Consider the following 47,165-nt stretch of genomic DNA (forward strand, 5'->3'; position numbering starts at 1 on the left):
TCTTTTTTTTGTAGCCATTCTATTGATTTTTTAATTAACTTTACAAAGTAACTGATTTATGCGATTGGGAAAGCTACCGAAGGTTTAGTTCAACATGGGTTTTGCAAGATGCGGGGTTGAAGTAAATCTCAGAAAATTTGTAGAAAATACCCGCAAAAACTTTTTCCATTTTTTAGTTTTTTCGTAATTTTAAAAAATGGAAAAAGTCTTTGCTAGAGATTGGCTCTCCTCTCCACTTTCGGTTTGCAGTAGCCCGCACCTCGCAAAGCCCTTTTCCGTTAACAGAAATATTAAACTTAAGTATATTAATTTCAAAATCAAATTTTATGAAAGCATTAGTTTATCATGGCGATCACAATATCGCTTTAGAAGAAAAAGCAAAACCTTCTATTATTAAGCCATCCGATGTAATTGTACGAGTTACGAAGACCACCATTTGTGGTACGGACCTCGGAATTTATAAGGGTAAAAACCTTTATATGCAAGACGGAATTACTCTTGGACACGAAGGTGTCGGAATTATAGAGGAAGTAGGAAGCAGCGTAAGTCAATTCAAAGTGGGAGATAAAGTTATCATTTCCTGTATATCTTCTTGTGGATCATGCGAATACTGTAAAAAACAACTCTACTCGCATTGTAAAGATGGCGGATGGATTTTAGGACACATGATAGATGGTGTACAGGCTGAATATGTAAGAATTCCACATGCAGACAATAGCCTTTACAAAATACCTGATACTATCAATGATGAAGTAGCGGTAATGATAAGCGACATTTTACCAACAGGACACGAAATAGGCGTTCAGTACGGAAATGTAAAACCAGGTGACGCTATCGCAATTGTTGGTGCAGGACCTGTGGGAATGTCTGCTCTTTTAACAGCTCAGTTTTATTCTCCTGCGATCATTATTATGATTGATTTGGATGATAATAGATTAGAAATGGCTAAGGAATTAGGAGCTACCCATGTTATTAATTCGGATAGTCAAAACGTTTTAGAAGAACTGAAGAAAATTGTAGGAGAAGATGGTGTTGATGTGGCTATTGAAGCGGTAGGTATTCCACCCACTTGGAATATATGCCAAAAAATAGTAAAACCAGGAGGAAACATTGCTAATGTGGGAGTCCATGGAGCAAAAGTAGATTTTGAAATTCAAGAACTTTGGATAAAAAACCTTACGATAACCACTGGGCTTGTCAATACAAACACCACCCCAATGCTTATCAAAGCAGTTGCAACCAATAAGTTACCTGTAAAAAAATTGATTACGCATCATTATAAACTTTTCGAAATTGAAAAGGCTTATGATGTGTTTTTGAATGCTTCTAGAGAAAAAGCAATGAAGATAATTATAGATGTAGAATAATACTTCTGCTAACAAAGTGTATAGTTAATGGCGGTTTAATGCTGTAATTCAAGGTTTTAGCATTTAGTAACCCAAGTGTTAAACCGAAAGTTAAGTGCTTCAAAATCCGCCACTAACCATACACAAACACGTTATCTGCAAGCATATCCAAACCCATTTCATAGAAGGAATTTCACAAAAAAACTATCTAAGAATTTAAATTATAGTAATTTTATCTTAACAAAAAGTATTAACAAACAATGAAATATTTATATTTAGCATTAGCGATTGTTCTTGAAGTTTTAGGTTCAAGTTTTATGAAAGCATCTGACGGATTTTCAAAACTTTTACCCACGACAATAACAATAATAGCATATATTGCTTGCTTTTTCTTCCTTTCTCAAGCATTAAAATCAATACCTTTAGGAATTGCTTATGCGATTTGGGGAGGTTTAGGAATTGTCCTAACTGCATTGATTTCAGTAATTATCTTTAAACAATCTTTGGATTTACCAGCAATTATTGGAATTATTTTGATTGTTGCAGGTGTTTTTGTTATGAACTTTTTCTCTAAATCTTCAACACACTAAAAAATGCCTGCAGATAATAGCTAAGTTTTCGTTGCGTGCGAAGCACGAACAATGAAAACCCTGTTGAACGGAAGCTTCGGGAGCTTTTTTCAACATTATGGGTTTACCGACGAAGGATTTTAAAGATATACAGGAGACTTTCAGAAAGGTCTCTTTTTTTGTTGGTGAATTTGGTGGTTTTTCCAGGTTTTATCGTGTTTTCCTTTACTTTTGGGCGTAAATTCCCTTACCCAAAATGCTAGATTTTAGGCGTTTCATAGTTTTGGCTCATCTCCAAAAACCAACTTGGCGGACCGCGCAAATCGAACGTCGCAATCGTTACCAAATTTCCAATTTTGCAGCAAGTACATTTTGGCTGAAAAGCTTTGGGTGGAAGCTTTTCTTTGGGCTGGATGCCTAAATTTTGTTGCAGATTTTTAAGCTTGATACGCTTCCAGGTGCTGCTCAAAAAACCATAATGACGGATTTTCACAAATCTTTTGGGCAAAATATGCATCACAAAACGGCGGATAAACTCCTCGTGGCTCAAAACCATCTGCTTTTTGATGCCTTTTTGGCGGTAATCTTTGTAAGAAAAAGTGACCGTCTCCGCATCAATTTTTCTGATTCTCTGGTTGCTGACTGCGATTTTGTGGGTGTATCTGCCAAACCTCCTGTTACTAAGCACTACAGGCAGTTTTTTCTCTCTTTTAATTTCCGGAAGACTTAGAAAATCGTAGCTCAAACCTTCCGATTTCAACAGAAACCGAAGTCCGTAAACGGTATGTTTAAAATACGATTGCGAAGGCGATTTAGATTTTTTCTGAAGGTAAAAAAGGTAATCATGAATTTGATCTGAATCGAGCTCTGTAGGAATTTTTCCGAAATGCAGCGACACCGCAGCGACGTGTCTGGAGTAATTTTGAAACGTACTTTGGCTTCTTCCCAACACCGAAACCGTACGTTCAAACCTTTGCAAAAGCTCCGCAAATCCCGGAACTTCGCGCTTTGCCTGATTGATGATCTTGTTTTCTCTGAGCTCTTCTAAACTCTTTTTTTTGTTGCCATTCTATTGATTTTTAATTAGTTTTACAAAGTAATCAAAAATATGCAGACGGGGCTACCGAAGGTTTAGTTCAACAAGGAGTTTGCAAATGACGGTATTTAACCGGTTAACGCTGATAGTTATCTTCCAACACCTTGATAATGTCGCTTTCACGGAAAAGGATTTTCCGTTCGAGCTTGATAAAAGGTATCAGTTTGTCATCCCTGTACTGTTGTAATGTTCGTTTGCTGATGTGTAGCATTTCGCAAATCTGTTCGCCTGACAGGTAGATTTCCCCTTTTAAGAGTGGATGAAAATATTCCCTGATATACAGCAGTTCATTTTTGATACCTACCACAGCTTCGAGCAGGGCAAGCATATCTTCGTTTGAATTTCCAATCTGTTTCATTTCTTTTGCTTTTTTAATGGTCGCTCTCCCTGCATAAGTAACTCCACTTCGGATAATCTGAAATACGTTTTCCGATTGATTTGCGTTGCTCCAAGAATGCCTTTTGCCCTATACGTCTGCAACGTTCTTTTGCTGATGTTGAGCAATTGGCAGGCTTCCTGTTGGTCGAGCCATTTAGTTGCCTGTTGCAGTGCTTTGTAGGGTGTAGTCATTTCCGCTATCAAATTGGAAACTTCCTTAACTTCCCTATGCAATGCTTTCAAAATCTGAATGTCTAAAACTGTTATTTCCATATCTGCATCATTTAAACCTCTAAAATAAAAGCTATTCACATAGGTCATTTTAATGTTGCATCCGATGGCGGTATTTGGCGTACAGTTGCCAAATACTAGGCTATAATCCTAACTTTGGTTTCTTACTTTTAGGACGAGACTGTTGCGTTATGATTGTATTGTCCATTTTTAAAGCAGGCTTTTTATAGGTCTGTATAGCCTGATTTTTTTCTTCATTTTTGAAGTCCGAACGGATAAGCGTTTTTGTCGCACCTATTATGCTTTCAGGTTCGGAAGTCTGTTTTTGTTGTTCAGTACGTTTTCCCCCGAATAGCCTGTTCCAATCTATTAAGCCTTTTGCTTCCCTGAACTGACGTTTTAAATTAGCGATGAAATTGGAAATCGGGTCGCTCTGCTTATCAACCTGTATCAAAGGACTATATTCTTTTTTTCTGATTTGTTCTTTCTCTTTCTGCTCTTTGTCAGGTATTACTTTTTGTGCCATAGGTTCAAAATTTGCACCCAATATAGAACACAAGGGAATGTATTGTTTTCATTTGGCATTATGTGGCAGTATTTGGCTTATGCTGGCACAATATGAATAGAAAGTAATCCTCAAAACACTTTAAATTTTCCTCGCAAAGCCCTCACACATTTAAAGAGTTTTGTAAGGATAAAGGAAAGCATACAAAAAACATCCTATCCTTAGCCCTTACGTGTTTTTTATACCCTTTCTTTGATTGGAATTGATTAAAAAAAGAATAAAAAAGGGAGCAAAGATAAGGCGGACAGCCACCGCACCACCCAACCAAAAGACTACGGCATAATGGCAGGGCAAATATGGTGGCTTCGCCGAGTTTGTTGTGTGCCCTGCCACCCTTCGGGACTTATTCCGTTTCCTTTTGGTTTTTCCGCCTGTCCCCCTTGTTAAAATGGCTTTCTTTTTTTTCTGTTTTTTTCTTTTGGAAAATAATTTTAAGAGGTAGAAACGTACCACCCACCACGTATAGTTATCAAAACAACGGTTTGTGTTTCTCGTTATAGATTTCCCTAATCAATTCCCCGAACTCCTGAAAGTGGTATTCGATAATGTTGTCCAGATACGCATAAATCGTCAGTTTGTCGATGCCCATAATATTTGTAAGCCTGTTAAATGTTTCGTGGTGTTCCTGCCGTACATACACTGATTTCCCCCTGCTTGCCGTTGTCGTGGGAATTTTGAAGAACCGTCCGCAGTAGTCCTCTTTGGTCAGCTTCTTTGGCTTGTAAATCATCCTTCTTGCATTACTCGCAGGTGTTTTTGTGTTTTCCGTTTCAGTTTCCGAAGGTTCTTCGCCTGCCATTACACGCATAATAGCTTCCTCATCTACTTTGGGTTTGACAAAATCTTCCCGATGTGTTACTGCCTGTTGTTCCGTGAAAGATTGTTTATTTTCATCAGTTATGAAATTTTCAATAGAGAAATCCTCTTTTTCGGGTTGCTGATTTTTGTTTTCTTCGTGTATCATATCTATCATTTTTAATATTATATCCAATTAGCTGTTTGGTTAACTAAGCAATCAGCTGTATATACTGTTGTATCTATGTAACTACCTATCTACCAAAGCACCTGCAGACCCTTAATTGGTTAGTTCATTAACTCAAAAATCTGCAATTCGTCTGCATTCAATCACGCAGATTTGCTGTCGGGATTTATGCTGTTTAGTTACTTCATTAAGGATATAACCAATCAGCTAGCTAGCCATATACAAAGGAAATAAAAGCAGTCCCAATCTGCTTTAAGGTGTATTTAGTGGCATCATTTGGCGTTCATTGTCATTGTTTTAAATAGCTGTTATTCAAATAGTCTTACCGAAATTTGTAATGGAAGCTATGGGTTTTCCCTGCTAACTACAATCCGTTTGCAAAACGGATTTTTCTGAACCCTTGTTCAGAGCAAGTTATCTTTTGAGGTACTCGAAATGAATTTCGGCACCTCAAAAGTACTTGCCCTTGCAGGGGGCTGGAAACGGCTCCGAAGTCGCACGTTTGTTTAAAATTAAAATGGATTTATTATGAAAGAGAAAGACAGAAAAAAGATTAGTAAAACAGGAAGAAAACCGAAGAACGACCCTGCGGTCAATCGGTATTCCATTAACCTAAATGAAGAAGATAATGCAAAGTTTCTTGCACTTTTTGACCAATCAGAAATGAAAGTAATTGCCCATTTTATTACAGCTTGTATCTTTCAGAAGACGGTAAAGACAGTAAAAATTGATATGGATGCAATAGAATATCACGAAAAACTGACCCGATTTTTTAGTCAGTTTCGCGCGATCGGAACAAATTACAATCAGATTGTGAAGATATTGTACCGCAATTTTTCAGAGAAAAAAGCAGGAACGTACCTTTTTAAATTGGAAAAAGAAACCATAGAATTGGTAAAAGTCACTAAAGAAGTCATCCGTTTGACACAGGAATTTGAAGAGAAGTATCTGAAAAAAGAATAAAAATATGATTGCAAAAATAGGAAAGGGAAGCAATATGTACGGAGCTATCTTGTACAATCAGCAGAAAGTGGAAAAGGAAAACGGAGCGGTTATGTTGCTAAATAAGATACCTGATACGGTGGAAGGCAGGTATTCCACCCAATATTTCAATAAATGTTTTGAACCGTTTCTGTCTGCCAATATCAAAACAGAAAAGACTGTTCGGCATATATCGCTGAACCCAGATCCTGCGGATAAGGTCAGCGATGAGCAGTTTACGGATATTGCTCAGGAATATATGGAACGTATGGGCTACGGCAATCAGCCCTATATTGTTTTCAAGCATACGGACATTGACCGTACACATATCCATATCGTTTCGACCTGCGTGGGAATTGACGGCAAGAAAATCCCCGATGATTACGACCACCCACGCTCAATGGCTATCTGTAGGGATTTGGAAACTAAATATAACCTGAACAAAGCCATCGAGCAGGAGCAGAAACAAGTCAACAAAGTTTTTAAGCCTGTAAATTATAAAAACGGAGACATCAAAAGTCAGATTGCTTCGGTAGTAAGGCATCTACCCAAGTATTATAGCTATTCTACTTTGGGTAGTTACAATGCGTTACTTTCCCTTTTCAATATCACAGCGGAAGAAGTCAAAGGCGAGCGGAACGGTCAGACCGTAAACGGTTTTGTTTATGTGGCATTGGACGAGAATGGAAGCAAGGTAAGCAATCCGTTCAAAGCATCGCTTTTCGGGAAAGATGCAGGCGTTGCACATCTGCAAAAACACTTTGAGCAGTCCAAAGAGAAAATGAAAACCACGCCTGCAAGGTCTGTTCTGAAAAATACGGTGGAGTTTGCCATACATACCACAAGCAACGAAACAGATTTTAAAAAGCAGTTGACCGAGCAGGGTATTAATACAGTTGTAAGACGTAATAGTGAAGGACGAATTTACGGTATGACCTTTATTGACCACGAAGGTCGAACCGTTTGGAACGGCTCACAATTAGACAGAAACTTATCGGCAAATATGTTTAACGATTGGTGGAACAATGGAAATAAACCCGAATTGAAGATACAAGATAACCCCGTTTCTAAAGCAAATGAAATAGACAACCTACCGACAAAAGACCTTTTTGAGTTTCTCTCACAGGAACATTCGTCTAATACCGATTTGGGATTGTTTAGCCTGTTATCCGATGCACAAGGCGAGGATTACGAAGAAGAACAGTTTGCTAATCGGATGAAGAAAAAGAAGAAAGGGAGAAAATTGTAGAATAGACTTTGAAATGCTCTACAGATGAAATCCTTGACGTATTTTTCATATATTTGCAGGAGAACAAAAGAAGTTTCAATGAGTTAGAACAAAAGAAAAATAGATATATAATTATAGCGTTTCGCTTTATAAATTTCCTTGACTGAAAAGGTCGAAAATTTTCAATGACACAAGGAAAGTAAAAGTGGAAACGCCTACGGTAAAGCGTGGGCGTTCCTTTTTGCTTTGTGTCAGGGTATTCGACCACCTTCAGTCAGAGCTTGGGGAATTAGCTCACGTTATTTTTTGCTCTTTACGGAAACCCGTAAGGAAAACAAATAGAACCAATGTAAATTGCCAGACCGTAGAAATTACAATGAAATCAGTTATAAATAATCCCTATAGAATTGCAGGAATTCTCGCTAACAGTTCCGAGAAAGATATTCTGAAACAAAAAAGTAAAGTCAAGAGATTCAGCGAAGTAGGTAAAGAAATCTCTTCTGAATATGATTTTCCTTTTCTATCCTCTTTACAAAGGAGTAGTACCATTATTGACAAGGCTTTTTCTGACATCGAACAAAATCAGAATAAAGTTTTCTATTCCCTATTTTGGTTTCTCAATCTCAATCCCATTGATAATACGGCAATCCAGCATCTGATAAGCGGAAACAAAGAAAAAGCTTCTGAAATTTGGGAAAAATTAAGCAATGAGAAAGAGGTTAACTCAAAAAATTATTCAGCTTTCAATAATATCAGTACGCTTTATTTGTCGGGACATTCCAAAGAAGATTTAAAACGAGGAATTACTACCAAAATAAAACTAATTGAATCGGAAAATTTTAAAGATTTTGTTCATACAGTTGCTGACGAGACTTTTTCTATTGATATACCAAAGCAAATTGAACTATTGATTGATGAATTACTAACGCAATTCAAAGGCAAATATTCAACTTCAGAAACAATGGAGTTGTTCAGCAATTGTAACGGAACTACTCAAAAATATCTTTCCAAAAAGTTTACCGAAGAACCTGTTCATAAAATTGAAACGCAAATTGAACAATGCAATAAAAAACGCATAAATAACAGAAGCAATGCTCATAAGTTTGGAACAGATTTATACAGTAACACCAAAGGGGAATTAACACTATTAAAATCCATTGTAGGTAATGCTAACCTACAATATAAAATGTTGGCTGATAATATTGCGAAAGAGATATTGCAGTGTTCTGTTGATTATTTCAACGAAAGCCAGGAACAGGAAAAAAGCGATAATTATCTTGAAGAAGCTATGAAGCTGGCAAAATTAGCCGAAAGCGTAGCGGTAAATGACGCCACGAAAAATAAGGTAAAAGAAAATATTAGTACGCTTGAAGGAATGAAAGACAGAGAACTTTCTCAAATTGTAGAAGTTTTAAAGTCTGTTAAACAAATGTATGAAGATAATGAGAGAAAAATTAATCAAGAAGTTAGAGAGCTTGAGAAAAACGATGTGTTAATTAAGTTAGGGCGTAAATCTATAAACTGGGATGCAGTAAAGGATAACATCAGAAACTCAATAAATTGGCAAAATGTAAATGAATTATTAGTTGACATATTATCTGATAACAACTTAAAGAAACTAAAAGAAAGTGATAATATTGAAATTAAAAAGGAATTTTTACAATTAGCTAATTGGACAAAAGAGAATTCTTTAAAAAGCTCAACTATATCAAGTATTATAGAAAAATACAAAAGGATAGCACCAAAATTATCTTTCAATATTATATCATCTGAAATTACCAATACTGACAACAAACCATTATATACAAAATTTATTCGATATGTTGGATTAAACTTAAAAGTGGAAGTTTTCGATAATAAAACAGTTGAATTATATATAAAGTACATAAATCCAAATGGGAGTATCAACAGTAATTCAAAAGTTTCCCCAAAAGGATACACACGTTCACAAGTTGAAAAACTTACTGCTTTAAAAAAATCAATTAATTTTTCAGGTTGGGGAAATTCAGAAAAATGCACTTACGAGATCGGAAAACATCGTATTGAAATATATTTAGATGAGTATATGATCCATAGCAAAGAATTTGTCGTTGATTTAGCACCATCTGAGAAAATAGAAAAACAGTTAAAAGAAGCCGAATCTAAATTAAGAGATGTAAAACAAACCACTTATTTTGCTTCTGAAATTAATGTAGCAAAAAATCAGTTGGAAGAAATTAAAAAATTCCAATTGTTTAGGGGAAGTTCTGAAAAGCAGAGACAAGTTGAGACCCAGCAACTCAAGATAAACGAACTAATAAAACGTTCTGAAAATGAAAAATCTAAAGAAATCAAAATTCAGAACATTAAAATTGAAAGATTGAAATCAGAACTTTTAGAAGCAAAATACTAATATGAAAAAAACTCTACTCATTCCTATAATGTTTTGTGCAACAACACTTTTTGCGCAAGAGCAAAATACAGAACTGCAAAAGCACCAGCAGGAGATTTCTGTTTTAAAACAAAAATTAAACAATCAACAATCTGTAATCAATCAGCAAAAAACAGAATTGGAGAATCTTTCTTCAAAAACCGAAAATCAGGAAAAAAAGATTGATAGCCTGACATTGAGAACAGATGAAAATGCGAAAAATATACATAGCATTGCGGAGAATTTGGGTGCTAAAATCCAACAAACTGAAAACGCTTCAAAAGATAGCATTTCCAAGTTGGATAAAGATGTGAGTACAAATCTGTTGTATTGGATAATTGCCACATTAGTTACATTAATTCTAGGTGGAGTTATTTATTGGCTTTTAGGCAAACGTATTGCAAATAGCAAAACCGATGTGGAAACTCAAATAAAAAACACAAAAACAGCTTTGGAAGAAGAAAGCATCAAATTGGACAGCAGATTGGTGGAAGTTTTGGAATCGCAATTAAAATTGAAGCTCGAAGAAAAACAAATTATTCCTATAAATTCAAATAACGAAATCGACCATTCTTTGGCTTTAAAAGTAGCGGATGAAATTGTGAGAATGCAAAAGAACATATCCAAAATGGATAATGAAACTAAAGGATTAAAACCACTTGTAAAAGGTATAGAAAGAATTCAAGCAAACTTTGCTTCCAATGGTTATGAAATGGTCAATCTTCTTAACAAAGACTATGACGAGAGAATGAATATTGACGTCATTAACTTCATAACAGACGAAAATCTACCAGAAGGAAGAAAGGTTATCACAGCAGTTATCAAACCACAAGTAAATTATAATGATGTTCTTATTCAAAGAGCACAAGTAGATGTTTCGCAAAACTAAAATATTCCCAAAATAAAATGGCAAGAACTAAAATAGATTACGGTATCGACTTAGGTACAACTAACTCAGCTATTTCAAGAATGGAAAGCGGAGAAGCAAAAATAATAAAAATTAGTGGTCTCGACGATACGATGCCATCTTGTGTTGCTTACAATAAAAAAGGTGTCTTAGTTGGTAAAAATGCTTTTGGAGCCCACGGTAGTGAACAGGATTTACGTTTATCTAGAGATATAGAACCGAATGCATTTATCGAGTTCAAAAGAACTATGGGAACAGATAAAAAATATTTTAGTTCCAACCTAGGAAAAGATTTAAGTTCGGAAGAATTGTCCGCAGAAGTTTTAAAAACGTTGAAATCATTTGTAACTGATGAAGCTGTAAATGCAGTAGTAATCACAGTTCCAGCCGCTTTCAAAAACAATCAGATTGACGCTACAAGGCGAGCCGCAAAGTTATCAGGATTTGAACACGCAGAGGTTTTGCAAGAACCTGTTGCGGCTGCAATGGCTTATGGTTTAGATAATAAAAAGAAAGACGGTTTTTGGTTAGTTTTTGATTTTGGAGGAGGTACATTTGATGCAGCTTTATTGAAAGTGGAAGATGGCATTATGAAAGTTGCTGATACGGAAGGAGATAATTATTTAGGTGGTAAAAATTTAGATTTGGCTGTTGTTGATGAAATTATAATTCCACACATCCAAGAAAACTTTTCAATTGATGATATCTTAAGTAATGATTACAGTAAATCAAATTATAGAGAAGCCCTTAAAAGATATGCGGAAGAATTAAAAAATGAACTTTCTTTTAAAAGTGAATTTAATTTATACAAAGAAGGTCAAGCTACAAGATTAGATGATAACGGAGAAGAAATAGAAATTGATTTAACCGTAACACAAGCCGAGTTAGAAACAGTCTTATCTCCTATTTTTCAAAAAGCAGTTGATATTTCAATAAAACTTTTAGAGCGTAACAACTTAAAAGGTTCGTCTTTAGATTCCTTGATTTTAGTTGGAGGTCCGACTTTTTCGCCAATTATCAGAAAAATGTTGGAGAAGCAAATTTGCAAACCCGACACTACCGTTGACCCAATGACAGTAGTATCAAAAGGAGCTGCTTTGTATGCATCTACGGTCGAAATTTCGGATGACATCAAAGAACAGACACGAGATAAGTCCAAAATTCAAATTGAAATCGGGCACGAAGCATCAACGGTTGAATTGGAAGAATTTGTTACGCTGAAAATTCTGACCGATAAAACAGAAGGAACAATTCCTGAAAAGGTTTTTGCCGAAATTGCAAGAAGTGATAAAGCTTGGTCAAGCGGAAAAGTTGAAATAAACGAAATTGGAGAAGTAATTGAAACACAACTAATAGAAGGTAAAACCAATAGTTTTGAAGTAACATTATTTGACGACAAAGGAAATATTTTAGAAAGTGAACCCAAAGAGTTTACGATAATTCAAGGAATTGGGGGATTGAACTCAATGCAAGGACTTACACTTAATTGGGGTATCGAAATTAAAAAAAGAGAAACAGGGAAAATTGAATTCAGGCAAGTTTCAGGATTGGAACAAAATAAATCTTTACCTGCAACAGGTACAGCAAATGGATTAAAAACTCAGAAACAAATTCGTCCCGGAATGGATTCTGATTTCATCAAAATTCCATTATATCAAGGCGAACACGGTGCTGACGGAACAAGAGCCATCTATAACGAACACGTTTATGACATCATAATTAGCGGAGCAGATTTACCTGCATTATTACCCGATAACAGCGATGTAGATTTAACGATTAGCATAGATAAGTCGCAAAAAGTTTCTATTCAGGCATACTTCCCATATTTAGACCATACGTCAGAAATCGAAGTTCCAACTGATACCGTTCAATCAGTAGAAACCAATTGGCTTTCTAATGAAATCCGAAAAGCAAAAGGAAGTATTGAAGAACTTAAAGAAGAAGGAATTCAAGAAGATAAAGTTCAGAAAATAGAAAGTGAAATAAATGAATTGGAAAGAAAGTTTGACAATAGCAAAAATGATGTGGACGGAAAACAAGAGGTTTTAACCAATCTTAGAAAAACGCTTAAAAATATTGATGAATTAAGCGAAACTACAGAATGGCCAAAATTAGAAGAAGAACTAAAAGAGGAATTTTATAGATTAGAGAAAGCCAATAAAGATTTAGGAAACGACCGTTCAACACAAGTTGTTAATCAGTTGCGAAATCAATTAGAAGAAGTTTTGAAATCACAAGACATCAAATTAGGTAAAGCATTGGCAGAAGAAATCCATTCAGTATTTTTCCAAATGACATTAGTATATCAACTTATTAATTTCATCAGACAACACAATCAACATTTTGGTTCATACCATTGGAAGGACAGTAATAGAGCAAGACAATTATTAAATGAAGGCTTACAACAAATCGGAGAAAACCCCAATACAGATGATTTGCATCCAATTGTTGTTGACTTAATCAATTTGTTGCCAAATGATGAAAGACCAAGCGGAGACGATTCTGTTTTGGTTGGGTAAAGTTTAAACTATGAAAAAACTATTAACTACCTTTTTAATTGTAGCTCTTTTAACTTCTTGCGAATCTAAACAAGCAAGAAAAGAGCGTATTGAATTCGAGCAAAAGCAAAATGAAACAGAAAAAGCGGAAGCTATTCGTTTAGAAAAAGTACGCATTGAACAAGAAGAAACCGACCGTATAGAAAGAGAGGCTCAACTAGAAAAAGAACGAAAAGAAAAAGAACTTTACGATATGTATATTTCTAATTCTTTGCTTACTGGTTCAACTCCTTATTCCAAATATTATGGAAGTAATTCTTCTTGTAGCGATTATGGATGTTCGCAAATAAAGGTACGAACAAGCAATTCAGATGTTTTAGTAATTATCAAGAAAAATGACAAAGTTGTAAGGCACGCTTTTATTCAAGCAGGTGACGGTTATACTTTTTCTTTCCCAAATGGTACTTATCAAGCTTTTTTCTATTATGGAAAAGGTTGGAATCCTGAAAAGGAAATGAAAGGTGGCGAAATAAAAGGTGGTTTCATTACAAATGAAGATTTTGGGAAAGACGAACCTCAATCGCTTTATAATAATGTGTTAGAATACGAATTGATTTTACAACAAAATGGAAATTTCAGTACTCGCCCAAGCAATCCCGAAGAAGCATTATAGAATGGAAAAAATCATAAAAATAGGCTTAGCGGTTTTAATGTTTGGTTGCCTTTTGGATATGCCTTATGGTTATTATCAACTGGTGCGTTTTATAGCGTTAATTGGTTTTGGCGTGTTGGCTTATCAAGCTAATCAACGAAGTAGGCAAACTGAAATGTTTATCTATGGAGCATTAGCATTGCTATTTCAACCATTTTTCAAAATTGCATTAGGACGAGAATTGTGGAATATTGTAGATGTGATTGTTGGCGTTGGATTGTTGGTAAGTTTGGCGAAAAAAAATAAAAAATGAGTAAATCCGTATTATCCAAAGGTCAAACTATTGACAATAAATATTCAGTTAGCTTCTTTCTGAAAAAAGGAAGTTATGCCGAGACCTATCGTGCACAAAATGAAGCGAAAGCAACCAAATTTCTAAAACTTTTTGACTTCGCAAAATTGCATCGTACACAGTTTACGGAAAGTGGGGAGATTTTGGAAATCGAAATGCTAAAACAAATCAAGCATCCCAATTTGGTAAAGTACAACAATAGCGGAAATGTTATTATTGACAGCCATAAATATACTTATGTGGTTTTGGATTTTGTAAGTGGAGAAACTTTAGCCGACAGAATGAAACGTGAAAATACACTCAATCCGTATGAAGCAAAAAGTATCATTTTGAGTGTTTTAAATGGTTTAAATTATCTGCACAACAAACAAATCATTCATAACGATATTACCAACCAAAATATAATGCTGGATTTATCAGGTAAGATCGCCATTCCTAAAATCATAGATTTTGGTTATGCTCGTTTTCTGCAACAATCCAACAAAGATTTTTTGAAAGATGGTTTGAATTTGTTTTACACAGCTACTGAAACGTTTAATAAAGTATTTTCTGCTCAAAGCGATATTTATTCGGTCGGTGCTTTATATTTCCATTTATTGACAGGTTTACCGCCTTACTTTGTAGAAATATCCAAATACAAATCTGACAAAATACAATTAGAGGAAGTTATTTTAGACGAGCGCAAAAAACCTTTAAAATTTTCGGATAAAATAGACGAAGAAACGCAGAGCATAATCCGAAAAGCATTGCAATCAAAAGCAGGGAACCGTTTCAAGTCTGTAAAAGAATTTATTCAAACATTAAACGGAGAATTAGAAGTCGAATTTTCAATTCCAGAAGAAAAAACCACAAAAATTCAGCCCAAAGAAAAGAAAAAAGGCAAAGGATTTTCAGCAATTGCAGGAATGCAAGAATTGAAAGACACTATACAATTAGACGTAATAGACGCCTTGAACGATAAAGAACGATATGCAGAATATGGTTTAACTATTCCTAACGGAATCTTATTGTATGGTCCGCCTGGTTGCGGTAAAACTTTTTTTGCTGAGAAAATGTCAGAAGAAATTGGATTTAATTTTTACCAGATAAAACCGTCAGACATTCAAAGTAAATTCGTCAATGCTTCACAGGAAAACATCAAGAATTTATTTGATGAAGCAAGGCAGAACGCACCGAGTATAATTTTTATAGACGAATTGGATGCACTTGTACCTAGTCGGGACACATCCAACATCAGTCATATGAACACAAGTGCAGTCAATGAATTTTTAGCACAGATGAATAATTGCGGAGAAGACGGAATTTTTATTGTTGGTGCTACTAATAGACCAAATGCTATTGACCCAGCAATTTTGCGTTCAGGGAGATTGGATAAACATATTTACTTGCCACCACCTGATTTTGAAGCCCGTAAATTGATGTTTGAATTGTACTTAAAAAAGCGTCCGACAGAAATTGGTTTGAATTACGAAGAATTAGCCAAAGCAACCGAAAACTATGTCTCAAGTGATATCAAATTTCTATGCGATGAAGCATCACGAAAAGCATTGAAAGAAAATACACGGATTACAAAAACCGTTGTTTTGGAGACAATCCGAAACAATAAACCATCAATCTCTTTGCAGGAGTTAAACAGCTATTTAGTAATTAAAGCAAAAATGGAAGGAGAAAGTAGTAACACTAATGATAGACCGAGTATTGGATTTAGGACGTAGTTTCTAAATTGGAGTAAATATGCCATTCGATAATACCAGCTAAAAGTGAAGATTAATCATTTTGATATTTAGAAGTTTTTTATAAGTATTTAGATAAATTTAGATAATTAACATCAAAACTTAAATTTTGTATATTTGCTATGAGCTAACGGAAACACGTTGAAAAACAAAGCAATAAGCACCGTTACCAAATCGTTACCTGACTTCTTTGATTATCTCTATAAAAGCTTAGTATTCAACCGATACGGCGTTTTCCTGAAAACTTTAAAATATAAAGGTAAACTCAGCAAGAACGAGGATTACGAAAATATTGCAATCAAAGCCAATAATGACGGTTCATTTCTAAGATTGAAAGATGTAGCGAGAGTTGAATTTGGTTCCTACACTTACACTGCGGCGAACAGAGTAGACGGAAAACCGGTTTCTGGTTTCGCAATTTTGCAGACTGCAGGTTCTAACGCCAACGAAATCTTAACTGAAATCGAAAAACAGGTTGAGGAATTCAAAACAACTTTGCCAAAAGGTGTGAAACCGATTATTATGTACAATTCCAAAGACTTTTTGGATGCGTCCATTCATCAGGTTGTTGAGACTTTGGTGATTGCATTTATTCTCGTTTTCATTGTTGTGTTTATTTTCCTTCAGGATTTCCGTTCAACATTGATTCCTGCGATTGCGGTTCCCGTTGCGATCATCGGAACATTCTTCTTTCTGCAGCTGTTCGGATTTAGTATCAATATGCTGACGTTGTTCGCACTGGTTCTCGCTATTGGAATTGTCGTTGATGACGCAATCGTTGTTGTGGAAGCCGTCCATTCCAAAATGGAACATACAGGAATGCCTGTAGAGCAAGCTACAATGAGCTCAATGTCAGAAATTTCAGGCGCCATTATTTCGATTACTTTGGTAATGTGTGCGGTATTTATTCCTGTTGGATTTATGCAAGGTCCTGCGGGCGTTTTCTACAGACAGTTTGCCTTTACGTTGGCGATTGCTATTTTGATTTCTGCTGTCAATGCATTGACATTAAGTCCTGCCTTATGTGCATTGTTCCTTAATGATCCTCAGGGAGAGCACGGCGAACACGGTCACAAAAAAGGTTTTGGAACAAGATTTTTCAATGCTTTCAATGTGGCTTTCAATAATATGACCAGAAAATACATTTATAGTCTTAAGTTTTTAATTAAGAATAAATGGGTTGCAATTGGTGGTTTGGGAATTATCATCGCTGCGAGTATTTTCCTGATTAAAAAAGCACCAACCGGATTTATCCCGACTGAAGACCAAGGTTTTGTTTTATACGCTGTAAATACGCCTCCGGGAAGCTCATTGGAAAGAACACATAAAGCAACGGAACAAATCGATAAAATCGTAAAAGGCGAAAACGCAACCAATCATCTTTGGGTGGCAGACGGACTGAATTTCATCAGTAATGCCAATGCTTCGCCCTACTCTGCAGGTTTCATCAAACTGAAAGATTACGAAGACCGTGGCGACATGAAAGACCCGGATCAAATTGCAGCAGCGCTTACAGGAAAAGTGTCTCAGGTAAAAGATGCGAATGCATTCTTCTTCAACTTCCCTACAGTTCAGGGATTTGGTAACGTTTCCGGTTTCGAGTTTATGCTTCAGGATAAAACTAATGGTTCTTTTGAGCAATTGGGAACGACGACTCAGGCTTTCATCGGAGAACTGATGAAACGTCCAGAGATTGCATTTGCTTTCACTACTTATGCAGCTGGCAATCCTCAATATACGATTGATGTTAATACCGATAAAGCCAATCAATTGGGTGTTTCAATTACAGAATTGATGCAGACAATGCAGATCTATTACGGAAGCAGCTTCGTTTCGGATTTCAACAGATTTGGGAAATATTATCGAGTAATGGCTCAGGCGGATATTCCTTACCGTACGGACACGAATTCTTTGGACGGCATCTATGTCAAAAATAATCTTGGCGAAATGGTTCCTGTCAAAACTTTGGTGACTTTGAAAAGAACTTTCGGACCAGAGACGGTAACAAGGAACAACTTGTTCAATGCTGTGACCATCAATGGAACACCGAAACCAGGTTATAGTACAGGTGATGCGATTAGAGCTGTGGAAGAAACAGCGAAACAATCTTTACCGAGAGGTTACGGTTACGAATGGACGGGAATCACGCGTGAAGAAATCAAAACCGGAGGACAAACGGCTTTCGTTTTTCTTTTGAGTATTTTGTTTGTTTACTTTTTGTTAGCAGCGCAATATGAGAGTTACATTCTTCCGTTTGCCGTTATTTTAACGGTTCCGACAGGGATTTTCGGAGTGTTTGCTTTTACAGGATTGGCTGGAATTGATAATAATATTTATGTTCAGGTTGGATTGATTATGCTCGTTGGATTGCTTGCGAAGAACGCCATCCTGATTGTGGAATTCGCAGTTCAGAGAAGAAAAGCCGGGAAAACTTTGATTGAATCGGCCTTACAAGCTTCGAGATTGAGATTAAGACCAATTCTGATGACCTCATTCGCTTTCATTATCGGGATGTTACCATTGGTTTGGACGCAAGGTGCGGCAGCAAAAGGAAATCATTCAATCGGAATCAGTACCGTTGGCGGAATGTTTACAGGGGTTGTATTCGGGATTTTCATTATTCCGGTGATGTACGTGATCTTCCAATACCTGCACGAGCAAATGCCAAGTAAAAAGAAACGTAAGCTGAAAAAAGAAAAAGCAGCTCTGAATTTAATTTAAATTTAAACGCAAAGGCACAAAGATTTTTTCCATAATCTCTATTGATAAGGTACAAAAATTTAAAATCTCCGATTTTATTTTGCGACTTAGAGTTTTTGACAATAAAGATTTATTTGTGCCTTTGCGATAAAAAAACAACAATCAATGAACATTATAAATAAAATAAAAGAGATTCTGGTCTCAACGGTAGTCGTGGCAAGTGCAGTTTCCTGTATGCCAAAACTAGCATTGGAAAAAGTGAGCCCGGAACTGCCAGAAGCCTTTCAATATACGGCAACGGCTGACACAGCAAGTGTGGCCACCCTGGAATGGCGACAGTTTTTCAACGATCCGATCTTGCAAGGTCTGATCGAAAAAGGCATCAAAAATAATTATAACTTGCAGATTGCCCTGAAACAGGTTGCTTCTTCACAGGAGAGACTGAAGCAGGCAAAATATATGCAATATCCGGAAGTTGGTCTAGGCGTTACAGGTCAAATTACAAGACCTTCCGACAACAGTCTGAACGGACAAAGTATCAACTTGTTCCTTGGAAAAAGTTATGTTGAAGATTACAATGCAGCGTTCAATCTGTCTTGGGAAGCGGACATTTGGGGCAAAATCAAGAATCAGCAAAAAGTTTCGAAAATGCAATATCTGCAGACTTATGAAGCGACCAAAGCAATCCAAACTCAGGTTGTCGCTGCGATTGCGCAAGGTTATTACAACCTTTTGATGTTGGACAAGCAATTGGAAATTGCCAAATCGAATTTAGAGTTAAGTAAAAATACACTTAATATCACAGAAAAAATCTGGCAAAGCGGCGATGCAACATCTTTAGGTGTTCAACAGTCAAAAGCGCAAAAGGAATATACGGAACTTTTGATTACGCAATTGGAACAGAATATTAAAATCCAGGAAAATGCGTTGAGTATTTTGGTGGGCGAAAATCCGGCTAAAATCAGCAGAACGATTGAAATGTCCGACACATCACTGCCTCAAAATTTCTCTGCCGGATTGCCTGCCGCAATGGTAAGCCGCCGTCCGGATGTTCGTCAGCAGGAATTGGTTTTGTTAGAATCCAACGCTTTGATTGGAATTGCTCAGGCCAATATGTATCCTTCTTTGAAAATCACAGCCAATGGTGGGGTGAATTCATTTAAGTTTGATAACTGGTTTCAGATTCCGGCTTCATTGTTTGGCTCTGCTTTAGGCGGAATAACGCAACCGATTTTCCAGAAAAGACAATTGAAAACCAATCTGAATGTAGCGAAAATCCAGAGAGAAAAAAATGTTCTGGCTTTCCGACAATCTGTTCTGAATGCCGTTGGCGAAGTTTCCGACGCATTGGTTTCCAACGAGAGCCTGAAAGTTCAGGAACAGAAAGCTGCAGAACAGGTTACGACCTTGAAATCCGGAATCCAAAGTGCTGAAAAACTTTATAAAAGCGGATTGGTGAATTACCTGGAAGTCATCACAGCTCAGGCAAATTCTCTCCAAGCGGAATTGAATCTGGCCTCCATTAAAAGACAACGGCTCAGCAGTATTGTTGATCTTTACCGTGCTCTTGGCGGTGGATGGAAATAGTAAAATTAAGTTATTTTTTGTTAAAAAGATGTAGTCTTTCGGGACTGCATCTTTTTTTAATTTGATTAATGGAACTATAAAGATTTCAAATACTTTGAATTTTTTTATCAGAGATTTAAAATATTTATTTCTTAGAATACTTATCATAAGCCTTTTTCAGCTTTTTATCATAAGCATTAGAAGCCTGAGACGGCCCGTTATATTTCAAAGCAAACCGAGTCCAATCTTTCTTCTGTAAAAACGGGATCAATTTATTTTTTTTCAGATACATCCCGAATGCTTTCAGCTGTAATCCTTCACTTTTATACATGTCCGATGTAAAAGATTCTACATTTTTGTACCCGATATCTATTGCATTGAAACCCATAATCTGAAACATTCCCCAAGATGTTGCACAAAGAGCTGCTTCTTTTACTTCTTTATTGTCGGATAAGGCAATGGCTTTATTCAGTCTTTTATATTCTGCAGCACCACCTAAGTAATACTTTTTTGTCCAGGTTTTATATAAAATATCCGGATTTTTTACAGAAAACTTTTTGGGATCTATTCCTCTTTTAGTAAGTTCTTTCCAAAAGATATGTCCTTCAAATAAAATTTTCGGATCACCGTTGATAAGAAACCCTGTTCCATTACTTTCGATTTCGTTGACGGCTTTTACAACAGCTAATTCCAGTTTGTACTGCTTTGCAAAATTTATTAGATCATCTTCGGATAAGAATTTGTTTTTCTTAGAAAATATCTCTTGTTGTGCGGAAAGTAAAATTGTCCAGGTTTTAATTCCCACAATCCCATCGACAACCAGTTTATTCTTTTTCTGAAAATCTTTTACTGCTCTGTCCGTATCAACATCAAAATAATTATCTACGATAATGTAATCGTAGCCCACTTCTAACAATATTTCTTTGAGCGTATAAACTGTTTTGTTTCTGGATTTGAGTTTAACGGTTTCCATTGCTTTATTTTAAGAGTTTAATTGATGATAATATTAGTAATTTTTTCTTTTACATCAAGTTACAATCTTAATAAAAAATAAAAACTTTTAAAAGTTCTCTCAAGCGTATTTTACAGCAAATCCCTGTGTTCCATAAGATAGGCTAAAGCTTCTTTTACAGTCTGTTCCGGACTCTTAGGATTAAAACCCAATTCGTTTCTTGATTTTGAAATATCGAAGTTCTGCTGTAATCCTGAAAACATTGCAATATCTTTAACGCTTAATACCGGAGGTTTTCCACTGATTTTAGCTGAAAGTTCCATTACACCTGCAATTGCATACAGGACAAATTTAGGAACAGAACCAGGCACTTTGATCTTCAATTCAGGATAAAGTTTTTGAGCCAGTTTGGTAGTATCGGTAATGGTCATACATTTTTCGTTGACTAAAATATAACGCTCCCCGGATCGCCCTTTTTCTGCGGCAAGACAGCAACCTTCCGCAACATCTTTTACATCTACCCAATTCAGCGTTATTTTGGTATCCATCGGTATCTGCTTGTTTAAAATTAACCCCAGTACGCCATAAGAGACATTCAACTGGAGAAATGCTTCACTACCAATCATTGCTCCGGGCATTACGGACACCAATTCAATTCCTAATTCTTTAGCGAGCTGAAAAGCCAGCTTTTCTCCATCATTCTTAGAATTATAGTATATATCTCTCCTGTCTAGATTGTATCCATTACTCTCTTTAGTCGGGAGATTGGTATAATCTAAAGCAGCGATGGAACTCACATACACAATTCTTTTTACCCCCGCTTCAGCAGCGGCTTCGATCGTATTACGGGTTCCTTCCATATTGACATCGTAGATTTCCTTTTTAGGATCTTTGGCCCACAATTTAAATGAGGCACCCACAGCATAAAATGTATGAACTCCTTGAAGAGCCTTTACAAATGAAGCTTTGTCAGTGATATCTGCCTGCACCACTTCACAGTCCAAATCTTTAAAACAGTCTTTATTTTTGATGTTACGAACGGATGCACGAACCTGAAATCCTTTTTTAATGAGTAACCTTACCAGATTGTTACCTAAATGTCCATTTGCTCCGGACACCAATACTAAATTCTTACTTGTCATTTTATTGATTTTAAATACTACTGCAAAGTTCATCCTTGCTTATTCAAAATCACTTCACAAATGTTACTTAAAAATCTGTTTGCGGATACGGCTCAAACTTTTAGGGTTCATCCCCAGAAAAGAAGCGATATACTGCATTGGAACATTATGCAACAACTCAGGATGTTCTGTCATTAATTTTAAATAGCGTTTTTCTGCGGTAAGTGTTGCCAGTTCTTTCGCCCGTTTCTCATTGTAGGATAACGATTTCTGAAAAACTAAAAAACTGAAATCTTTAAATGCAGGGCTTTTTTGAGTAAGCAAATCAAGATCTGTCTTTGTAATACGTAAAAGTTCGCATTCCGTAATACATTCCAGATTTTCATCTGATCGGATCTGATTTGTAAAATTGGAATAAGAAGTAATAAAACCCGGAGGACAATTGATGTGCGTGGTTACCTCATGGCCTTTATCATTGTAATGAAACAGCCGTACAAAACCTGAAACCACAAAATATAAATATTGAGGAACTTTTCCTTCTTCTTCAATCACTCTGTTTTTGGGATACAGGACGGGTTCAAAATACTGAATGCATAATTCTCTTTCCACATCTGAAAGTTGTGCACGTTCTGAAATAAGACGGATGAGTTGATCATGCATAATATCATTTTTTAATTCATCAGTTCAAAAAAACTGGAATTATGATCATTCAAATATAACATTACTATTCTTTATAACTTACTTAATATTTCATCTTGGCAGATTCCTGCGGTTTATAGTGATCGAATACCTTTGTGATCCAGAATTTTTCTAGGAATTCAACACCAATGTCTTGGATTTGTAGTACGTGACTTTTATAATGCACCAAACATCTGAAACAACTTTATGACCTCAAACAAAACTTCTTTAAAGTTAAAGAACAAACTTTTGATGAAATAAGTGAATTCAGAGACAGTTTTGTGGGCAATATTGGATTAATATTAACCTTAATTATTTAAGAGTAATTATTTACTGCTTTTAAATTTTCATACTTAATTTCAGCTTCCTTATCCAGCGGCTCTTTCATTAAATAGATTTTCAAAGATTCAATGGCTTTTTCCGTCTGATGGGATAATCTGTAAGCTTCACTCAGGTTATAATAAGGGCTGGCAGAATCAGGAAACTGAGTAGTACACAATTGAAACAGATGAATTGCCTGAATATATTTTTTTCGAAGAGGAACTTTTGTCCATATCTTTCTATTAAATTCTCCTTAAGGATATATTTTTTGTTGGAATCGGCTTCTATCTTTTTTATTCCGACAGAAAGACCATTTTTTTCTACTGTTCGGATAACATCTTTTGTATAGAAAAAGTTATCTGTTGCATCTGTACTTCCGGTTAATTGCTTTTTAAAATCCCTCAATATATTGGCTTAACAGATCTGATTTTGGTTTATAAAAAGTAATACTCATACTATAGAAAAATAGATTTAGAGCAGACATTCAAAGATTAGAAGTGAGCCGAAAGAACTTCACATAAATTTAATTCAAGAATTTTTTTTAACAACTTCAATCATGTGGTCAATATCAAATGGCTTTTCAATATAATCATCCGCTTTACATTCTTTGGCTGTCGTTGGAAGATCATGTGATGTTGAGGTCAGTACAGAAGATATTTCTTCCGTTTTCGGATTAGTTTTGATTTCTTTAATGACTTCCGAACCTTTCTTTTTTCCTTTAATGTGATCGTCTATAATAACAATGTCAGGCTCATTCTCGTCAATTTTTTCTATAGGTTCGGTTGTCAGAGAAGAAGTAACATCAAAACCCTCTTCTTCCAATATCTCATCCATTATATCCATGACAACTTTATTATCTTGGATAAGAATAGCTTTCTTTTTCATATAATTAATTTTGATATAAATATATGAAAAGTGGAAATTGGTTACAGTATTTTTTCTCTTCCAGATGATCAAAAAAAACCTGTATTTTTTTCCTGCATACAACGATTCTATGTTTTCATTCTTTAAAAAGGCATAACTACGGAGTTTGTTATTATTTGAAAAACTTTATGGGTAATTATGTATGGCCTATTTTTCTGATTAGTGTTGGATATATTTAATTGATTATTTTTTAAATAATTAATGTTTTACGATAATTAATTATATATTTGCATTAACAAATTAATTGATTATCCTATGAATCACAGTAAAAATATTTCAAAGATCCTGTATTACCTGTGTATTGTATTATCTGCAGGTTATCTTTTCACATTTGTATATTCGGTGTTTTGCCTGTTGACTGGTTTTGCAGTGACGACTTACAAACAAAATCTGTATCTGCATATTAATTATCCATTTACAGAACAGCCTTTTCTGAACATCGAAAACAATTATCCCTATATTATCCTGTCTTTTTTGCTGGTTCTTTTGACGTACGGAATCTTTTTCTGGTTGTCAGCAAAGGTGTTTAAGGTTTTCTTTCAGTCAAAATTATTTACCGAAGAAAATATCGTGCATCTTAAAAGATTTTATATGTATAATATTTTCTTTCCTTTACCCATCGTTATTACAGCAAGTTTTTTTGTAGAAGTGGAAAGTATCATTTGGGGATTGGTTTTTATCCACTTTATGCTGGGAATTTTCTGTTATTTCCTTGCCAATATTTTTAAACAGGGTTTACATTTACAAAACGAACAAGATCTATTTATATAAAATGCCGATTATCATCAACTTAGACGTTATGCTTGCCAAGAGAAAAATGCAGAGTAAAGAATTGGCGGAGAAAATAGGAATTAGTAATGTCAATCTCTCTGTTCTAAAAACCGGAAAAGCTAAAGGTGTGCGTTTCGATACACTGGAAGCAATCTGTAAAGCGTTGGAATGTCAGCCAGGAGATATTCTGGAGTATAAAGAAGAATAATTAAATATATCGAAAAGCTCTTGTGACCTTAGTCAATTAGCTTTATCACCATCATTTTTACGCACAATTTGAAAAGCAATGGAAACGTTGCCAGGAATTCTATGACCCAAAATCAAGCCTATGAATACTTTAACAATTAACAACTTAAACCTCACCTACAAAAATGGTTTTCAAGCTATTAAAGATATTTCTTTGAATATAGAAAACGGAATGTTCGGCTTATTGGGACCCAACGGAGCCGGAAAATCATCATTAATGAAAACCATCTTTGGACTGCAGAAACCAACTTCGGGCACAATCATTTTTAACGAAATCGATGTTTCTGAAAATCCAGATCATATCAAACAAAATCTCGGATTTCTGCCTCAGGATTTTGGCGTTTATCCCAAAGTATCTGCGTATGATCTTTTACAACATATAGCTTTATTGAAAGGGATCAGCAATAATTCTGAACGGAATAACCAAATTCTAAACCTGTTGGAAAAAGTCAATCTTTCTGATTTTAAAAACAAGGAAGTTCATACATTCTCCGGCGGAATGAGGCAGCGTTTCGGGGTTGCACAGGCTTTGCTGGGAAATCCGAAAATCATTATCGTTGACGAACCCACCGCTGGTCTGGATCCTGAAGAACGGAACCGTTTCAATTCTTTACTTAACGAGATCAGCAGTGATGTGATCGTGATTCTTTCCACGCATTTGGTTGAAGATGTCCGGAATCTGTGTTCGGAAGTAGCTATTATCAATCAGGGAAAGTTGTTAAAAAAAGGAAATCCAAATGAACTAGTCAATGAGCTGGAAAATAAGATATGGTCAAAATCTATCGAAAAAGATCAGCTGGAACATTATCAATCCAATTACAGGATCATCAGCCAACAATTGATTGAAAGAGAATTACACATCACTGCATTTTCGGAACAACCGCTTTCAGATTTTACGGCAGTCCATCCATCGTTGGAACACGTCTATTTCAACACGCTTACTCAAAAACCATAATTATGAATGTTTTATTTTTATTTGAGGCCAAACGTACAATCAAGCGGTGGTCTGCATATTTCGTTGCCTTAATTCTACTGTTAATAGGCATTTTCTGTGGAAATCAGTTCAATCTTACCGTTGGAGAAGGAATTTATTTAAATTCTCCTTACACCATTGGTTTTATGACAGGATTATTAAGCCTGGTTATCATCTTTTTTGCGATAATTTTTGCCATTCAGGTGCTTTTTAAAGACTGGGATTCGAAATTTGATATTCTCATTTTCTCGTATCCGTTTTCAAAGCGAACATATCTTCAGGGAAAATTTCTTAATTTTTTTCTGCAGACTTTCTTCAGTTTTATATTTTTAATGATCGGATTTATAATCGGACAAAATCTAAGAACAGGAAGTGAAATTCAGCAACATTTTCATTTCTGGCATTACTTCTACCCTCTTCTTATTTTCGGAGGAATCAATTGTATTGTAGTCTGCAGCTTTTTATTTTTCATTTCATTTACCACCAAGAAAAAACTTCTGGTTGTTGTTGGCGGATTGTTTCTTTACGTTCTTTATATGGTGATCCTCGTTTTTTCAAATTCGCCGTTTATGGCAGGAAGTTTACCACAATCATTGCAAACACAGCAATTATCAGCATTGATAGACCCTTTTGGAATTTCATCTTATTTTTTTGAAGCAAGAACGTTATCGGCTCAACAAAAGAATGAATTGATTGTACCATTTACCGGATTTTTATTGATCAACAGAATCGTTTTTTTGATTATTTCAATGTTATTTTTGATATTGACTTACAGGCTATTTTCATTCTCTCCACCTTCCCAAAATAAAAATAAAAGCAAAAACAAGGTCGCAAGTATTTCTTTTAGTAAAAATTTAAAACCATTTACAACCACGAAATCTTCTTTTGGATTTATTTCTGATATAAAATCCGTACTATCATTTGCAAAAATCGACCTCATTTACCTTTTTAAAAGCATCACTATTGTAGCCATTTCAATATTGCTTTTATTTTTTGTAGGAATGGAAATGTACGCTGAAATAGAAAAAGGAATCCGTCTTCCTCAAAAATATGCAAGTTCAGGATTGATGTCGACCACCATTTCGGAAAATTTCCATCTATTTGGAATGCTGATCGCCATTTATTTTATTAATGATTTGTACTGGAGAAGCCAATCGTCGGGGTTTTCACTGATTGAGAAAAGCACTTATTTTTCTAAAAACAAACTCAGCGGACATTTTCTTTCCATCAGTGTCTTATTTTTCTTTCTTACGGCTATTTTGATTTTTGAAGGATTGATATTTCAGTTCATTTACAGTTATTTTCGCATCGATTGGAATGCGTATCTGGGAACCGTTCTTTTTAATACTTTTCCACTAATCCTTTTCTCAGCTTTTATTTTGCTGATCAATGACAATATCCAAAATCGATTTGTTGCGTTGGGAATTTCTGTGCTTGCGGGTTTAACATTCGCTGGACCTGTCTCGAAAAAAATCATATCCAATCCATTATTGAGAATATTTTCAGATTACAAAGGCGTTTACAGCGATTTTAACGGATACGGACCTTATGCGTCAGCTTTTGCAGAACGATTGCTGTTCGGACTAAGTATAATTGTCTGTTTTTGGCTAATTAACAATTACATCAAAACAAAAAAATGGAATGTAAAACAAATCATTCTAACGGTTTTTATATTATCTGTTGGAGTTTTTGCCGGAAATGTTTTTATGAAAGGCTATATTCCTCAAAATGAAGATGAAAAGATGGCACAATCGGCTCAATACGAACAGAAATTTAAACATTATAAAGATCTTGCACAACCGACCATTACTGATGTGACTACCGAAATCCAGCTTTTTCCATCCGAAAATTCTTATAAGATCAATGGAACATATAGGTTGTTAAATCAAACCGACAAATCTATTGATAAGATTTTAATTAATTTCGATTCTGATCTCCAAATAGAGTCAGCCAATTTCAAAACAGATTTCGAATTAAAAAAAATTACTCATCAAGTAACTGAAATTGATTTAAAACAACCTTTAAAGCCCGGAGAAATAGCCACTTTAGATTTTAAAATTTCCTATCGATGGTCAGCGGTTAATGGTCATGATTCTTTCAATTCAATCATAGAAAATGGATCTTTTATGAGAATCAGCCGATATTTTCCAATTTTCGGATATCAAGCTGATAATGAAATTGAAGATGAAGAAAAACGGACAGAATTTAAGCTGGGAAAACAATCGGAATTAAAAAAATTAGAAGCTCCAGAAGTATTCAAAAAAGACTTCATTAATCTGGATATGACCGTTTCGACAGAAAAGGATCAGACCGCTGTAGGAACCGGAGATCTGATTCGACATTACCGTAAAGATAACCGAAACTATTTTCATTACAGATCGAATGGAATTCCGTTTCGTTTTGCTGTTTCCTCTGCAAAATATCAGGTGAAAAGCTTGATTTACAAAGGCATTACGATCAATATTTTTTATAATAAAAAACATTCGGAGAACGTAGAGCATTTACTTGAAAATGCAAAAATTACGTTGGATTACTGTACACAGAATTTTGGAAAATATCCCTTCAAAACTATCAGCTTTGCGGAAATTTCTTCTTTTACGAAAGGTTTTGCGGCTACCGCTTATCCTTCATCTATTTTTATGACGGAAGATATGCTTTTCCACGCCAATATTAAAGCTGATCAAAACCAGGATGTCATCAATGAGCTTGCAGGGCACGAACTTTCGCATCTCTGGTGGGGAAACAGCCAGATCGATCCTGATGACAGAGAAGGCGCAGTGATGCTGACTGAAACCTTAGCGATGTACACCGAAATGATGATCTACAAAAAGATGCACGGAAAAGAAAAAACGATGGAAAGAATAAAAGTTCATCAACAGATTTTTAATAACGAAAAAGGCTTATCTGAAAATCAGCCGCTGTACAAAGTGAGCGGTGAAAATACGCATATTTCTTATTCAAAAGGTGCAGTGGTTATGGTGAAACTAAGCGAACTGATTGGCGAAGACAAGGTAAACGCAGCGCTTAAAAGTTTTCTTTTGCATAATCAATATCCTAAAAAACCGACTACTTTGGATTTGCTTGAAGAGTTTTATAAAGTAAGTTCTAATGATGAGGCCAGGAAGAAAATCTATAATTTATTCAGTTCTGAATAATTTTGAAGCTTTTAATAAATGAAAAATCCCCGTACTTTTATCAGTGTAGGCATTTTGTTTTCATTTCTCATTAAATTTAAAATGAATATATTTCAGTTCATTTTATGTCTATTTTTAATGGGTTTCGATGTAGAATCTCTTCTTCCAAACTATTTTATTTAGCAGGAATTTTAATTGCTTTTTTGGTCTGTTTTCTACTATTGGGGAAGCCTCAGAAAAGATGGGCAGATTATCTTCTTTCAGTGTGGTGATATTGATTATCAATGAAGTTAATTAAAAACTCCATATCTGAACCATTACCAAAAAAAAGGAAAAAGCATTTTTAAAAATGCTTTTTCCCGAAAGGTGACCGCAGAAGGATTCGAACCCTCACTGTCGGAGCCGAAATCCGAAGTTCTATCCATTAAACTATGCAGCCTTGGTAATTGATTAAATTGATAATTTACAATTAATCATTAAAAAGTAATCTTCACACCTCCCAGAAACTGTGCTCCTAAAACTTTGTAACCCAGATAATTCTGATATTTGGCGTTCAGTAGATTATTTCCGAGTGCGAAAATACTGAAATTTTTGTGAATTTTGTACTCTGCGGATAAGTTTAAATCTGCAAACCCACCAACTTTTTCATTTTTATTTTCAACAGATATATACTGGTCAGGATTAAAACCATTTTGAGCGATGGAATAAGAATTTGACGTTCTGTCCGTTACGAAATAAGCTTTGAAGCCGAGATTCAGTTTTTTCTCAAGCATAGTATATTTTGCACCCAGATTAAACTGGAATAATGGCTTGTAATAAACTTCTTCCAGGTTATCTAATTTGTATTTCATAAAATGTAAACCCGCATCAACAGTCAGATTTTCTATTGGGAAAGCCTGCAAATCTCCTTTTACTTCCATCAGAGTTCCGTTATCATAGATTGAACTGAAAGTATTTGCATAATCATAACCGTGCTTGTCTGCGCTAATAGTATTATCAAACAAATTATTATTATAGAAAAACTGAGCGTTATTCACTTTGCTGAATCCTGCATTAACATCATATTTGAAAGTCTGGTCAACATCACCTTTCAAACCGAAATAAAAATGGTATTTGGTCTCAGTTGGAGTTAAAGTGAAATCAGAAATCAAGAAAGGATTTTCGTCCAGAAGATTCCCGTAAGTATTGAGTTTCAAACCGCCATCAATTCCTCCATAAAACTTGAATTCATCCGCAGCTGCAACCAAAACCTCTGCTTTAGGAAACCAGTAGAATTTATTATTTTTTGATTCTTCGGTTACATTGCTGGAGTTTTTAGAATTAAGGAAACTAAAATCAGAACCAATTAACAAATAAGAATCGCCTTTGTAGAAAGTGACTTTGGGCGATAAGGTAAAATTGAATTGATTATTTGTATTCTTATTCAGGATATCAAATTTGGAATTAACCGTTTCCAGATTGATTCCCAAATCTCCATTCGCTGTAATATCATCGTAAACAGAAAAATCGTGCTTGGACAAATTAGCATCCACATTCGCATAGTTTTCACTGGCTCCGAAATGGTCGCTCAAAAAGTAAGATTTCACACGAACGTTATTCAGAATTTCATTGGAGTAATGGTCGTAATAACCATTCACACTGAATTTATTCACTTTTTGCTGCAAATCGACATCATTATTTGCAGGCGTCAATGCATAAATTCCATAATAATTGTAATTGTTGAAAGCATAATTGGCATCAATATTAAACTTTCCGCTTTCCGTATAAATATTAGCAAATCCGCCAATTTTAGCTTCATTCTGCTTAGAATCCCAATCGTAAATCTTTTTCAGACCACTTGTAGAAAGATAATGTAAATCCGCTCCTACTTCCACATTGTCCTGCACTTTTCCCGAAACATTAGCATCTGCCAAAAATTTCCCATAATTCCCATAACCCAATCTGAAATAATTAGATTGATAATCATTGGAGAATTTCGGAGAAATATCTTCGCCCTGGATTTCGGTGGTTTTGAAATCGGAAACCGGCGGAACATTCACGATATCATATTTCAGATTCAGCGAATCTTCCTTTTTCTTGTTATCCGGCGGATAGTTTTTTTCCTGAACAACAGATGTTTTCTTCTTCTCGATTTTCTTTACTTCTGGTTCTCTTTTTCTGTTGAGAATCAATTGCTCTTCCTTGATTTGAGCGCCTAATTCCGAGATCCCGACTGTTCCCAAAAATGCCAAAACGGCGATATATTTTAGTTTGTTCATTTAAATTTTATTTAAAATCAAATTAATCGCAAAGGCGCAATTTGTTTGGATTCAAAATTCGTTTAAAAGTCGCAAAAAAAAGATTCAAATCTTAAACTACAATTTTATCGAAGATAAAATCTTTGCGTCTCTAAACATTTTTTATTTTTAAATTTTTGCGACTTTGCGATTAAAAATACAAAGCCAATATTTTACTTATTTTTTAATTTGGGCTTTCACTTCCTTCGCTTCAGCCACAATTTCCGGGAAATCGCCATAATTATTGATAATTTCGTCAAGTGTATAACTTGCCTGGTAATTATCTTTCAGCGCCAGATAATTTTTCGCCATCAGGACTAAAGCTTTTGCGCCCCAATATTCTTCTGAAGCATAATTGTTCGCCAATTTGAAAATAGTTTCATTGGACGACTTGAAGGCCTTTCCTTTATTCTGATAGAAAGCTTTCGCGTATAAAGCTTCTGCCGCCACTTCTGTGTTGGAAGATTTCTCCAAAGCGGTATAAGCCGTTTGTGCATCCCTGTCTTTGCCTTGCTGCATCAGGCTCCTTGCTTTGATGACTTTCGCCTGTTCCAGGGTTGCTGCCGAATTTTTCGAATTAGCAATTACAGCGTTTGCATATTTTTCAGCTTCAGCAAAGTTCTTTTCGTCCGCATAGATTTTCATCAATTCTACCGAAGCGAAGTTTTTAATCGTAACATTGGTAGAATTAGCATTCTGTTCCAGATACTTTTTCGCATCAGCAATTTTATCCTGAGCTAAATAAATCTGAGCCAATCTTACCTGAGCTTCCTGCTGATAATCATTTTGAAAGTCAGCAACATTTTGTAATGGAAGTAATGCTTTATCCGTTTGTTTTAATTGATAATAACTTTCGCCCAGCTCATACTGCGCTTTGAAAAGATTATCACCGCTTGGACTCTGGTCCAGATATTTTTCGTAGTAAGAAACCGCTTTTGTGTAATCTTTTTTCGAGAAACTATCCTGTGCAAGATTAAGATTGATTTCACTGATTTCTGTTCCGGAAACATTAACATTAAGGCCTTTTGCAAATTGTTCGTAACCTGCAACATCACTGGTTTTCACAAAAGCAGGTTTTGCAGCAGCAACAATTTTGTCTGCGTAAGCTGTGTTTTTATACTGATTCGCCAATTGTCGAAATTCTGCAATGGCATTTTCATTCTGATTCAGGTCAATCAGATTCTGAGCTCTGTAAATCTGGGAATTCGCTACCAAATCCTTATCAGGACTGGATTTGATGACTTTATCAAAGTAAGAATTGGAATTGTTGAAATCATCATTCTGAGCATAAGCTGACGCTATTTCATAGTTCGCATCATCCACATATTCCGAATTAGGATATTTTGAAATCAAGGTTTTCAGTTCAGAAATCTTTGCAACCGTATCGCCTTTGAAACCTAATGCCAGAGCTTTTTGATACAACGTATAATCGCTGGCATTTTCGGTTTTATTATAAATTTCCAAAGCTTCATTCAACTGATTGTTGGCGTAATATGTATCAGCCAAACGCAATTCTGCATCCGCTTTGAATTCCTGCTTCGGGAATCTCAGATATTCCTTAAAATATTCCTGAGCAGAAGCAAAATCCTTAGACTTGAAATAAGCATAACCTAAGTCATAGTCCAATTGTTCACGTTCCGGAAAACCTTCTGCAGTTTCGTTTTCAAGTTTGGTGTAAGTTGCAATGGCAGATTTATAATCACCTTTCTGGTAGTAAGTCTGTCCTAACCAATACTGTGCTTTTTTATAAAAATCTTTATTGAGATTGAATTGAAGACTTCTTTTAAAATACGTTTCGGCAGCATCAAAATTCCCTTTGTTGAATTCCTCAGAACCTAAAAGATAAGAAACCTCCTGCTCTATTTTTTTAGTCTCATTCGTTTTCTGGTCAAGTTTCGAAAGGGCATCCAGAGTTGCTTTATAATCTCCGGAATACAGATAAGACTTAACCAGCAGTGAGCTCATTTCCTGAGTTTTAGAATTCGGATATTTATCCAGATATCTCTGAATTACTTTTGAAGAGTTCTCAAATGGATTTCCTAATTCATAACTCAATTTTGCATATTGTTCCAAAGCCAGTTGCTGAACTTTCGCATCATAATTCATCTGTGACGCATTACGATATGCTGAAAGCGCTTCTTGTTTTTGATTATTTTGCAGATAAGCATTCCCGAGTTGATAATAAGCGTTTTGAGCTAGCGGAGATTGGCTGTTAATTAATTGATTATAATAACCTACTGCTTCGGCATTTTTTCCTACCTGAGAAGAAACAAATCCCATTTCGTAAAGGTCGGTTTCCGACGGCGTTTGTTCTTTATCCAAAAATAATTTCAAGTGCGGATAAGCCGACTGGTAATCGCCTTTCATAAAGTAGCTCTCTCCTATTATTTTGTGGATTTCTGTATCGTAAGCAGTTGTTTTTCCGTTGTTCAGGATTTCATTCCCTTCAGAGGTTGCCAGATCATAGTTCTTCTGATTGTAGTACATCTGCACATAATAAGGCTTTACCAGATGTGCATAGTCTTCATTATTCTTGATTTGGTCAAAGTAAACAAATGCATTTTCATTTTGCTTGTCAGCATAATAAAGATGTCCCAACATATAAGAAATTGCGGGCTTGCTATTTTCATCAGCATTTTTAAATGATTCTTCCAAAGCTTCGATTGCTCCTGCTGAATCTCCTGTCATAAACTTGGCATAACCCAGCTTCATAATATGCTGTGTATTTTCCTCTTTACTCAGCTGGTATTGATTGACTTTCTGTAAGGTTTCCAAGGCTTTTTCAAAATCCTTTTTTGCCAAATAATAATCTGCCAAAGGTCCGTTGGCCTGAGCGAAATAAGCCGACTTTGGATATTCTTTCATAAAAGCATTCAGACCTTCTTCAGCATATTGCTGCTGCAAAATCACGCCAATTACATTACTGAAAAACAATGATGCTTCTTTTCTGGAATTGCTAAGACTTTTATTGTAAAAATATTGTTGAGAATATTCGTATTGGGAAGCGTTGTAAACTTTGGTGTTGTAGAGATTCTCTGCCAAACCAAAATGATAGTCTTCTTTCTGCGTAAAATATTGAGATTGTTGCGCCTCAGAAATCCCATAAAGCGATAACATCGAAGCCAGTATTACTTTTTTTGAATTCATATAGATTTTCAAAATTATTGTCAAAGCCTCAGCTTCAACAAAGTTTGTTCCTTTTTCAACGAAAATAGCGAAAAGATATTATTTAAAGGGAACTTAAATGGAAATTAATTAATATAATACTTTGATCTCCTCATCGGGATATCTTCAATAGTAATTGTATTCATAGGTTGTCCGTCTGAGGTTCTCGAAGACTTTCTAAACTAAATTTCCTTTAGCTGAATCGATATAATTCAAAAATACCCGATGTCGCGGATTTGTAATCCGAGATCAATTATAAATCTACCTACACACCTGGAACACTCTGTTATGGCTCTCAATATTTTAGACAGCCTGTTTTCTAATTTCTCCTGTTCTGGCTACCTGCAATATTATTTTAAAATCAATTTGTATATCTTTTTCTTTATAGTTTAGCGGTAGTTTATTTTACTTTGGCGGAAGCTTATTATACTTTAGCGGAAGGCTATTCTATTTTGACGGTAGCTTGTTTCATTTCGACAGTAGCTTATTATAGTTTAGCGGTAGTTTATTTTACTTTGGCGGAAGCTTGTTTCATTCTGGCGGAAGGCTATTCTAGTTTAGCGGAAGGTTATTCTATTTTAGCAGAAGCTTATTCTACTTTGGCGGAAGCTTACTCTAATTTATCAGAAGTTAGTTTTTTTAGTATTCTTTTAGTAAAAAAAACCTACGGTGCGGATTTGTAATCCGTGACCGGTTATAATTCACCAACATATCTGAAACACCTTTTATGAGTCTCAGCATTTTAGATAGCCTGTTTTCTAATTTCCTCCTGTTCCGGCTACCAGCAATACCATTTCAAACTTTATTTTCCTATCTTATTTCTATAAAAATAGTATTGAATACCAATACTATTTTTATTTACCAACTTGTTTGGAACATTACCTAGATTCGTTTGCTATCATACCATAAGCTAGAGTTTTTGATATTGGTCCTGTAGGGTTACTACTATTCATTCTGCTAACTTGTAATAACATCATTATAGGCCTGTTTAAATCAACATCTTTTATAGCGCCCATAAGATTATTTTTACTCACAGGATAATAAATCTTATCTCCAACATTAAACTTTCTCGTCAAGAATGAGCTGTTTACACCTTTTGGATCATTAAAAAACAACTGTTTCCCATTTGAGTCAAAAAATCTGTTTGGTTTGTTATTTGTGATTTTTGAAGCTACTTTACCACTCTTATCTAAAAAATAGTCATATGGCGGTTTCTGCGTATTTCTCATATTTCTCTCATTCTGTGCATCTCTTAACTGCATAAACACCTCTTTAGCAGCTTCCCCTGTAAAATTAATATCCATTCTTCCATCCGGGTCTATGTTGCGGATAGGGTTATTGGCTGCATAGTGGTAAGGTGTCAGTCTCGTGTTCTTCTCAGCCAGAGGATCTACACTAAACCAACGTCCCACATCCGGCATCAGCATCCTTGCTCCAAAATCATACATCCCTGTCTCCTGCAGTTCCTTACATTAGTTTACTATATTTAATTCTCCTTTTACTCTTATAAGCATCTCCTTTCTCTTAACTTCCTTATCATACAGCCAGATAGTATCTTGATTATATTTGGTGATTTTAATTTGAGAATTATAATTCATAAGGGTTAATATTGAATCATTAGCAACGCCCCATTCCATTCTCTGCCAAATGCCAGGATCATTAAATATTCTTCTTTCATTTTCTAATTTAGAGTAAGAGTATTTTATAAGTTTACCGTTTTTATTAAACTTAAAAGTAAAACCATAAAATTCAGCCCTGTCTCTGGGCCATTCGTAATTCCAGTATCCTACACTGTCATTATACAGAATAACATCCTTAATCTTGTCTGACGGGCTTTTACAGCCTACTAACAATAAAAATAAAATTGGAAAATTTTTAATTGCGAGGATCTGCAATATCTTTGTATTTCTGGGTTGGGTATTCTTTACCATTTACCTTCACTTTGAGTATTGTTTGTTCAATGTTTGATTTTCCTGTGTTATGTAAATTATCCTTTTTATATCGGGTTAGAATTAGGATACTTTGATATTCACTTTTTTTAGTTCCTTGTAAAATAATACTATCCTGGTTATAGAAAAGAATTTTTCTATTCTGTTTATGATAATATCCACTTACCGGATTTCTTTCAGATTCAATACTCACCACCGAATCATTGATAATAAACCATCTTTCAGGATTATACATATCATCTTTTGGTATTTTTTCTAATTGCTTTGTTGAGGAATTGTTTATATACTGGATTTGTTTTCCATCTCTAAAAAATTCTTTTACTCTGTAAGGATAAAATGCATGTGTCTCATCCATACTGTAACAATACCATTTTCTACTGCTGTCTCCTGCGAAAACAGAACGTATTTTATTTTGCTTATTTTCTTTGCAGGAAAAGATAACTAAAAAGAGTAAACTAATCTTGAGGTTTGCTAATATCTTCATAGGCTTGTGTATTATAGTATGTGTTCCCTACTTGTGGTGTTATGGTAATGCCGGTAGGCAATCCTCCCGGATTGTATGTGTTTATATAAACATCTCCAGTATTTCCCTGGTTATAGGTATTGATCATATTTAAATGATTGATACCATAGCTGGATTCTTTGTTAGCTGCATTCAGGACGTGTAGACCAAAACTGGCTGCCTGACCTGCTCTGTAGCCTTCGGTGGTCTTAGCAAAATCCGGATTCATAGCCTCCTGTAAATACACTTTTGAATGTGCTGCAAAACTGTAATCCCCATCTATTTTTTCATTTCTATGTCCTATTTCGTGGTTTATAGAGGATCTGATATTGTACGCATCATTAAAAAGCCCGCTTTTTAATGATGTAGAGTTAAAGAAGATATTGCCATTCCCATTAGTATTGGCTATTCCTGTAGCGAATGTACCTACACCTATATATCCTTTCATACCTTTTCCTGCAGCATAGTGGGCTAAGATATTAGAAACGGCTTGTCTCGTTCCTCTGCTAGAATAGTCAAGTTGTGATAATAGATACCCTCTACTTCCAGAATGGACGATTACATTATTACTTTTCTTATTATCTCTATAAATAAATCTGCCATTGGCATTAAAATGATCATCTGGCGGTCTCTGCGTATTTCTCATATTTCTCTCATCCTGTGCATCTCTTAACTGCATAAACACCTCTTTAGCAGCTTCCCCTGTAAAATTAATATCCATTCTTCCATCCGGGTCTATGTTGCGGATAGGGTTATTGGCTGCATAGTGGTAAGGTGTCAGTCTCGTGTTCTTCTCAGCCAGAGGATCTACAACGCCCCATCTACCTATGTCTGGCATATAAAATCTGGCCCCAAAATCATAAAAACCGGTTTCCTGCAGTTCCTTGGTTCCAAACTTATAGTTCAGCGGTGAGCCTTTCGGGTCATACACCGCGCCGGCTCCTGCTGCCACAAAGTTCATCCCAAACGGGTAATAATCATTCCGGTCCAGGATCTCCAGCTTATTGATAGCCGCATTCCAGCTATAGCTTACCCTCACGTTCCCCCAGGTGGTCTTTGTACTGATAAATTTGGAATAAATGTATTTATAATGATAATTCACACTAAGTTTGATACATCATCAACTTCTTACTCATCTTGATATAATAGAGACATTATTTTCATCCTTTGAGCTTGAACAATAGTATTCTACTATTAAATCAGATTCAATAGCCGACTTCTCATTCCTTAGTATGGTAAGTAACTTTTCATCTTTAGTATTTATCATTTGATTGTCTACAAATATTAATAAATTGTCTTTTATTTTTTTAAAATTTTCTATATCATTTGAGCAAAAAAATCTTACCAACTCAATCTCCTTATTTCTAATTTCTTTTTCTTGGGAATATTTAAAATTCTGTATCGATACGAATTTTAACGCTTCATCATACTTTTTTAATAAAAGAAAATAATTTAATTTTTTTATTATAAAATCTTGTTGATTAATCTCGTTTTGCCCAAACATTTTATCTAAAATATTTAAGCATTCTTCACATTCTTTAGAAGATTTGCTTTTATTTGTATTTAGACAAAACTTGTTATTTTGTGCTTTACCTTCACAAGATATTATCAATATAAATGATAACACTATTAAAAATGTATTTTTCATAAATTCTCTTTGTTTATTATTAGGTTATAAGTTTAATTTAAATCATTACATAAGTTTTTTCGAATTGATTTAGGATGGATTAAAATAATTATTGACAACTTATTGATAAGAATGTTAATTATTATTATATTGCGTTAAGTTAAAAAAAATCCTAATAATGTCCCAATTTATATGAAAAAAAACATTGCCTTCTTTTTGCTATTTATGAGTATAATTAATTTTGCACAAACACCACCTCCACCAGAAGTAGAAATAACACCTGATAAAAAAATTCTTGTTGACCAATTAATTGAAATAACTCATTTTGAAGAATATATCAAAAGTTACTGTATTGATGTTATCCAACAAGTAGCACAAGCTAACAATTGGAGCGACCAACAAAAAGATGAGATCTCAAACAGCAATTTTAAATTTTTTAATCGTAGTATCTATTACTATTTTATAAAAACACCTAACACTGATATAACAAATTTGATTAAAGCATATAAAAAAATAAATTCAGCACAATCGTCCAAAAAACAGAATTTATTAATTCCTTTCAGTACAGGGATAAGAAAAGATTTAGAATTTTTTATTTTAGACGTACTCAAAGGGCTGTATAAATTAAATGAAGAGGGGAACTAAATCCCCTTTTTCATTTACCATTTTTTGAGTTGCCGCTTTAGAGCAGTTGTATCAACTTTAAAAGGAATTTCTTTTAGTTTCCATCCATTTTTTGGATATACATATATTGAATCCGTTACATTAACTTGAAAAATTGAGTTATTATTTGGGTGTAATGAATCAAATGCAATTAAGTAGTTATCACCTTTAATAAAAGTTCCTGTTGAAGATCCACTTTTAATTTTTTTGTTATTTAAAAAAAATATGAAATCCGTTCCTGCTCCTTTTGTTGTTTGTCTATAGTGAAAGTCAGAAGTTATAGTCGCTATAGTATATTTTGTATGTTTTAGAAATGATTTCTCACCAAAAAAAATCATTAAAAGCAAAACAACTATAACTATTGACATAAATATCCAAAAAATTTTATTCTCTTTTTTCATTTTTAATAATCTTGATTAGATGTTTTATCAATAGTTGCATCACCTATATTTGAGACGCCTTGGTTTGATAATTGGAAAAGCACGTTACCCGACAATCCTGGCTTTAAAAACTCTCCAAGACCACCAACAGATGAAAGTCCCGCTTTTATAGTATTTTTTCCAAAATCATTTTGAACACCAATAATACCTCCATTATCATTGTAAGAATTATAATTATTGTTAATAAAATTAAGCCCAATTCCCCATTTATAACCTGGCACAAATGTAGTAATTGCAGTTTGTTTCAGATCGACACTTCCTTTGGCACCATATTGCGTTAGCACATCAATAGATCCTTTCATAAACATCACACTTTCTCCTCCCATAATAAAGAATGGTACATATACCGGCGCAGAAAGCACTTTCGCCAGCTTATCCATTTCCTTTGAACTGATATATGCTCCTGTATCTGGTGCAAGCCTTGCTTCTCCGTTAATCGTAAAATTACGATTTAGTCCCAGTACTACTTTTTGGTTGCGCCCTACACCTTTACCATTAGAGCCAAGTGGCGTGGTATATACATTATTGGTTCGTCCATCAGAATAATCAAAATAACCAGCCTTCATAGCTTGTTCCCTGCTTTTTATTTCACCATTCCAATGCCAACCCCAAGAATCTTTTACCCAATCATTTGGCCTTTGCGTACTATTATTACTGCTCTTAGAATTAAAACTATCCCTTAACTGGACAAACACCTCTTTAGCGGCTTCACCTGTAAAATTAATATCCATTCTTCCATCCGGGTCTATGTTGCGGATAGGGTTATTGGCTGCATAGTGGTAAGGTGTCAGTCTCGTGTTCTTCTCCGCTAACGGATCTACAACGCCCCATCTACCTATGTCTGGCATATAAAATCTGGCCCCAAAATCATACATCCCTGTCTCCTGCAGTTCCTTGGTTCCAAACTTATAGTTCAGCGGTGAGCCTTTCGGGTCATACACCGCGCCGGCTCCTGCTGCCACAAAGTTCATCCCAAACGGGTAATAATCATTCCTATCAAGGATCTCCAGCTTATTGATAGCCGCATTCCAGCTATAGCTCAGTCTCACGTTCCCCAGGTGGTCTTTGTACTGATAAATGTACTGCTTTTTCTTAAAATCATAAAACCCTTCCGCCGTCGGGAAAAATGACAGGGCCATCGTCACCCCAGGGTCTATCGGCCGCACCACGGCTTCGTTTTCTATAAAAACTTCTTCCTCGGCAGCGGTTCTGGCGCTCAGCGTGTTATCATCCGTCTGCAGGAACGCCTGCGCCACTTGGGCGCTCTCCGTCACATAATGGAAGCCGTCCAGGTATTCCGTATTGGTAACCGTGATATCTGTGCCATTATCCAGCATGAAGGTTTTCTTCAGCTTCACCCCATCGGCACGGTACAGGTACTGCGTAGTGTTCTGCTGCTGTATCTCACTCGGCAGGTTCAGGATATTATAGGTGATGTTCGTGATCCCTTTGTCCGGCATCCGCACCATATTCCCGTTGGCGTCGTATTCTATCAGTCCGTTGCCGCCCTCATAGCCGCTCATATTGCCGGATACATCATCAATATGCGTCACCTGGTTTCCGCTGTAGAGGTAGACCAGGTCATCCATACTGATGACATTCCCAAACTTGTCTGTCCCTCCAAATCTCTTCAGTCGCTGGATATTCCCGTTCAGGTCATACTGGTCCACTATCTCGTGGTAGGATCTCTGGGAAGGGTTGACCTGCCCCTGGTAGAAGCCCGCTTTCAGCCGGTTCAGACCGTCATAGACGTAGCCAAAACGGTAAGGGGCCGTCCTGGGCTGTGACCCTGTTGCATTCACAGAGTTCCAGTCCACCTCTGCTATATTCCCATTGTACCGCTTGGTGACCTGCAGGCCGGGAAAGTTGACATTGGGTACCGGCAGCCCTTTTATCGTCTCATTGTAGCGGATCCGGTAGCCAAATACATCGGTGCCCATAGCGGCAATATTATCCGGGTTGTTCACAGAGGTGATCCAGCCGCGGATGTTGTACCTGTAATCTACGGTCTGCAGTGCGGTGCCCGTGCCGCCCACTTTTTTCCAGTCCAGCTGCCCCAGCTCGTTGTAATGGTTCAGCGCCAGGGTTTCCGTAGGCTGGCTGTTCACTTTATGTTCGTGCCTGGTGAGGCGGTTTTTGGCATCATAGGTAAAGGTCTGTTCTATAGTGGCAGAGGTGGCAGTAAGACTGTTCCTGCTGTGGTATGTAAAGGTCTTCTGTGGCAGCCCGGCAAAGTCCAGGACACTCTCGTTTTTGGTGTAGCCGCCCAGGTGGTTGTAGCTATGGGTGCCTATAGCTCTGCCCTTCCGGTCATAGAATGTATAGTTCCTGGTCCACCTGTCATCCTCAAGATTTTTCACATACGAAGCGGTGGGCAGTGCTTTGGTAGAGACATTAACGCCCGCTGGGTAGGTATCTTTCAGGATCGGTACGCTCTGTACCGCATCACCGGCAGGGAAAGTGGTTCCCGGCGGGTAACTGTCATAATAATTAACGGAAAGCAATGTATCCGGAGCGCCAAAATAGCCGTAGGTATAGTAGGCTGTCAGTCCATTCCTGGTAAAGCCTGTTGCGTCTTTGGCTTCTACAATGATGAGGCTGCCTGCCTGGCTCTGCATGCTGCTCCTGGTTCCGCCCTGCATCAGGCCCGTGTAGATGGGCCTGCCCAGTTGGTCATATTTGGTGATCATCCATGTGCCCTGGGCGCGCAGGTTGGCATCCTGCGTCAGGATCAGCCGGTCTGCACGGTCGTACACCATATATTCCCAGCCTTTGCCCGGAACTTTTTTTTCCACCAGGCGGCTTTTGCCATCGTACCGGTACTGGTAGCAGAGTTCCTGTATCGCCGGTCCGGTTACGGCATCATTTAAGATATTGGTACCCGGCTGCAGTGCGTCTATCTTTACCGAGGCTTCCGGGGAGATGACGTAAGCCAGCTGGTTATATTCGTTATAGATATAATAGGTGTCGGTATTGACATTAGGGGCCAGCTCTCTTCTGATGAGAACCGTCTGCCCCTGCTGGTTTTTAAATTCGGTAGTTTTATTCCCGTCTTCATCCAGTGCCAGATTTTTATAGAGCATATTGCTGCCATAGTATTTGGCGGTTCCTGTCTGCAGTGTATTGTTATTCTGATCATTCCAGTCCGTAACTGTAGAAAATCGCATTACCTTGTCTGTGCTCAGATTGGCGGCATAATCCATTGCAACAGGGTTGGCGCTCCAGGCTGCCCCCGGATGGTATTGCTGCCTTACCCGGTCCAGCGGAGAATCTTCCAAAACTTTTTTGGTGTAGAAGGTAGTCTCCGTCGGAAATATGGAAGAATATACCGGATTGGATACCGGCGGGTCTGCAGCCGGATTATGGGTGTAAATCTTGCCAAAGCTGGTTCCGGATTGCGGGAGCGGCAAATAATCTGTTACCTGCCTGCCAAAGCCATCATAGACTACAGGAAGTACTATATCATTTCCCAGCGGCGAAGCCTGTACGCTCAGTATCTGCTTTGGCCTTCCCAGCCCGTCCAGGTATTGGATGGTTTCCGTTTTCCTGGTACAGGTTTCATCCAGGCAGACGGTGCTGAAAACATAATTTTCCCCGGGGCTGGGTACAGTCTGCGCTAATCCTGCAACTGGCATAAGCAATAGTAGTGCAGGGATCTTATTTTTTCTCATAATTTTGTGCTTTTATGGTTTATAGTGGTATTCGTTTTTCTTAAGCAGGATGCCGTTGGCATCCTTCACTTCTTTTAGCCTGCCGGAAGTGTCATAGCTATAAAACTCCCTCATACCGCCAGGTGCCGTAATGCTCCGTACGCCTACCAGAGGATCATAGGTGTATGTAGTGATCTGGTAATTACTCAGGAGCGGGTCTTTTCTCAGCTTATCCAGCTCTGCCAGCAGTGCGGATTCATCATTTCCGGGAGCCGCAGCGGCATCACTATCGGAGGCTGCAATGGCCGAGATGACAGATTGGATATTCTGGAGGTTGTCATATGTTGCGCCTTCTATCTTGGCTATCGGAAAGATCTGGTTGTATCCCCAGATGACAGAAACCGGGATTCCGTTTCCGTTAGCATCTGGCTTCAGGATATATTGCAAAATATTGCCTTTGAGATCATACTTTTTATACAGCATTTCTGCAGACATAGTTCCGCTCTTCAGATCCAATGACGATACACTTACAGGCAACGGAAGCCCCGAGGTTTTGGTGTTGGCCTCATTTTGAGATACAGGATATTGTGTCTCAATTTTTGAAACAGTGGTAACCCCATTACTTTTTACCTCGGTCTGCAACGGGATTCCAATCATATTTTTAGATTGAAGATAAGGATTGGGGATATCATCCGCATACTTATAATGCTGGGAGTTCAGGATATCGCCGTTGCCGTTCTTCAGCGTCTCGCTCACAGGAAAGGTGTGAATAGGAGGATTGGAATAACCAGTCACTTTTTCCGTAACGGTAGTCGGCTGGTTATTGATATAATCCGTTGTCGTCGTTTTGACATTCTTGATCCAGATATTTCCAATCCCAAATTCTGCATAATTAAAATAATAAGATTCACTTAAGCCCATGTTCCCGTTAAACCTTGATACCATTTTCACCTGAATGTCCAAGCCATTGGCAATTGTACCGGAAGTAAAACCCTGATTCTGATTTAAAGAAGTATTTTTATTAAAATAATTGTCATAATCATACTTATATTCTGTCTTGCGAACTGTATTTCCATTGCTGTCATACAAGTTTTCCTGTTGCAATAGTCCTCTATCCAGGGGTTGAAGCGGCCAGGTAACATTGATTTTGCCCCAAGGCTCATATAAAGTGGTTCCCGGATCATTGTTATATAAGGTTTCCTTTTTATAATTGGTAACAGGATTCAGAGAAGATTCGAAAACTTCTTGTACATATCCGTAAGCCACAGCTTTGCCTCTTACAGTATTAATTTGCCATCCGGGGTTATTAATTCTACTTTGATATTGCATATATCTTTTTCCACTTATTGCCGGTGGAGGAAAAGGAAGATCAAATTCCTGATATTTTATGGCTACAAATTGTTCCTCTCCATGATTAATGCCGCTTGTCTGTCCGGTATTTGGATCTATATAGCTATATTTTCTTATAATCTTTCCATTGTCAATGGAATTATTTTCAATCTGCTTTACTCTGATATTGCCTGTCTTTCTTATATCTGAATCTGTAATAACATATTCATTTACCCAACTATATTTAGCCGTTATTGTTCTGGTGCCTGTTGGAGGGATTGGTGCACCATCAGTAGATCTTTCATAGACATTTAACCTGTAAATACCTGGAGTATCTTCCCTGTTAATAGGAAATTTAACAGGCGTTGTACAAACAGCTCCTTGCCCTACTCTAGTAAATTGTGATCCTGAGCTGTTTTTTTTCCATAATTCCCATTGAGGTGTACTCCAAGTGACTGGAGTTGGTGAATTTTCAGCACATTTGGAATCATACAAAATAATACCTTGATTATAGATTGGTAAGCCACTATTATTTAGAATTTCAAATTCAAGATAAGGCATGTATAAGTTTGCCTCTTCTGATTCACGTATTTCATAACCATATACAGGACCAACATCTTCAAATAACTTATAGTTATCTGCTTCATAGGTAATCTGTGTATAACCTCCTGTAGGATATTTTATTTTTTTTAAATTGCCGATGACACCATAATTAAAATCTGGCTGCTTGTCTGCTCCTAAATAGACTCTTTTTCTCTCATCCAAAATAGCTCTCGTTTTTACAGTTGGAATAGGTGCAGTATTTAATTTTCCGTTGTACACACCCCAAAAGTCTTGCGAAAAAGAAAGTCTGTTTGGTAAAGTTTGATTTTCCTCTTCTCCATAATAGCTAAATCCATATTCTCCGTTTGCCAGGTTATCTCTTACATTTATAAGTTTCAGACGTTTATACATATCCGGACCATTCGCAAATGAGTAATTTTCATAAATTTCAGGAACAGGATCAGACGTGATAAAATAATCATACATCAATGAAAGATCTTTGATAACATGATCATTATTATCCTTCACTATTACTCTTGTCAAATATACATCTCCTAATAGATCCTGCCGAGGAGCAGTAAATCCTTCCGTATCATTATTATAATAAAATAATACTTTCCCTTGACTAAAATTGATTCTCGAAAGAGCTTGTTCTCTTAATTGAGTCTGATTTACGCATCTGTCCGGGGGTAATACTAAAGGGTTAAAGCTACCTACGTAAGGAACCCAGTATTTACTGATTTCATCCTGCTCTGTAATTGAAGTGACATATGCAGCACCTATACTTTTACCATAGGTATAAATTATCTCCTCATTATTAGGAAATTTTATTTTTTCAATTTTGTAATTGGGCTGATAGTCAATGTCAATTGGTATTACTTTAGGATCACAACTACTAGTATTCTCAATACCCATATTATGATCGTTTCTAAAATAATAATAAACCCCTTTATCATCGGACATTTCCATAGCATCTATTCTTTGACCATTGATAATAATCGGTTTTATCTTAGTCATATTGTATGGTCGTGGAATTCCATTTAATCCATTAGAATCCATAATGAATTGCCCCCCGCCGTTTAACAAACTGTATGAATAAATATCGGGTAATTGATCGTATGTGAATTCGTTTGCAAAACTTCTAATTCCCACAGCACTAAGTGCGATTCCACATGGGTCAGTAGTAGGATATACAGGTCCTTTCAAGCATGGTTCAGGAATATCTATAGAATTATTTAAGAGAGGTTTTTCTGGTCGTTTATCCATTCTTCCCATTATCTGTTGTGACAAATGTGGCCCAGTATTTAAAGCCCAGCCTAAACCAACACGGCTTGCAATTTCTGCAACTTTAACACCCGTTGTTGTATATTGTAGCTGTATGGGAATTTTCTCGCCAGCCACATCTATTGTATATATTGGGATGGTAAAATCTGCAACTCCTGTATAACTTCCTGGAGGAATATCAATAGCCTTAGAAAGTGATGCTGCATCTGGTGTCTTTGGGTATACATCTACATCGGGTTTATATGATGTATTTTGACCTGAGAATTCATTTGCTAATAATAAAGCAAAAATCAGTTTTATTATTTTTCTCATAATTTATGTTTTTTATTCTTTCACGATTTTAGCAGTTAGTTTTTTATTTTGTTGAGTCGGGATACTCGCTTTGATGATGTAAACACCCTGTGGAAGCTTTGAGGTATTGAT

General features: G+C 36.2%; 37 protein-coding genes, 1 tRNA gene and 2 pseudogenes. 18 read left to right on the forward strand and 22 right to left on the reverse strand.

Translation table 11 applies throughout. The features are described from left to right. Positions 1-326 precede the first annotated feature (326 nt). Together QOL71_RS17290 and QOL71_RS17295 are read left to right on the forward strand one after the other, a co-directional pair. Positions 327-1,367, forward strand: a complete 1,041-nt coding sequence (locus QOL71_RS17290; RefSeq protein ID WP_168817791.1) for a zinc-dependent alcohol dehydrogenase family protein — start codon at positions 327-329, stop codon at positions 1,365-1,367. Between the two features lie 239 nt (positions 1,368-1,606). Further along, positions 1,607-1,936 (forward strand): DMT family transporter, encoded by a 330-nt coding sequence (locus tag QOL71_RS17295; protein ID WP_024565581.1) that lies wholly within the window; start codon positions 1,607-1,609, stop codon positions 1,934-1,936. Positions 1,937-2,174: 238 nt separating this feature from the next. Here QOL71_RS17295 and QOL71_RS17300 read toward each other — a convergent pair. The 6 genes and pseudogenes from QOL71_RS17300 to QOL71_RS17320 form a co-directional block, all read right to left on the reverse strand. After that, positions 2,175-2,582 (reverse strand): annotated as a pseudogene (locus QOL71_RS17300) (transposase); the annotation flags it as partial. 153 nt (positions 2,583-2,735) lie between these two features. Then, positions 2,736-2,867, reverse strand: a pseudogene (locus QOL71_RS17755) (tyrosine-type recombinase/integrase); the annotation flags it as partial. Positions 2,868-3,087: 220 nt separating this feature from the next. Further along, positions 3,088-3,339, reverse strand: a complete 252-nt coding sequence (locus tag QOL71_RS17305) for a helix-turn-helix domain-containing protein (RefSeq protein ID WP_283418149.1) — start codon at positions 3,337-3,339, stop codon at positions 3,088-3,090. Positions 3,340-3,365: 26 nt separating this feature from the next. Beyond that, on the reverse strand, positions 3,366-3,662 hold the full coding sequence (locus QOL71_RS17310; protein WP_031504736.1) for a helix-turn-helix domain-containing protein: 297 nt from the start codon (positions 3,660-3,662) through the stop codon (positions 3,366-3,368). Between the two features lie 100 nt (positions 3,663-3,762). Further along, positions 3,763-4,146 (reverse strand): hypothetical protein, encoded by a 384-nt coding sequence (locus QOL71_RS17315; protein ID WP_283418150.1) that lies wholly within the window; start codon positions 4,144-4,146, stop codon positions 3,763-3,765. A 508-nt stretch (positions 4,147-4,654) separates the two neighbouring features. Next, the gene (locus QOL71_RS17320; RefSeq protein WP_283418151.1) at positions 4,655-5,149 is read right to left on the reverse strand and encodes a DUF3408 domain-containing protein; all 495 of its coding nucleotides are present in this window, start codon (positions 5,147-5,149) and stop codon (positions 4,655-4,657) included. Positions 5,150-5,695: 546 nt separating this feature from the next. Between QOL71_RS17320 and mobA the strand changes: the two genes are divergently transcribed. From mobA to QOL71_RS17370, 10 genes are all read left to right on the forward strand, one after another. Further along, a complete protein-coding gene (gene mobA / locus QOL71_RS17325; protein WP_283418152.1) occupies positions 5,696-6,130 on the forward strand; it encodes a conjugal transfer protein MobA in 435 nt (144 codons plus the stop codon). Between the two features lie 4 nt (positions 6,131-6,134). Continuing rightward, the gene (gene mobB, locus QOL71_RS17330) at positions 6,135-7,397 is read left to right on the forward strand and encodes a conjugal transfer protein MobB (RefSeq protein ID WP_283418153.1); all 1,263 of its coding nucleotides are present in this window, start codon (positions 6,135-6,137) and stop codon (positions 7,395-7,397) included. A 745-nt stretch (positions 7,398-8,142) separates the two neighbouring features. Beyond that, positions 8,143-9,768 carry a hypothetical protein gene (locus QOL71_RS17335; protein WP_283418154.1) on the forward strand — a complete coding sequence of 542 codons (1,626 nt, stop codon included), beginning with the start codon at positions 8,143-8,145 and terminating at the stop codon, positions 9,766-9,768. A gap of 1 nt (position 9,769) precedes the next feature. Further along, complete coding sequence (locus QOL71_RS17340) at positions 9,770-10,675, forward strand: hypothetical protein (protein WP_283418155.1); 906 nt, start codon at positions 9,770-9,772, stop codon at positions 10,673-10,675. A 17-nt stretch (positions 10,676-10,692) separates the two neighbouring features. Beyond that, entirely contained in the window at positions 10,693-13,212 is a 2,520-nt protein-coding gene (locus QOL71_RS17345; RefSeq protein WP_283418156.1) for an Hsp70 family protein, read from the forward strand. Positions 13,213-13,222: 10 nt separating this feature from the next. Further along, entirely contained in the window at positions 13,223-13,864 is a 642-nt protein-coding gene (locus tag QOL71_RS17350) for a hypothetical protein (RefSeq protein WP_283418157.1), read from the forward strand. A gap of 1 nt (position 13,865) precedes the next feature. Further along, on the forward strand, positions 13,866-14,156 hold the full coding sequence (locus QOL71_RS17355; protein WP_283418158.1) for a DUF6804 family protein: 291 nt from the start codon (positions 13,866-13,868) through the stop codon (positions 14,154-14,156). After that, entirely contained in the window at positions 14,153-15,910 is a 1,758-nt protein-coding gene (locus QOL71_RS17360; RefSeq protein WP_283418159.1) for a protein kinase domain-containing protein, read from the forward strand. Before QOL71_RS17355 ends, QOL71_RS17360 begins: the two co-directional genes overlap by 4 nt. A gap of 159 nt (positions 15,911-16,069) precedes the next feature. Continuing rightward, positions 16,070-18,649, forward strand: coding sequence for an efflux RND transporter permease subunit (locus QOL71_RS17365; RefSeq protein WP_283418160.1), 2,580 nt, complete (start codon positions 16,070-16,072; stop codon positions 18,647-18,649). Between the two features lie 144 nt (positions 18,650-18,793). Further along, entirely contained in the window at positions 18,794-20,215 is a 1,422-nt protein-coding gene (locus QOL71_RS17370) for an efflux transporter outer membrane subunit (RefSeq protein ID WP_283418161.1), read from the forward strand. A gap of 124 nt (positions 20,216-20,339) precedes the next feature. Here the strand turns inward: QOL71_RS17370 and QOL71_RS17375 are convergent, their stop codons facing one another. From QOL71_RS17375 to QOL71_RS17395, 5 genes are all read right to left on the reverse strand, one after another. Then, positions 20,340-21,167: an N-acetylmuramidase domain-containing protein gene (locus QOL71_RS17375; protein ID WP_283418162.1), complete on the reverse strand. Its 828-nt coding sequence runs from the start codon at positions 21,165-21,167 to the stop codon at positions 20,340-20,342. Between the two features lie 110 nt (positions 21,168-21,277). Then, a complete protein-coding gene (locus tag QOL71_RS17380; RefSeq protein ID WP_283418163.1) occupies positions 21,278-22,288 on the reverse strand; it encodes an NAD-dependent epimerase/dehydratase family protein in 1,011 nt (336 codons plus the stop codon). 63 nt (positions 22,289-22,351) lie between these two features. Further along, positions 22,352-22,927 (reverse strand): Crp/Fnr family transcriptional regulator, encoded by a 576-nt coding sequence (locus tag QOL71_RS17385; protein ID WP_283418164.1) that lies wholly within the window; start codon positions 22,925-22,927, stop codon positions 22,352-22,354. 334 nt (positions 22,928-23,261) lie between these two features. Further along, entirely contained in the window at positions 23,262-23,444 is a 183-nt protein-coding gene (locus QOL71_RS17390; protein WP_283418165.1) for a hypothetical protein, read from the reverse strand. A gap of 350 nt (positions 23,445-23,794) precedes the next feature. Next, positions 23,795-24,151, reverse strand: coding sequence for a response regulator (locus QOL71_RS17395; protein WP_283418166.1), 357 nt, complete (start codon positions 24,149-24,151; stop codon positions 23,795-23,797). A 294-nt stretch (positions 24,152-24,445) separates the two neighbouring features. Between QOL71_RS17395 and QOL71_RS17400 the strand changes: the two genes are divergently transcribed. The 4 genes from QOL71_RS17400 (at position 24,446) to QOL71_RS17415 (ending at position 29,335) form a co-directional block, all read left to right on the forward strand. Then, on the forward strand, positions 24,446-24,961 hold the full coding sequence (locus QOL71_RS17400) for a DUF2975 domain-containing protein (protein WP_283418167.1): 516 nt from the start codon (positions 24,446-24,448) through the stop codon (positions 24,959-24,961). Between the two features lies 1 nt (position 24,962). Then, positions 24,963-25,169: a helix-turn-helix domain-containing protein gene (locus tag QOL71_RS17405; protein ID WP_074234565.1), complete on the forward strand. Its 207-nt coding sequence runs from the start codon at positions 24,963-24,965 to the stop codon at positions 25,167-25,169. A 120-nt stretch (positions 25,170-25,289) separates the two neighbouring features. Next, positions 25,290-26,162 carry an ABC transporter ATP-binding protein gene (locus tag QOL71_RS17410; protein ID WP_283418168.1) on the forward strand — a complete coding sequence of 291 codons (873 nt, stop codon included), beginning with the start codon at positions 25,290-25,292 and terminating at the stop codon, positions 26,160-26,162. Between the two features lie 2 nt (positions 26,163-26,164). Then, positions 26,165-29,335 carry an ABC transporter permease/M1 family aminopeptidase gene (locus QOL71_RS17415; protein WP_283418169.1) on the forward strand — a complete coding sequence of 1,057 codons (3,171 nt, stop codon included), beginning with the start codon at positions 26,165-26,167 and terminating at the stop codon, positions 29,333-29,335. Positions 29,336-29,681: 346 nt separating this feature from the next. On the opposite strand, the gene QOL71_RS17420 is transcribed toward QOL71_RS17415, so the two are convergent. From QOL71_RS17420 to QOL71_RS17430, 3 genes are all read right to left on the reverse strand, one after another. Continuing rightward, positions 29,682-29,753, reverse strand: a tRNA-Arg gene (locus QOL71_RS17420). A 37-nt stretch (positions 29,754-29,790) separates the two neighbouring features. Continuing rightward, positions 29,791-31,572, reverse strand: a complete 1,782-nt coding sequence (locus QOL71_RS17425) for a TonB-dependent receptor (RefSeq protein WP_283418170.1) — start codon at positions 31,570-31,572, stop codon at positions 29,791-29,793. A gap of 195 nt (positions 31,573-31,767) precedes the next feature. Next, positions 31,768-34,737, reverse strand: coding sequence for a tetratricopeptide repeat protein (locus QOL71_RS17430; protein ID WP_283418171.1), 2,970 nt, complete (start codon positions 34,735-34,737; stop codon positions 31,768-31,770). A 428-nt stretch (positions 34,738-35,165) separates the two neighbouring features. On the opposite strand from QOL71_RS17430, the gene QOL71_RS17435 reads away from it, so the two are divergent. Next, the gene (locus QOL71_RS17435) at positions 35,166-35,438 is read left to right on the forward strand and encodes a hypothetical protein (protein ID WP_283418172.1); all 273 of its coding nucleotides are present in this window, start codon (positions 35,166-35,168) and stop codon (positions 35,436-35,438) included. A 195-nt stretch (positions 35,439-35,633) separates the two neighbouring features. On the opposite strand, the gene QOL71_RS17440 is transcribed toward QOL71_RS17435, so the two are convergent. Genes QOL71_RS17440 through QOL71_RS17460 form a run of 5 tightly spaced genes read right to left on the reverse strand, consistent with a single transcriptional unit; the run spans position 35,634 to position 38,854 of the window. Then, on the reverse strand, positions 35,634-36,203 hold the full coding sequence (locus QOL71_RS17440; RefSeq protein ID WP_283418173.1) for an RHS repeat domain-containing protein: 570 nt from the start codon (positions 36,201-36,203) through the stop codon (positions 35,634-35,636). A 24-nt stretch (positions 36,204-36,227) separates the two neighbouring features. Continuing rightward, a complete protein-coding gene (locus QOL71_RS17445; protein WP_283418174.1) occupies positions 36,228-36,650 on the reverse strand; it encodes a hypothetical protein in 423 nt (140 codons plus the stop codon). Then, the gene (locus QOL71_RS17450) at positions 36,631-37,188 is read right to left on the reverse strand and encodes a hypothetical protein (RefSeq protein WP_283418175.1); all 558 of its coding nucleotides are present in this window, start codon (positions 37,186-37,188) and stop codon (positions 36,631-36,633) included. The genes QOL71_RS17445 and QOL71_RS17450 overlap by 20 nt, the downstream gene beginning before the upstream one ends. Continuing rightward, positions 37,160-38,308 (reverse strand): RHS repeat-associated core domain-containing protein, encoded by a 1,149-nt coding sequence (locus QOL71_RS17455; RefSeq protein WP_283418176.1) that lies wholly within the window; start codon positions 38,306-38,308, stop codon positions 37,160-37,162. Before QOL71_RS17455 ends, QOL71_RS17450 begins: the two co-directional genes overlap by 29 nt. A gap of 30 nt (positions 38,309-38,338) precedes the next feature. Further along, positions 38,339-38,854, reverse strand: a complete 516-nt coding sequence (locus tag QOL71_RS17460; protein WP_283418177.1) for a hypothetical protein — start codon at positions 38,852-38,854, stop codon at positions 38,339-38,341. 171 nt (positions 38,855-39,025) lie between these two features. Here QOL71_RS17460 and QOL71_RS17465 point away from each other — a divergent pair, with 171 nt between their 5' ends. Continuing rightward, the gene (locus tag QOL71_RS17465; RefSeq protein WP_283418178.1) at positions 39,026-39,478 is read left to right on the forward strand and encodes a hypothetical protein; all 453 of its coding nucleotides are present in this window, start codon (positions 39,026-39,028) and stop codon (positions 39,476-39,478) included. A 14-nt stretch (positions 39,479-39,492) separates the two neighbouring features. On the opposite strand, the gene QOL71_RS17470 is transcribed toward QOL71_RS17465, so the two are convergent. From QOL71_RS17470 to QOL71_RS17480, 3 genes are read right to left on the reverse strand one after another with little or no spacing between them, the layout of a single operon-like run. After that, entirely contained in the window at positions 39,493-39,897 is a 405-nt protein-coding gene (locus QOL71_RS17470; RefSeq protein WP_283418179.1) for a hypothetical protein, read from the reverse strand. 2 nt (positions 39,898-39,899) lie between these two features. Continuing rightward, positions 39,900-43,607: a DUF6443 domain-containing protein gene (locus QOL71_RS17475; RefSeq protein ID WP_283418180.1), complete on the reverse strand. Its 3,708-nt coding sequence runs from the start codon at positions 43,605-43,607 to the stop codon at positions 39,900-39,902. A gap of 12 nt (positions 43,608-43,619) precedes the next feature. Beyond that, positions 43,620-47,054 carry a hypothetical protein gene (locus QOL71_RS17480; protein WP_283418181.1) on the reverse strand — a complete coding sequence of 1,145 codons (3,435 nt, stop codon included), beginning with the start codon at positions 47,052-47,054 and terminating at the stop codon, positions 43,620-43,622. Positions 47,055-47,165 lie beyond the last annotated feature (111 nt).

Source organism: Epilithonimonas pallida (genome assembly GCF_900182975.1).
GTDB classification, from domain to species: domain Bacteria; phylum Bacteroidota; class Bacteroidia; order Flavobacteriales; family Weeksellaceae; genus Epilithonimonas; species Epilithonimonas pallida.

Excerpts from the sequence above, each read along its gene's own strand:
- QOL71_RS17290 (WP_168817791.1), top strand. The coding sequence starts at position 327 with ATGAAAGCATTAGTTTATCATGGCGATCACAATATCGCTTTAGAAGAA.
- QOL71_RS17295 (WP_024565581.1), top strand. The coding sequence starts at position 1,607 with ATGAAATATTTATATTTAGCATTAGCGATTGTTCTTGAAGTTTTAGGT.
- QOL71_RS17305 (WP_283418149.1), bottom strand. The coding sequence starts at position 3,339 with ATGCTTGCCCTGCTCGAAGCTGTGGTAGGTATCAAAAATGAACTGCTG.
- QOL71_RS17310 (WP_031504736.1), bottom strand. The coding sequence starts at position 3,662 with ATGGAAATAACAGTTTTAGACATTCAGATTTTGAAAGCATTGCATAGG.
- QOL71_RS17315 (WP_283418150.1), bottom strand. The coding sequence starts at position 4,146 with ATGGCACAAAAAGTAATACCTGACAAAGAGCAGAAAGAGAAAGAACAA.
- QOL71_RS17320 (WP_283418151.1), bottom strand. The coding sequence starts at position 5,149 with ATGATACACGAAGAAAACAAAAATCAGCAACCCGAAAAAGAGGATTTC.
- mobA (WP_283418152.1), top strand. The coding sequence starts at position 5,696 with ATGAAAGAGAAAGACAGAAAAAAGATTAGTAAAACAGGAAGAAAACCG.
- mobB (WP_283418153.1), top strand. The coding sequence starts at position 6,135 with ATGATTGCAAAAATAGGAAAGGGAAGCAATATGTACGGAGCTATCTTG.
- QOL71_RS17340 (WP_283418155.1), top strand. The coding sequence starts at position 9,770 with ATGAAAAAAACTCTACTCATTCCTATAATGTTTTGTGCAACAACACTT.
- QOL71_RS17345 (WP_283418156.1), top strand. The coding sequence starts at position 10,693 with ATGGCAAGAACTAAAATAGATTACGGTATCGACTTAGGTACAACTAAC.
- QOL71_RS17350 (WP_283418157.1), top strand. The coding sequence starts at position 13,223 with ATGAAAAAACTATTAACTACCTTTTTAATTGTAGCTCTTTTAACTTCT.
- QOL71_RS17355 (WP_283418158.1), top strand. The coding sequence starts at position 13,866 with ATGGAAAAAATCATAAAAATAGGCTTAGCGGTTTTAATGTTTGGTTGC.
- QOL71_RS17360 (WP_283418159.1), top strand. The coding sequence starts at position 14,153 with ATGAGTAAATCCGTATTATCCAAAGGTCAAACTATTGACAATAAATAT.
- QOL71_RS17370 (WP_283418161.1), top strand. The coding sequence starts at position 18,794 with ATGAACATTATAAATAAAATAAAAGAGATTCTGGTCTCAACGGTAGTC.
- QOL71_RS17375 (WP_283418162.1), bottom strand. The coding sequence starts at position 21,167 with ATGGAAACCGTTAAACTCAAATCCAGAAACAAAACAGTTTATACGCTC.
- QOL71_RS17380 (WP_283418163.1), bottom strand. The coding sequence starts at position 22,288 with ATGACAAGTAAGAATTTAGTATTGGTGTCCGGAGCAAATGGACATTTA.
- QOL71_RS17385 (WP_283418164.1), bottom strand. The coding sequence starts at position 22,927 with ATGCATGATCAACTCATCCGTCTTATTTCAGAACGTGCACAACTTTCA.
- QOL71_RS17395 (WP_283418166.1), bottom strand. The coding sequence starts at position 24,151 with ATGAAAAAGAAAGCTATTCTTATCCAAGATAATAAAGTTGTCATGGAT.
- QOL71_RS17400 (WP_283418167.1), top strand. The coding sequence starts at position 24,446 with ATGAATCACAGTAAAAATATTTCAAAGATCCTGTATTACCTGTGTATT.
- QOL71_RS17405 (WP_074234565.1), top strand. The coding sequence starts at position 24,963 with ATGCCGATTATCATCAACTTAGACGTTATGCTTGCCAAGAGAAAAATG.
- QOL71_RS17410 (WP_283418168.1), top strand. The coding sequence starts at position 25,290 with ATGAATACTTTAACAATTAACAACTTAAACCTCACCTACAAAAATGGT.
- QOL71_RS17415 (WP_283418169.1), top strand. The coding sequence starts at position 26,165 with ATGAATGTTTTATTTTTATTTGAGGCCAAACGTACAATCAAGCGGTGG.
- QOL71_RS17425 (WP_283418170.1), bottom strand. The coding sequence starts at position 31,572 with ATGAACAAACTAAAATATATCGCCGTTTTGGCATTTTTGGGAACAGTC.
- QOL71_RS17430 (WP_283418171.1), bottom strand. The coding sequence starts at position 34,737 with ATGAATTCAAAAAAAGTAATACTGGCTTCGATGTTATCGCTTTATGGG.
- QOL71_RS17440 (WP_283418173.1), bottom strand. The coding sequence starts at position 36,203 with ATGTATGATTTTGGAGCAAGGATGCTGATGCCGGATGTGGGACGTTGG.
- QOL71_RS17450 (WP_283418175.1), bottom strand. The coding sequence starts at position 37,188 with ATGAAGATATTAGCAAACCTCAAGATTAGTTTACTCTTTTTAGTTATC.
- QOL71_RS17460 (WP_283418177.1), bottom strand. The coding sequence starts at position 38,854 with ATGAAAAATACATTTTTAATAGTGTTATCATTTATATTGATAATATCT.
- QOL71_RS17465 (WP_283418178.1), top strand. The coding sequence starts at position 39,026 with ATGAAAAAAAACATTGCCTTCTTTTTGCTATTTATGAGTATAATTAAT.
- QOL71_RS17470 (WP_283418179.1), bottom strand. The coding sequence starts at position 39,897 with ATGAAAAAAGAGAATAAAATTTTTTGGATATTTATGTCAATAGTTATA.
- QOL71_RS17475 (WP_283418180.1), bottom strand. The coding sequence starts at position 43,607 with ATGAGAAAAAATAAGATCCCTGCACTACTATTGCTTATGCCAGTTGCA.
- QOL71_RS17480 (WP_283418181.1), bottom strand. The coding sequence starts at position 47,054 with ATGAGAAAAATAATAAAACTGATTTTTGCTTTATTATTAGCAAATGAA.